Source organism: Haloferax marinum, assembly GCF_009674625.1.
GTDB lineage: Archaea > Halobacteriota > Halobacteria > Halobacteriales > Haloferacaceae > Haloferax > Haloferax marinum.
In genome coordinates, this window is record NZ_WKJQ01000001.1 from 1,456,035 (window position 1) to 1,511,069 (window position 55,035).

Consider the following 55,035-nt stretch of genomic DNA (forward strand, 5'->3'; position numbering starts at 1 on the left):
GCCCGTGGCTTCGAGCAAGAAATCGTTCTTGGCGCTAACGGCTTCGCCTGCGGCCTCGAGGTCTTCGGGAGCGAGTTCGGTCGGGTCCTGCTCTTCGAAGTTGACCGCGAGTTTGTCCTTCTTCCCGCTGTACTTGACTGCGCCGACGACGACACGCTTGAACACAGGGTTCTTCGGTTCGCCAACGACGAAGAGGTCACTACCTTTGTACTCCTCGGTACCCGTGATGGGTCCGAAGTAGTCCTCGACGGTCGCTTCCATGTCGGGGATTCGTTCTTCGAGTGTCTCCCCACGGCGCATCTTGTACTCCTTCATGCGGGCACTTTCGATAGCGGATGGTTTACCTGTTTCGTGACTCCGCGGCGCCTGCTACACCGAAACGCGGTCAGGCCTCGCGCTCTGCGATGTAGCCCTTTTTACACTCGGGGCAGATGTCGCCTGCTCGCATCGACGACGAGGACGCACCACGCGAGTGCCCACAGTTCGGGCAGTAGTACTCGATGGACTCGTCGGGCGTTTCGCTCCCGATGTTCGCCTCGTCGGCACGGACGAACTCGTCGGATTCGCCTGCTTCGATGAACTCGTCGTTCGACGAAGACGAGACGGACCCGTTCGATTCTGGCGTCAGACCGCCACCGAACGAGACGGAGACGGGTTCGCCGTCGTTGGGTTGTGCGTCGAAGCCTTCGTCCTCGCCTGGCGTGTCCGGCCACGCGCCGTGGTCTCGTGACTGTGTGGACGCGTTACCGGCGTCGGTGGAGGCGTTCGCGTCGGCGTCGATGAACTCCGCGTCGTCCGCGTCGGCGGTCGGTTTGGGTGGCGAGTCGTCCGTATCGACGTCGTCCATCTCGTCCGGCCACTGCGTCCGGTCTCGCTGGAGGTCGTCGTCATCGTCGTCGTCGAGGATGATGGCGTCGTCGGTGACTTCGGGTTCGGATTCCTCGTCGACCTCGCCGGCAGTTGGATGCTCAGGCGTCGAGTCTGCCTCGATTTCGGCCTCCGTCTCCGGGTCGGGCGCAGTCTCGATATCCGGCGCACCTCCGACATCGTTGTTCGGTTCGGCCTCAGCGCTCTGGTCGGCGGTGTCACTCGTCCCCGGTTTCGGGTTGGCAGGTTCGAATCCGGCGGCGGCCGTCTCGGCCTCGCCCTCCGTCATCCCGACTTCTTCGGGGGTCCGAATGGCGGTGACCTCCTTGTTCTCGCTTATCACCTGCTCGTGCCCGCATCGGCTACACACTTGCAGTTCTCTGATGGACACGACCACCTCGTCACCGCGTTCCTCGCGCTCCCGTTCCGTCTCGGGTTCTCCGTACGAGTGCCCGAGAAGACGGCAAGTAAGTCCCATTACGGGAGGATTCCGGGATTCGGGAACAAAAATCTACCCCCTGACCGTCAGACGAACGTCAGACGGGCGGTACAGGTAAACGGGAGGCGAACGATGTATCGATTATGAGAGCGAGGCGGGAGTTTCGGAACCGCCGCGACATCGAAGTCGCGGTACTCGACGCGCTTGTCGACCGCCACGACGAAGGGATGACGGTGTTCGAACTCCGTGCCGCCGTCGACGCCGACATAGACACCATCGAAGACGCGTTGTCGGTGTTGAAATCGGAGGGCCTCATCGTGGTCGAAGAGGCACACACGCGTGTCCTCATCCATCCAGACGAGCGCGTCGTCCCAGACCCGAGCGAAGAACCGAAGACCGACACGACACTGTTAGACCGACTCCGTGAACGTCTCGGACTGTAGGGACACACCGGCACGCACCGACAGCCGAGACGGCCCCAGAGTGTGAGGGTTTTACCCACTGAGACCAAACGGGGAGTCATGACACTCGTCGCCGACATTCACGAAGCCCACGGAGCGACGTTCGAGACGCGCGGTGGGGTCGAAGTCGTGCGCCACTACGGCCGCCCCGACAGAACCCACCGGGCCGTCCGCAACGGTGTCGGAGTCATCGAACACGGCTACGGAATCGTCGCCGTCGAAGGCGAAGACCGAGTCGAGTACGTCGACAACGCGGTCACGAACGACGTCCCGACCGAAGACGGACGAGGCGTCTACGCATTCCTTCTCGACCCAGACGGGCGAATCGAGACCGAGATGTACATCTACAACGCGGGCGAGCGATTGCTCATCTTCACGCCACCGGACCGCGCGGAACCTCTCGTCGAGGAGTGGCGGTCGAAGACGTTCCTCCAGCGCGTCCGCATCCGTGACGCCTCCGACGAGTTCGCCGTCTTCGGCGTCCACGGGTCGAAATCGACCGAGAAGGTGGCGAGTATCCTCTCGGGCGCGGGCGCACCCGAACCCCAACTCTCCTTCGTCCGTGGGTCTATCGGCGGCGAGTACGGCGTGACGGTCATCGCCTCCGACAACCCGACTGGTGAGGAGGGGTACGACCTCATCTGCCGAGCCAAAGACGCCGAAGACGTGTTCGAGGCCCTCCTCCTGTACGGCAACCCGGCGATTCCCGTCGGCTACCAGACGTGGGAGAGCCTCACCACCGAGGCCGGCACACCGCTGTTCGAGACGGAACTCCGTGGCAACATCCCGAACGTCGTCGGCACCCGCAACGCCCTCGACTTCGACAAAGGCTGTTTCGTCGGACAAGAGGTCGTCTCGAAGGTGGAAAACCGTGGCCGGCCATCGCGTCGTCTCGTCGGCTTCCGTGCCGACAGCCTCCCTGACGATGGTATCGACGCTTTCGCCGGTGCGCAGGTCGACGCCGGCGGTGTCGCCGTCGGGTCGGTGACGCGCGCCGTCGAGAGTCCGAATGTCGACGCACCCATCGGATTCGCACTGGTCGAGTTCGACCTCGAAACCGACGAACTCACGCTCGATATCGACGGCGAACAGATAGCCGCCACAGTCGAGTCGCTCCCGTTCGTCGATGGAAGCGCTCGCTCCGCACGGATTCCGACGTATCCAGAGTGACCGAACCAACGTCGGCGTGACCGAACCAACGTCGGCGTGACCGAACCAACGTCGGCGTGACCGAACCAACGTCGGCGACGTGAGGGGCGCGTCGCGCGACCGTCGTCAGAACAGCTTTTTCAGATGTTCGCGCGAGAAGAACGAACTCGGCTTGTCCATGTGGACACCGATTTCGCCGGAGAGCGACCGCAGACCCACGCGCTGGAGCCATTCGGGAAAGGAGTAACATTTGCGGATGAGGTGGCCGAGTCGAATCTCCGTCGAGAGTTCGTCACGCCACGCCGACTCGTAGTCGGCGAGCGTCTCGGGGTCGTCGGGGTCGATGGTCTCGGCCGCGATGTCTGCGGCGGTCATCCCGTAGAGAATCCCGCCGCCGGTGAACGGCTTGGTCTGTGCGGCGGCGTCGCCGATGAGGAAGGCACGCCGTGTCGTGGTTCGGTCCGGTGGCCCAATCGGAATCGCACCCGAACAGAAGTGTTCGGTCTCGACGTCGTAGGTGTCGGTGAGCACGTCGAACATCTCGTTGACTTCTGCACCCGGTGGGGCCGCGAGGCCGTACTCGACGCCAGCGTCGCCGCGCGGAATACGCCACGCGAAGAAGCGCGGCACCGTGAGGTGCACGTCCACGAAGTCGCCGTGGTCCGGGTCCGGGTCGAACGCGAGGACGCCGTGGAGTGTCTCGGACGGTTCTGGCAGGTCGAGCGACCGTCGGACGCGGGAGGTCGGCCCGTCACACCCGGCGACCATCTTCGCGTCGAACTCGACGGTACCGGACTCGCCGGCGACGCTCACCGTCAACTGCACCCGGTCGTCGAACTCCTCGATTGCGGTGACGGTGTGGCCCTCGCGGACGTCGGCATCCGCCTCGCGAGCGACTTCGGCGAGCGTTCGGTCGAGTTCGACGCGGTCGATGACGTTCGAAACCTCCGTCTGCTTGTAGAACGGGTACGCCTTCGAGTTCGGGCCACCGACGTGGAAGTCGGCCCCGTAGATGCGGTTCTGAAAGAGGTGGTCGCGTGCCTCGTCGGGGACGTACTCCCAGATGTCGGTGCTCACGTGCCCGGAGCAAGCGAGCGGCGTTCCGACCTCGCCTTTCTCCAGTGCGAGGACGTCGTACCCTGCTTCTGCTGCGCGGCGGGCGAACCGCGCGCCGGCGGGACCAACGCCGACGACGGCGAAATCGTACATACACGGCGGTTGGCGCGGCCACCAATGAATCTTCTCGCTTCGGACGAAACCACGACGGGAGACGAATCTGCCTACGCGACGACGGCGAGTCCCGCTGCGGTGTGTCTGGTCTCCGTCCACGGCACGTCGAGTTTCGTCCACGAATCACCGAAGTCGGTCGTCCGGTAGAGACCGTGGTCGTTGGCCGCGTAGCACTCACCACCTATCAGTCCAGTCGCCAAGACGGAACGAGTGGCACCGTCTCCGGTCGGCAATCCAGTGTCGTCGAGGCGTTCCCACGACCCATCACCGCGAGTACGGTACAGATAGCTCTCTGCGGACCCGACGTTGTGGGCGCGCATCGGACTCCGCGCGGCGGTCAGGAGAACTGACTCGGGGTCCGCTGGGTCCACGACGACACTCCAACAGTACCCGTGCCCGAGACCCGCTGTCGGCGTCGTCCACGTCTCACCACCGTCGTCGCTCTCGGCGTAGCCATCGCCGGCGGCCACCCAGACGTGACCCGGCCGGTCGGGATGTGTCGCCATCGAGTGCGTATCTCGTTTGCTCGTCGGCACTCGGTCGTGCCACGTCTCACCGCCGTCGAACGAGCGAACCAGCGCACCCGCTTCGACGGCGACCCAGAGTCTGTCTGCTTCTGACGGAGCCATCTTCTCTGATTCTGACGGAGCCAGCTTCTCTGAGTCCGACCGGTCCACCTCTATCCACCTGACGTGGTGGGTGTACGGCCGTGGTGGAAACGACCAACTCGGCGACGACGGGAGGTCGGTCAGCCCCGACAGGTCGGTCCACGTCTCACCCCCGTCGGTCGAGCGGAACACCGCCGAGGGTTCGGTTCCGGCGTAGAGCACGTCGGGGTCTGCGGGCGAGATGGCGAGACTCGTCACCGACTCGGGCAGCGTTTCGGTACCGACCGAGTGCCACGTGTCGCCACCGTCTGTCGTCCGAAACACGCCAGCATCGGACGTCCCTGTGATGGCACGGTCAGGAACGCGTGCGTCGGCAGCGACGCACTCGATTCGGTACTCACCGAGACGCCGCCGTGTCTCCACGTCGTCCGGTGGGCCGGTGACGGAGAGCACTGCACCGTCTGCCGCCGCGTAGAGTCGCATACAGAACGTAGGCACTCGGCGGAGAAAAGTGAATCCAGAAGGACAGTTATGTTCGGCTACGACAGGTCGCGGCGTTCGAACACTTCGGCGGCGAGCACCACGAGGACGCACGCAGTGACGAAGAGAACCGCCACACCACCCCAGTCGACGTCGCCGGCGACGAGGAGTTCACCGGGGTCGATGTAGCGCGTGAGCGACAGCGACCCGAGGAACTCGTAGTCGGTGTCCGTCGTCAGCGAGTCGAGGAGGAACGTCCCGAAGACGACGCCGATTGCCGCACCCTGTGCCCGGCGCACGCGCTGGAAGAACGCCGAGGAGAGCAAGCCGATGGCGACGCAGTCGACGAGGTAGAGACCGCCGACCGCGTGTACCAACACGAGTCGGGAGAACTGAATCTCCTCGTCGATGAGGCCCGCACCGACGACGACGGCCGCGAAGACGGCGACGTTGACGACGAGTATCGCGGGGAGCATCGCGAGGAACTTCCCGATGACGTACCGGGTGCGTGAGATGGGCCGAACGAGGACGAACTCGATAGAGTTGCGGTCGACTTCGGTGGCGATGAGCGACCCCGCGGCGTAGGCGAAGTAACTCCCGACGATGAGCAACCAGACGAGTTGGTAGAGTTCGATGACGAGGTAGCCCTCCAGCGACGAGATGTCGGTGACGCTCCCGACGAACGCCGTGCGGAACTCCTCGGGATACGACTCCAGCAGTTCGTTGAAGTTCACGTCTGCCTCTCCGAACGAGGGAAACACGGCGATAGTGAGCCCTGCTGTCGCCACCAGCAACGCGCTGACGATGAGGATGCCACGCTGGCGCTGGTCGAACTCGAACAGTGCGATGTCGAGTTCACGCATCGGCGACCTCCTCTGTGTCTTCGGTCACAGCGTCGTCATCGTAGCCGTCGCCCCCGTCTTCGGCGTCGTAGAAGTGCATGAACACGTCTTCGATGGCCGTCTCGCGGACTTCGAGGTCGTCGATACGGTAGCCTTCGAGCACGTCCACGAGTCCGTCGTAGTTGCCCGAGATGACGAGACGGAGCGACCCATCTGGCTCGAGACGGGCGTCGATGGTCTCGGCGAAATCGAAGTCGGCGGGGTCGATGGTGTCGGGCGACTGGAGCGTGACTACCTTCCCACTCCGTTCGAGCAGGTCGTCTATCTGCTCGACGGCGACGAGTCGGCCGTTTCGGATGATTCCCACCTGGTCGCACACCTGCCGGACCTCGCTGAGGATGTGGGTCGAAAAGAACACCGTCACGCCGCGTTCGCGCTCCTCGTGGAGGAAGTCGTAGAACTCCTGTTGGACGAGTGGGTCGAGACCAGACGTCGGTTCGTCCATCACGACCACCTTCGGGTCGTGCATGAACGCCTGTACGATAGCGAGTTTCTGTCGGTTCCCCCGCGAGTAGCCTCGCACTGCCCGGTCGATTGGGACCGGAAACCGTTCGAGGAGTTCGTCGCGCCGTTCGTCGCCACCGAGACTCGCCAGATAGTCGAGCGTCTTCCGCCCCGTCACGTCGTCGTAGAACTGCGGGTCACCGGGGATGTGGCCAATCTGGTCTCGAACCTCGAGGAAGGCGTCTCGGTCGTCGATTGGAACGCCGAGGATACTCGCCGTGCCTTCTGTCGGTTTGAGGAACCCCAGAAGAAGCCGAATCGTCGTCGACTTTCCAGCACCGTTGGGACCGAGGAAGCCGAACAGTTCACCCTCCGGCACCGAGAGGTCGAGGTCTTCGATGCCGCGGACGTCCCCGTAGAATTTGGTCAATCCGTCGATGTCGATTGCGGGGACGGTCATAGACGACGATACGAGCGCCGTGAACCTATCCCTTGCGTGATGTTACCACCTCGTGAGAGACAGAGTGGTGGTTAATATTATACAAATCCTATATGAATCGACCGAGCGAGGGCGCCGCCCTGCCGGTCGGTTCCACTATGATTCGACGTACACGGAAATCGAGCGTTGCACTCCTCGCGCTACTGTTAGTTCTGTCTTCGCTCGTGGGAGCGACCGGAAGTGCGGCGGCGGCGACCCGCGTCTCTGGGAGCCCCGACCTCTCTGTCGTCGCCCCCGAAAACCGCCTCGTCGCCGGCAGTGAAACCGTCGTCGAGGTGTTCGTCGTCAACACGGGAACCATCACGGAAGACGGTCCCGAGGAGTACGAAGCCCTCGTCCAGACGGCGCGTGCGCTGACGTTCAAAGCCGAATCCGAGGGGCCGATAACCGTCGCCAGCGGTGAGATTCCAGTTGGCACCGTCCCCGAGGGCGTCTCCGGGCCGGTCCCGCTGCGACTCCGCGTCGCCGACGGTGCAAAGCCCGGCACCTACGACGTTCCGGTCGAGTTCTCGTACGACTACACCGCCTCTGTGTTCGTCGACGGCCAGAGCGTCCAGACCACCCACCGAAGTCGGACGATTACGCGGACGCTCGAAGTCGTCGTCGAGCGCCGTCCTGCCTTCGACGTGCAGACGGTCGATTCGACGCTCGCCGTCGGCGACGCTGGAACCATCGCCTTCGAGTTGGAGAACGTCGGCCCAGTCGACGCCGACGCCGCCACCGTGACCATCACCTCGACAGACCCGGAGATAACGTTCGGCAACGGCGTCCAGTCGGCCGAGAGTTACGTCGGCGAGTGGGGTGCTGGTGAGACCAAACGCGTCGAGTTCCGGGCGCGCGTCGCCGACGACGCAATCGTGCGCAACTACTCGGTAGACGTGACGGTGACGTACCGTGACGAAGACGGTCAAGAACGAACCTCCCAACCACTCGTCACGGGTGTTCGTCCGATTCGGGGTGCCGACTTCGAACTCGTAGACGTCGATGCCGCCGTCGCCGTCGGTGACACCGGAACCCTGACGCTCGAACTCCAGAACGTCGGTGACGCGACCGCCTCCAGTACGACGGTCGGTGTCCAATCGACAGATTCCGAAGTGACGTTCGGTGCGGGTGCACCCGCCGCAGAGGCCTACGTCGGCACGTGGGAACCCGGCGAGACGAAACGAGTGAGTTTCCGCACTCGCGTCGCCGACGACGCACTCGACAGAGCCTACTCGCTCGACGTGGGCGTGACGTTCCGTAACCCCGGCGGTGAGCGGAAGACCGAGACACTCGTCGCCGGCCTCGACCCCGGCGCCGGGCCGGCGTTCCGCCTCACCGTCACCGACAGTGACCTCCGCGTCGGCGGCGTCGGCCGTGTCTCTGGAACCATCGAAAACGTCGGTGAGAGCGAGGCACGTGACGTGGTCGTCCGACTCGAGTCAACCGACCCAGCGATGACACCGACCGACCTCGAAGTGACGGTCGGAACGCTCGCACCGGGTGAGTCGGCCGACTTCGACTACACCATCGCACTGGCCGATGGCGCGACGCCGGGGACACGCCGACTCCCCTTCGTCGTCGAGTACCGCCCACCGGGTGACGAGATGCGAGCGAGTGACCAGACGGACGTCATCGCGTCGGTGAGCGCCCGCAACCCGGCTATCGCGGTGGAACCACAAAACGCGACGTTCGAAGTCGATTCGACCGGGGAACTCGCAGTCGCGGTGACGAACACCGGCGACACCCCACGGACCGACGTGACGGTCCGACTCCTCGTCGAAGACCCGCTCTCGAGTGAGGACGCCGTGGCGTTCGTCCCGCGACTCGAACCGGGTGAGACGCGCGTCGTCGCTTTCGACCTCGAAGTGAGCGGCGACGCCGTCCCGAAGACACAGGTCGCCGCCGTCGACGTGAGTTACAAAGACGACGCCGGGCGACAACTGTCGGACGGAACCCAGCAAATCGCCATCGAAGTCGTCGAACCGGCGACGACGTTCCCCATCATCCCGGCCGCCGTGGCGCTTCTCGCGCTCGCTGGCGTTGGCTACTGGTGGTACAGACGGCGGTGACGTCGGTGCGTGAAAACTGAGTCCGAGTGCTCAGTCGTCGTTCGGCACTTTCGCCGGTTTGCGGCGGTCCGAACGCGGTCCCTCTTTGTCCACTTTCGGGAGGTGGTCGCGGAGATACCGACCCGTGTGTGAGTCGGGATTCTGCGTAATCTCTTCGGGCGTTCCGCTGGCGACGATGTTCCCGCCGTGTTCGCCACCTTCGGGACCCAAGTCGATGATGTGGTCGGCGTTCTTCACGAGGTCCAGTTCGTGTTCGACCACGAGGACGGTGTTGCCGTTGTCGACGAGGCGCTGGAGCACGTCGATGAGTTTTCGCTCGTCTTCTTTGTGGAGACCGGTCGTCGGTTCGTCCAGCAAGTAGAGCGTGTCGCCAGTCTGTTTCTTGCCGAGTTCTTCGGCGAGTTTGACGCGCTGAGCCTCCCCACCGGAGAGCGTCGTCGATGGCTGACCGAGTTGCATGTAGCCAAGCCCGACGTCGTGGAGCAGTTGGAGACGACGGCGAATCTGCGAGTTCGCCTCGAAGAACTCGAGCGCTTCGTCGACTTCCATCTGGAGGACGTCCGAGATGGTCTTGCCCTTGTAGCGGACGTCGAGCGTCTCGGCGTTGTAGCGTGCGCCGTTACACTCCTCACAGGGGACGTAGACGTCCGACAGGAAGTTCATCTCGATTTTGACGTTGCCTTGCCCCTTACAGGCGGCACAGCGGCCACCTTTGACGTTGAACGAGAAGCGGCCCTTCTCGTAGCCACGCTGCTTGGAGAGTTTCGTCTGGGCGAACAGTTCGCGGACGTAGTCGAAGACGCCGGTGTACGTCGCCGGGTTCGACCGTGGGGTGCGGCCGATGGGCGACTGGTCGATGAGACGGACCGTCTCGATTTCGTCGTAGCCGTCGATGCCGTCGTGTTCGCCAGGGTCCACAGAGGTGTTGTCGTTCATCCGGCGAGCGAGTCCCTTGTAGAGAATCTCGTGCATCAACGTGGACTTGCCCGACCCGGAGACGCCGGTGATGGCCGTGAACGTCCCGAGTGGGATGGGCACGTCGAGGTTCTTGAGGTTGTGTTGGCGTGCGCCGCGGACGACGAGTTCGCCCTCGCCCTCGCGTCGCGTGTCGGGTACGTCGATGTCTTTGCGGCCCGAGAGATAGTCGGCCGTGATGGAGTTGTCGGCCGCGACGATGTCGTCGAAGTCACCCTGTGCGACGACTTCGCCGCCGCGCTTGCCTGGGCCGGGACCCATGTCGATAATCTCGTCTGCACGGCGCATCGTCTCTTCGTCGTGTTCGACGACGATGAGCGTGTTTCCGAGGTCACGCAGGCCTTCGAGCGTGTTGAGCAGTTTGTCGTTGTCGCGCTGGTGGAGGCCGATAGAGGGTTCGTCGAGGACGTAGAGGACGCCCACGAGACCCGACCCGACCTGCGTGGCGAGGCGGATACGCTGTGACTCCCCGCCGGAGAGGGTGGCGGCCTCGCGGTCCAGCGTGAGGTATTCGAGACCGACTTCGGTCATGAAGCCGAGACGGGCGCGGATCTCCTTGCAAATCTCCTGTGCGATGGTTCGTTCGCGCTCGGTCAACTCGGCTTCGAGGCCTTCGAAGTGGGAGAGCGCGTCGGCGATGCTCAGGCGGTTGACCTCGGGGAGCGTCGTCCCGCCGACGCGGACGTGTCGCGACTGCTCTTTGAGGCGCGACCCGTTACAGTCGGGACAGGTGGTGACGGCCATGAACTCCTCGATGTGGTCGCGCGTCCGGTCGGAGTCCGTCTCGATGTGTCGGCGTTCGAGGTTGCCGACGACGCCCTCGAATGGGTGTTCTTTGTGTCGCGTGCCGTTCTTCGTCGTCCACTCGAACACCACGTCTTCGGTGGTTCCGAAGAGGAAGGCGTCTTGGACCTCGTCGTCGAGGTCCTCGAACGGCGTGTTCACGCTGACACCGAAGTGTTCTGCGACGCAGTCTATCTGTCGCTGGTAGTAGGTCCGGTTGTAACTCCACGGTTCGAAGACGTGCTTGAGTGGTTTCGAGGGAGTGGTGACGATGAGGTCGGGGTCGACCTCTTTTGCCTTCCCGAGCCCCTCACACTCCGGACACGCGCCGTGCGGACTGTTGAACGAGAACGACCGCGTCTCGATTTCGGAGAAGCGGAACGAGGAGTTCGGGTTGCCGAGTTCTTCGGAGAACTCGACGACGAGTCGGTCGTCGCTCTCGCCCGCGAGCGACCCCGTCGAACGCGTGTTCGACGCGAAGGGGAGGTCTTCCGGCGGGTCGGGGACGATGAGTTTGAGGACGCCCCCTGCCTCTTCGAGCGCCGTCTCGACGGAGTCGGCGATGCGCGAGCGCGCGTCGGGCGACACCTTCACCCGGTCGACGACGACGTCGATGGTGTGGTCGTAGTTCTTGTCGAGTTCCGGCGTCTCGAACGAGAGGTCGTACTCGTCGCCGTCGACTTCGACGCGGGCGTAGCCGTCGGCCACGAGGTCCGAAAAGAGGTCTTTGAACTCGCCTTTCTGGTCGCGGACGACTGGCGCGACGACTTTCGCTTTGGTCCCCGCGGGGAGTTCCAGAATCTGTTCGACCATGTCCTGTGCGGACTGCTCTCCGACCTCTTCGCCCGTGATGGGGTCGTACTGCGTCCCGACCCGCGCGTACAGGAGGCGAAGGTAGTCGTGGAGTTCGGTGACCGTCCCGACGGTCGAACGCGGGTTGTTCGCCCCGTTCTTCTGGTCGATAGAGATTGCCGGGGAGAGTCCCTCGACAGCCTCGACTTTCGGTTTGTCCATCTGACCGAGGAAGTTGCGGGCGTACGCCGACAGCGATTCGATGTACCGGCGTTGGCCCTCCGCGTAGATGGTGTCGAACGCGAGGGAGGACTTGCCCGACCCCGACAGGCCGGTGACGACAGTGAACGTCTCGCGAGGGATGCGGACGTCGAGGTCCTTGAGGTTGTGCTCTTCGGCACCGCGAACCTCGATGTGGTCCTTACTCATTCGGACAGTTCTAGGGACGTGGAGACCGAATAGCCATCGGTTCGGGCCAGCCGAACCGGTTGTTCTGCCTCCTCACCTCCCGTCGCAAAAACTGTGTTAGGAGTTGAGTTTCGAACGCGCGACGTTGACGTTCGTCGGGGTGATGATTAGCTGGTCGTCACCTTTCTGGACGATGTCACCGTCGACTTCGCGCGCGACCTGGCGCAGGTCGTCGATGATGTGTTCCATCGTACTGTCCGACGTCGTGTGCCGAGTGATATCCGCGATGACCATGTCACCATCGTAGACGGCGTCTTTGATGGCGATAACGTCCTGTTGGCCTCCGATTTCCGCGATGTGGACCGAGATGCCGGCCGACCCGCGGGCGGTGTCGAAGTCGTCGAGATTGAGTTCGACGTAGTCCTCGGTCGTCCGGGAGCCACCCCCACCGAGAATTTTGCTCATGATACCCATAGCATGTAGAGCGGTCACGAGCGGGATATTTCTTACGTCAGACAACTATCGACATCACGATACGTTTATCGACGATAATTCGGGGAGAGAGACGGCTATCTCCGCTCTCAGGCGATTTCATCGGATGTTTTGTCGTGGGGCGCTCGATTCGACCCATGACCTTCAGCATCTGCGTTCGTGAGGAGTACGTCGACGACGACGGGACCGACCAGCACCGCTTCGGCGTCGCCGTGACGACGCGACTGCCGAGTGTGGGCGCGCTCTGTCCACACGCCAGCGAACACGGCGCGATAGCGACACAGTCGGTGACGAACGTCGAACTCGGGCGGAAAGGGCTCGACTACCTCGCAGACGGCCTCGCAGTCGACGACGCCCTGCAGGCGCTGTTGAACGCTGACGAGGGGCGCGAGCAGCGACAACTCCACGGCGTGGGCGGGGACGAGACGTTCGCCTTCACCGGCGACGACTGCCACGGGTGGGCCGGCCATCGGGTGGGTGCCGACTACACCGTCGCAGGCAACCTACTCACGGGTGAGTCCGTCGTCGACGCCGTGGCCGATTCCTACGAGGCAAGCGGGCGCGACGAACCCTTGGCTAAGCGCCTCATCGACGCACTGGGTGCGGGCCACGCCGCAGGCGGTGACAAGCGCGACGACCTGAAAATCCAGAGCGCCGCAGTCGTCGTCGCCTCGTCCGAAGACCGAGAGATGGACCCGTACTACAACGACCTTCGAGTGGACGCGACGGAGACGCCGCTGCGCGACCTGCGCGAGACGTTCGCGCTAGCGCGAGAGGGGTACGAAGCGGCCGTCGAGAAGTACGCGACAGAGTGAGTTAGACAGAGAAGTCGAACAGGTCGTCACCGACGTGGTGGATGGATTCGACGACCTTTCCGGAGTCGCCAACCAGGTCCGCGCCGTCTTCGAGTGCGCGGCCGATTGCGAGAATCTTTCCGTGGGTCTCTTCTGCGATGGCGACGAGGTCGCCGGACTGGATGCTCTCGTCTGCCTCGGTGATGCCGGGGCGCATGACGTCTGCACCGCTGGAGACGAACGAGACGGCACCTGCGTCGACCGTGACGACGTTCCTCGTCGGCGGGAACTGGTTCGCACCCTTGACCGTCAGGAAGGGTTCGTCGTCGACGTACATGACTGCCGGCTCACCGTCGACGAGGACGACTTCGTAGTCGGCATCCGCGAACTCGACTGCCTCGAACGCGTCACCGTCGATGTCGACGCCGAGAAGCGACTGGACTGACTCTTTGACCGCCTGGATTTCGTCGTTGCGGAGATGGTGGCGAGACTTGACCTTCATATCGGTTCGTGGACGCCGACGGCCGATAAATCGACCGCTCCACGTCGAACGACGCCGCCGACTCGGGAGCACACTCACGAGGGGAACCCCGTCCGAGGCCGAAACAGGAGCGAACGACCTGCACTCGGAACAACAGATAAGTACGGGTGGGTACACCTCATCGGTATGTGGCGCTCCCGGACCAACCGGGACCGGAAGACGGTCGTCTGCATCGCGTGCGGTGAGTCAGTGTTCCGGTCGGCGGCGCGTGAGTACGACAAAGAGGGGAACCGCTGGGAACGACACGGCAAGCGGTTCGAGTACCTCTGCAAGGAGTGTTACCGCGACCTCTGTCACCAACCGCGCGCAGAACTCGAAGACCTTCTCGTCGAAATCGAAGAACACGGCGTCTCACAAGAGGAGTTCCTCGCACGATACGTCGATGCCGTCACCGAGCGGTACGAACCGCCCGAAGAACGAGAACGCTGAGGTTGGGTCGTCAGTTCTCGACGGGGACCGCCCGCGGCCACCGACGGTGGTCTACGGTCGACGAGTGACTTCGTTTTCGACAATCGACGCCGCGCCCCCGACACGCATTTCTCCCTGCCCCGTTTAGACGGGTCCATGTCAGACGACGCGCAGGCGTACGCCGGAACCGCCGAAGGGCAAGGACCGGTCGAAATCGACGCCGAACTCGCGCGACACCTCCAGAACAAGCGCGAGGAACTGTTCGAGGAGTTCGAGATTCGCGACAAATTCCCGCCGGAAGTCCTCTCGGAGGCACGCGCACGCACCGAGGGCGTCCACGAGGAGATAGAAGACGAACTGGAACACCGCCAGGACCTTCGGGACCTGACGACGTGGACGACCGACCCTGTCGACGCACAGGACTTCGACGACGCCATCAGCATCCGCGAGAACGAAGAGACGTACACGCTGTGGGTCCACATCGCCGACGTGACCCACTACGTCCACCCTGGGTCGGAGATGTGGGCCGAGGCCGTCAAGCGCGGCAACACCGTCTACCTCCCCGCCTACACGATTCACATGCTCCCGCCGGCCCTCGCCGAGACGGTCTGTTCGCTCGTCCCGAACGAGGACCGACTGGCCCACACCGTGGAGATGGAGATCAAGAAGGACACGCTCTCGTTCGAATCTATCGACATCTACAAATCCGTCATCCACTCCGACGAACGCCTCACCTACACCCAGTGTGAGAACCGCCTGGACGACCCGGACGCCCCACTTCACGAGGAGAACTCGCTGGTCTACGACCTCGCAGACCAACTGCACGAACAGCGGAAAGAAGACGGGTCGCTCGTCCTCAACCCGAGTCGTGACCGCGCGCACACCATCATCGAGGAGTGCATGCTGAAGGCCAACAAGGCCGTCACGCACGAGCTCATGTGGAGTCGCGGCGTCGAGGCGATGTACCGCGTCCACCCGCAGCCGACGCCCGACCAGTGGGACAAGGCGCTCCGTGAGATTACCGAACTCGACGGCGTGAGCATCAAGTCCACGTCGTGGGACGAACCCCGGAAGGCCGTCAACGACGCCCTCGAAAGCGCGAACTCCCGAAACCTCAACAAGATTCAGCGCGCCGTGTTGAAGGTCATGCCCCGCGCGAAGTACATGAACGACCCGTTCGGCGGCCACTACGCGCTCAACTTCGACATCTACGGGCACTTCACCTCGCCCATCCGCCGTCTGTCGGACCTCATCAACCACTGGATCGTCCACGAAAACGACGTTCCCGAAGACCTCGTGGAACTCTGTGACCGTGCGTCGGACCGCCAGAAAGACGCCGAGACGGCCGAGCGCCTCTACAAGCAGTTCCTCCAAGAAGTCGGCCTCGACCCGTACGCCGTCAACAACCGCGGTATCGTCACTGTCGACGAAGACGGCGACGTCGTCGACGACAACGGCCTCCCACCGCGCGAGTAGATTCGACTTCTCGCGTACTGGTTTTCTCGCTTACACTTTTTGTCTCGCGACACGTCGTACGGGTATGAACAGAGTACAGACGACTGTCGTGGATAGCCTCTTCGCCTTTCTCGTCGGGTTTCTCGTCGGGTCGCTCACCAGTGGGTGGCGAGACGGCTTCCGCGCGGGCCTGCTGGCCGCCGTCGTCTCGGCGGTCGTGACGTGGGTGGTCTACGGTGTCCTCGAAGTGGAGACGCTCGTCGAAGAGACGACTATCGACGCCGAACGAGTCGCTGCCGACGCCGAGTAATCGGCGCGCGCAGTCCGCTGGCCTGCCGCTACTGCTTGTGCGTGAACAGTAAGATGTCGTCGTCGTGGGTGGTCACACAGAGGTCGAGCAGCATGCTCAGTTCGAGACTGTTGTAGTCGTTCTCACAGACCACCAGGTCGTCGAACGGCTTTTCACAGGCTGGACAGGCGATTGCGACGGTGTTCTGGTAGGTGGTGACGCCGTTGCTGGACTCGTACGGCGTGAGTGACGACCGAAGTTCGTCGAGTTCCTCGTCGTTCATACGCAATGTGTGTGCAGTGCGAGTGTATAATTCTTCACGGTCGGACACACTCGCCGTCGAGTCCGCACGCCCACCGAAAGTGCGGGTGAATCCACGCCAGCGTCCCGGCGTGTTTCTCCACCCACGACGCCGGGTCGCTCAACCGTCGGGAGAGCACCTCGGCGTCGTCTTCGTGCGTTCCCTCGCGGTCGAACGGCACCAGTTCGAGCGTCCGCGACGCGGGATTGAAGAACACCGCTCGTTCGGTGTCCGCGCTCAGCGCGACGAGACGCGACCCGTTGGCGTCTTTCTGCAAGAGCGCCTGGGCCATCCGGTGCTGATAGACGCCGCGGCGTGTCTCGCGAAGCGTCGAGACGACATCTCGAAAGAGGGCAGTCGGGTCCGACGGTGGTTCGCCCTGTTCTGTTCCCATACCCGTGGCCTCGGTGTCGGGTGTTAAGAGAGTCCGCCAAGGGCGGAGTGAAAGTGGTCGATTCGGTGGAAGTAGAGCGAGCGTAGGTGGGTCGCCTACGGCAGGTACCGTCTGAACAGCGGCACGAACGGTTTGACCAGCAGGAGCGCGACGGCCACGAAGGCGTACAGCGTCCACTCACTGGGCATCCCGACTGCGCGGAGGGCGAACGTGATGCCGAGCGCGAGGAGGACGTACACCCAGAAGACGGCGACGACGGGGAGATAGCCGTGGGTTGCAGAGGGTGTCTCGAACATGGTGGGGATGTGGGGGAGTGGGAGTATGGAGGTTTTGGGGGAGTGGGTGAGAGTTCGTGTGAACCGACGGGCGCACAAGACAATTACTGTCGGTTTGTCAACGGTTGTGTATCCATGCCCTCCAACTGGCAGACGCTTCTCGTCCTCGGTGTCGCTCTCCTCGCCGGGTGTACCGGGCTCGGTGGGTCGGAGACGGCCGTCACACCAGACGACCCGATGACGACTGCAGAGCCGACCACAGCGACCGCTGGAACGACTGCAGAGACGACGGCGACGACTGCCAACGACTCACCCGGCTATGGGACCGAATTCGTCTCTGTGTCGAAACTGGGGAATCAGAGTCGGTACACCGAGTGGCCGGACAATCGGTCTGTTCACTTCGAGAATATGACCGAGTCGCGGCAGACGGTGTTTCTGGACGCGCTCGATGAGCAGGTGGAGTTCGGACCGGAGGAGGAGAATCCGTTCGGATTCAACGACGAGTCTCGGCCCGAAGTTGTGCGATACGAGGGAACGTGGTATTTTGTTCGGGTTGCGATTGTGTAGCCGACTGTTCTGAAGACTCTCTGTTCCGCCTGAACGAACGCTTAACCCAATTCACGTTGACATTTACGGCGAGATGGCAGTCGAGACGTTTCCCCAGTTGGCCATCAACCTCATCTATACGATTCTTTGTCTCGTGCCAGGGTTCGTCACCATGAAGACGGCCGGATACGTCGGCGACGCGGAGTTCGAACTCGACCAGTTCGACAAAGGGACGTGGAGTCTCATCGGCAGTGGGGCCTCGCTTTCGGTGCTGTACTTCATCTACGTCGGGTGGGTGGCGATGGCGACGGGGCGACTTCGACTCGTCGTTCCGGTGGACCTCCAGTGGACCGAACTGGTGGCTATCTATCCGGTGTTGCTTGGCGTTGCTGTGCTTATTGGCTACGTCACCGGGCGACTGCTGGTTCGGGTTCGGGCGTTGCCGGACGAGTTGGCGGGAGAGGTTGGGGAAGAGAGAGTGGTGGAGTAGGTGGTGACGATGCCTGAAATCACCGGCCTGCCGGTGTAGACTACTGACTCGCGTTGAGTTGTTTCTAGTGGTCAGTACGTCCGAGAAGTGGAGGCGACGCTTCACGAGGATATTCGGGGAGTTCGCTCACGGATTGGCCGACTGGAGAACGTCTACATCCCCGATGGGGGTGAGGTCCTCGACGATGATTGAGGCGTTGTCACAGACGGTTGACCTGCCGTTGTGGCTCGTTTTGACGTTGGCTGGGTATCATCGGGTCTTCGCAGTCGCCAAGCAGAAGAGATAGCCCATCAGGACTCTGTTGAAATCCCCAATCGATGATAGTTTTTCGAGGCCGTGCTGAATACAGAGCGCGCATCTCACACCGACGATGGCCGGCCTCGGAATCGCGATGTTACTTGTCATTTTCTTCGGCGTACCGAGTGTCTCCGGACTCACCGAGCTCGCACTCCACAATCTCGGCCTGTTCGTGATACTCTTCGTCAATTGGGTCGTCTGCGCCTTCTCGAGTTACGCCGATAGGCACCCGTTCAGTTAACGTTCACCGAGACGATAGGATTCCTCTCTGTAATTCAGCGTTCAGAGCCACAGAATAGTATTATTAATCCAACTAGTCAAATGTAGAATAACTCAGGGGTTTCGAAGTATGGGAGAATGTGAAATATACGGTTGTGATGGCGATGGTGGTCTGTCGTACACATGCCGACGGTGTGGGCAAACGTACTGCTCGTCACATCGTCTCCCAGAGTCACACAACTGTCTCGGGTTGAGTAAAGAGAGTAAATCCACAAAATGGTTCAAAAAGAGCCGGGGAGGGAACCGGAAAAAGAGGAAAATGCGTGCAGGGGACATTGGCCGAGTTGGCGGTTCGGGTAAGAAACCAAAAGCCACGAGGTCTCCTGACGTGAATTCTGATGGCTCAATTAAGCGTTTGAAGGCGCGTAACCCCAACGGAGCCCAGCATGTCAATAGTCTGTGGACCGGTCTCAAGAACATGACACGGGGACTGGTTTCTGCGACGTGGACAATAGCAAAAATCGCATTTGCAGTTTCGATTATTCTTGCTATCGCCTCATTTTCGGCTGGTCTGCTCGATGACAACCCTCTAGCACCTCTCACGGATTCAAATTCATCTAAGGCAACTCCACTGCCCGATGAGAGCACCGTCATACCCTCAGAAAAAGAGTCTTCGTACGTCTCTGCAGAGAACCTCGACAGACACCGTATTGAGTTACTGATACAGGAACGAGTAAACAAAGAACGGAAGGAGCGCGGTCTCAGCCCAGTTGATTACGACCTAGAGCTGCAAGAGATTGCCCGTTACCACAGTGAGGACATGGCCGAATCAGGATACTTCGCGCACACGTCGCCGAGTGGTGAGTCCATGGGAGATCGCTACGACAAGTTTGGATACGAGTGTCGTGTCGATGCCGGAGGGAATACCTACATGACAGGGTCAGAAAACATCGCACAGACCTACCACGATGAGAATCTCATTGACGTGGGGTACCTAACCAACGAAAAGGAACTGGCGAACGGACTGATGAATCAATGGATGAACTCTACCGGCCATAGAGACAACATTCTAACGCCAGAGTGGGAAAATATCGGCATCGGGGTATATATTATCGAAGAAGACGGGAAGACAACAGTCTACGCTACACAGAACTTCTGTTAAAACGGCTCTGTTGAAATCCTCGGACACTGATAATTTTTCGAAGCCGTGCTGAATACAGAGGGTGAGTTCAGCACAAGTTCACCACCGCAGATTAGGTCTGTGATACTGCGGTTGCGACCTCTCGTCTCCGGAGCCAATACTCCCCTCCGGCGAGGAGCGCATAGACGAGCAGGTAGAACGGTGCCCAGAAGAGTACTAAGGCGAACGCAGGCGCGTCACCCCCTTCAGCCCCAAGAATGGGCACGTAAATCAAGACGTGCCAGAATAGCAAAACGAATCCCATGAGAATGGCGGGGCCTCGAATCCGATAGCGAATCCACAACACGATGGGGATTCCAATCGTGCCGAATGCGAAGGGTAATCCAATCCCAAAAGATGGCCAGAACGAGCCGGTGATTTGTACGTCGGGCGCGAGCGCGCTGTACCCAAAAACGAGGCCAGTATACACGACGCTCGCAACGCCACCGCGTAGGATGGCTCGCTTCCAACTTCCTCTCGAAGGGGACGATTCGTGGAGGGACGACATAGGGAAGATAGCGTCTGTCCATTAATAAATTGACACTACGTACTGGGCGAACCGGCTACCCTGACCCAACCGCCGTATCGTGACCGACACGCGCTCTGTATGTGTCACGCCAATCCTGTCACGCCCTGGGGAGTTCGATAGAAAGCCGCCAAGAGACTTGTTGGCGGCCACGAAGCCACCAAGCCCCCAGAAAACCCGCACCGTCGACGCTCCGACCCGACGTACCTACGACTAGTGAATAGTTGCTTACCGGAAGCTGTACCGCTGTATTCTAATTATTGAATTGGTGGCGGACGGTTGAGGACGTGTTTCATCGGCTATCGGTCCCCGGTACTCGTGGAGTCACCAACAGGCGAGGTCACTCCGGGGCACAGAACCAAACCACGGGGGGTCTGAGCTCACTCGCAACCCTTCGGGTTGCTCGCTGCTCAAATCCCCGCTCGAACAGACATCAATACAGTCGATACACGCGGTTCGCTCCGCTCACCGGTGGTATCGACAGAAGTTGATGGACTCGCGGGGTCCCCGTGAACGAAGTGAACGGGGGCAAGCGAGTCCATTGACTAAGGGAGTGAAACGACCGCAGGAAATGGACTCGCGGGGATTTGAACCCCGGGCCTCTTCCTTGCGAAGGAAGCGATCTGCCACTGATCTACGAGCCCTCACTCCCACGGAGTCGTGGGATACACTTATACTCTATGTTTCGCCATCCATCGACAGTCGGTAGCATCCCGCTGTCGGGCGATTCTGTCGTTGCTCGCTGGCGAGTCGTCGTCACCCACTCCACGAAAGCGACACGTCGGAAACGACCGACGTATCGAATCGAAGTGAGATGACACGCGCCTTAGCGCTGAACCCAGCTCGTGGGCAGAGCGGTCCGGACGCGCGCCTCGACAGCCGCGAGTGTGACGCGAAGCGTCACAGTCGGTGTGTCCGAGGTGGACAGACCGTGGTTAGTCTTCGAGGACGATCTCGATGCTGACGTCGTTAGGGACCTGGACGCGCATCAGCTGGCGCAGAGCGCGTTCGTCAGCGTCGAGGTCGATCAGACGCTTGTGGACGCGCATCTCCCAGTGTTCCCACGTCGCCGTCCCCTCGCCGTCAGGCGATTTGCGGGCGGGGACTTCGAGCGTTTTCGTGGGCAGCGGGATCGGCCCGCTGAGGTTGACGCCCGTCTTGTTCGCGATCTCGCGGACGTCGTCGCAGATATCGTCGAGGTCTTCCGGACTCGTGCCGGCGAGCCGAACGCGTGCCTGTTGCATCGTTATCGCTCGTTGACTTCGAGCACTTTGCCGGCCGCGATGGTCTGACCCATGTCACGGACAGCGAAGCTGCCGAGTTCCGCAATCTCGGACGACGGCTCGATGCTGAGCGGCTTCTGCGGACGGACGGTCACGATAGCAGCGTCGCCGGACTTGATGAAGTCCGGGTTCTCCTCAGCAACCTCACCCGACGCGGGGTCGAGCTTCTGGTTGATCTCGGTGATGGTACACGCGACCTGCGCCGTGTGGGCGTGGAAGACCGGCGTGTAGCCAGCGGTGATGACCGAGGGGTGCTGCATGACGACGACCTGTGCCTTGAACGTCTCGGCGACCTTCGGCGGGTCGTCAGCCGGGCCACAGACGTCGCCACGGCGGATGTCGTCCTTGCCGACGCCACGGACGTTGAACCCGACGTTGTCACCGGGGCCCGCGCTGTCGACTTCTTCGTGGTGCATCTCGACCGTCTTCACTTCGCCGCCAACGTCAGACGGCTGGAAGGAGACGTTGTCGCCGGGGTTGAGGGTACCCGTCTCGATACGTCCGACAGGGACGGTACCGATGCCGGAGATGGTGTAGACGTCCTGGATCGGCAGACGCAGCGGTGCGTCCGTCGGTGGGGACGGTGCCGGCAGGTTGTTGAGTGCTTCGAGGAGGATGTCGCCATCGTACCACGACGTGTTGTCGGAGCGCTCGGCGATGTTGTCGCCCTCGAATGCGGAGATCGGCACGTAGGTCGCGTCGTCGGAGTTGAAGCGGACCTGCTTGAGGAGCTTGCCGACCTGCTCTTTGACTTCCTTGTACGTGTCTTCGCTGTAGTCGACGACGTCCATCTTGTTGACCGCGATGATGAGTTCGCCGATACCGAGCGTACGTGCGAGGAAGACGTGCTCGCGGGTCTGAGGTGCGACACCGTCGTCGGCGGCGACGACGAGAACCGCGTTGTCAGCCTGCGAAGCACCGGTGATCATGTTCTTGACGAAGTCGCGGTGACCGGGACAGTCGACAATGGTGAAGTAGAACTCATCAGTGTCGAATTCCTGGTGTGCGATGTCGATCGTTACACCGCGCTCGCGCTCTTCTGCGAGGTTGTCCATGACGTAGGCGAATTCGAATCCGCCCTTGCCTTTCTCCTCGGCCTCTTCTCGGTGCTGCTCGATGACGTGTTCCGGGACGGAACCGGTCTCGAACAGGAGTCGGCCGACGAGCGTACTCTTACCGTGGTCGACGTGGCCGATGATGGCCAGATTCTGGTGGGGTTTGTCGCTCATTGGTGTATTCACGCGCTAAGGCGCTCTGTGGGGAGTGTTTTTGTTGAAACCCCTAAAACGATTTCGATACGGTCTACGGGCCGTCTAAGCGCCGTACTGCGATTTGCGGAAGCATACCACAGTGGAGACTCTCGCCAACGCTAACGAGTCAAAACAGCAGGAGACGGCCCGTGCGGGCCGAATATCAGACTATTCCAGTCGGGAAACGTCGGACAGCACCGCCGTCGCAGTCTCCGGACCACCCGCTCCACGGCCACTTACGTTCAACTGACCAGCATGTGTCGTCTCCAGTTGCACGATGTTTTGCGTGCCCGTGACGGCGAGCGCGGCCCCCTGCGGGACCAGGCGCGGAGCCACGCGCACCCCATCCGCGGTGGCCTCACCGATGAGTCGAACCGTGCGCCCATCTTCCGCGGCGAGGTCGAGCGCGGTGCCGGGGACGTTCCGAATCCCTTCGACGTCCGCGTCGTCGAGTCGGTACTCGACGTCGCCGTCCGAGAGGACGTTCGCGAGGATGACGAACTTGAGTGCGGCGTCGATGCCGTCGACGTCGAACGACGGGTCCGCTTCGGCCACGCCGAGGTCCTGTGCCTCTGCGAGGACGTGTTCGTAGTCGAGTCCCTCCGCGGCCATGCGCGAGAGGATGAAGTTGGCAGTGCCGTTGAGGACGCCGCGCGCGGCGCTCACGTGGTTCGCGCCGAGGTCCGAAATCGTCGAGAGGACGGGAATCGCACCGCCGACAGTCGCCTCGAACTGCACGCGACCCGCACTTTCGGCTTCGAGGGCGCGCAGGTCGGCGTAGCGCTCGGCCACGGGGCCTTTGTTCGCCAAGACGACGTGTCGGTCGTCGGCCAGCGCGCGCTCGACGTGCGAGAAGCCAGGTTCGGCGTCGCCGAGCGTCGTCGGCGTCGCCTCGACGAGGACGTCGTAGTCCGTGTCGAACACTGCCTCGGGGTCGTCGTCGCCGACGACACCCTCGCGTTCTTTCCGGTCGTGGACTGTCTCGGGGTCGAGTCCCGCGGGGTCGGAGACGGCCGACGACGAGTCGGCGTAGGCGACGACTTCGTGGCCGTACTCGCCGGCGAGGTCGAGTACCGACCCACCGACCGCACCAGCACCGAGGACTGCGAGTCGGAGCGTCATGCTGACTCCTCCGTGAGCGGTTCGACGACGTGCAAGTCTTTCTCCGCAGCAATCTCGCGCACGACGGCGAGCGCGTCTTCTGTCTTGCCCGACCGCGCAGCGAGTCTGAGACGCGCACTGGACGATTCTTGAGTGCCGTCCGGCGCGGACAGCGAGAGGTCCTTGACCGTCGCGTCTGCGGACGCCTCCACGCGATGGAGCGTATCCGAGAGGTCGGAGTCGACGAGGTCACCGACGAGGATGAGCGTCACCTCTTCGCCGAAGTGTTCCGCACCGGCGCGGATGACGTTGACACCGGCGTCGCGGAGTGCGTCGACGATGCCTTCGAAGCGGTCCGGTGGACATTCGAGGTCGACTTCCACGGGAATGTGGCCACGCGGCGTCAGGTTGCCGCGTTCGTGGAATATCGAAAGGAGGTTGCCTCCGTTCTCTGCGATGGGTTGGAGCGCCGCGAGGAGTTGGCCGGGTTCGTCGACGAGTTCGAGGCGAACCGTGTGCGGTTTCGGCATCTCGCCACCACCGTCGGTCTCGGCGTCGGCCTCGGTTTCGGCGTCGCTCTCGACGTCTTGTGCGCTCATCGTCCCACCTCCGTGGGCCGTCCCGATGTTGTTGTCGGCGACGCGACATTACATCGTGGTTCCGCGTCGACGCGACAGGAGTCGGGAGACGTGCCCCTACGCATATGTGTTCGTGATTCGGCCACGACGTATAAGCCTTCGCAGGTGACACAGCTTGCCGATTCCGTCCGCGTGATGGCATATGACACGGCGAGACGGGAGTTTCGCTTCGGCGCGAGAACGAGTGTGGAACGAAAAGAGAGAGCCGACGAAACAGCCGGCGCAGTCGCTGGATGGCCGATAAACGAAAGAAAGCGCGAGAGTGTTCGCGGAGTGCGCTTAGATGTAGTCGATAGCCTGCGAGAGCTCGAGCTTCATGCCCTTGCGCTCGCGAATCTCCATAATCTTCTCGCGCTGGAGGTTGTCCGAGAGCACGCGGAAGCCTGCGTTCTCCGTGTTCCAGGAGGCGCGACCTTCCGTCGCAGAGCGGATGTCGGAGGAGAATCCGATCATCTCTTCGACGGGTGCGATACCCTCGATGACCATGAGGTCACCCTCTTGGTACATGTCGTCGACGCGGCCACGGCGACCCTGAATCTCACCGGAGGCCGAGCCCATGTACTCGGAGGCGACGTCGATGCGGACGTTCTGGATCGGTTCGAGGAGCTTCACCTGACCCGCGATGAGCGAGCGGTGGACCGCGTCACGCGTCGCAGGGATGACCTGTGCGGGACCGCGGTGGATGGTGTCCTCGTGGAGCTTCGCGTCGTGGAGACGGAGGAGCGTACCCTGGACGGGTTCCGCAGCGAGCGGACCGTCGTCGAGTGCCTCTTCGAGACCCTCGATGACGAGTTCCATCGTCTCGTTGAGGTGCTGGATACCCTTCGTGTCGTCGATGAGGATGTTCGTCCCGTGGATGTGTTCGACGTTCTGGGACGAGTCCTTGTCCATGCCGGCTTCCTGCAGTGCCTCGCGGCGCTCCAGTTCGGGCATGTCCATCGAGATGTTACCCAGTTTGATGTCGTCGACGATGTCCTGCGAGAGGGGTTCCGCCGTGATGTAGAACTTGTTGTGGCGGTTCGGGGAGACACCCTCGACTTCGTGGGACTTGCCCTGGACCTGCTCGCGGTAGACGACGATCGGCTCACCGGTGCGGACCGGGATGCCCTGGTTGTCGCGGATACGCTGCGTGATGACTTCGAGGTGGAGTTCACCCTGACCGGAGATCAGGTGCTCACCAGTGTCCTCGTTAATCTCGACGCGGATGGTCGGGTCTTCTTTTGCAACCTGCTGGAGCGTCTGGATGAGCTTCGGCAGGTCGTCCATGCGCTCTGCCTCGACGGACTTCGTGATGACAGGCTCGGAGATGTGCTCGATGGACTCGAACGGCGTCATCTCGACCGAGGAGACGGTGGAACCGGCGATGGCGTCACGGAGACCCGTGACGGCCGCGATGTTCCCTGCAGGGACACCACGGTCGAGTTCCTCGCGCTCGCCACCCATGAAGACACCGACGGACTGGACGCGGTTCTTGCCCGCGGTACCGGAGACGTAGAGCTCCTGACCCTTGCGGATGGTACCGGAGAACAGACGACCCGTCGCGATTTCACCCGCGTGGGGGTCCATCGAGATGTCGGTCGCCATGAAGACGACTTCGCCGTCGTCGTCGACTTCGCGCATCTGGCGCGCGAGTTCGGACTCGGAGTCACCACGCCAGACCGTCGGGATACGACGGGGCTGGGCTTCCAGCGGGTTGGGGAAGTGCTCCGCAACCATGTCGAGGACGACGTCCGAAAGCGGCGTGCGCTCGTGGAGTTCCTGGCGGTCGCCAGCGCGCTCGAGTTCCATGATGTCACCGAAGGAGATACCGGTCTCCTCCATCGACGGCATGGAGACACCCCACTTGTAGAGGGCAGACCCGAAGGCGACGGTCCCCTCTTCGACGGAGACAGTCCAGTCGTAGTCCTTCTCTTCGGTCATCCCGCGGATGAGTTCGTTGACGTCGGTGATGACGTCGACGAGACGCTTCTGCATCTCCTCGGGACCTTCCTGCAGTTCGTTGATGAGGCGGTCGACCTTGTTGATGAACAGGGCCGGCTTGACACCCTCGCGGAGTGCCTGACGCAGAACCGTCTCGGTCTGCGGCATGGCGCCCTCGACAGCGTCGACGACGACGAGTGCACCGTCGACAGCACGCATCGCACGCGTCACGTCGCCACCGAAGTCGACGTGGCCCGGCGTGTCGATGAGGTTGATGAGGTGGTTCTTGTCGTTCCACTCGTGGGTCATCGAAACGTTTGCCGCGTCGATGGTGATACCGCGTTCCTGTTCGTCTTCTTTCGTGTCCATCGCGAGCTGCTGACCAGCCGTCTCGTCAGAGATCATGCCGGCACCCGCGAGGAGGTTGTCCGAAAGGGTCGTCTTCCCGTGGTCGACGTGAGCTGCGATGGCAATGTTCCGGATCTGTTCCGGCTTGTCCATCAGTTTCTCACATTCCTGGACGATTTTCTTTCGTCGGCCCATTATACAGAGGTCTACCGGCAGGAGGGTCAAAAGAGTAGTGTTTTCACCCAGCGGATTTGCCCATTTCAGCGGTCCTACTGCCAGGGTATGAGCATTTTTGTCACGATACACTGAGAGTCAGTCACACCCCACACGTTCGAACCACCCGGCGCAAGAGTCATGTGGGTTGATAACATTACACACATACGAATGGACCTCCGTGTGCTCGGAGGCGCACCTGCAGACACGTTCTTGAGCGCCGCCGACCTGTTCGAAACTGAGTTCGACCTCGAATACCCGGTCATCGTGCACGTGCGCGACGACCCTGACTCCCGTACGTGGGCCGCCCACTATCAGGACCACCACGTCCTCAACATCTCCCGACAGGTGGCGACCAGCGCGATGGGCCGAGAGTTCGCCCTACACGAACTCTCACACATGGCCCGCAACGAGGAAGGCCACGCGTCACACTACCAGTCTACAGAAGAGGCCGTCTTTCTGGCACTCGCAGGGCGAACCGTCGAGCGCCGCAAACTCGCCCACTGCTACCAGATTGCGAATCACTGCAAGGATATCTACGCCGACGACCTGACGCTGTCGGTGGCCCCCGCGGACAAACTCGTGCAGTTCCTCGAATCTGAACTCGCGAGCGCGCTGGCGAACCGGCCACGACCATCCGGCCGGCCAGGGTCGCAACTCGTCACGACCGGGTCAGACCCAGAGATTACGGTCGTGAACGCAGGGTTCGCGCTCGCGCTGGCCGAGCGCCACGACCTCATCGACCCAGACCACCGACTCTACGACCTGGCGCACGCCGCCGCCGACGACGCACCGTCGGTCTCACTGGAGACGTTCAAAGAACACTTCCGGACGCTCGCGGCCGACCCCTCGAAGAGCGAGTACCGCCGAACGCTCGTGGACGTGGTGAAAAACTACGTCGTCGGGCCGAACGTCGCGGCCGACTGAGACAACCACCGTCGCGGCCGACTGAGTGGCAAACCCGACAGACAGCACGGCCGCTCAGAGCGGGTGAAAAACGGAGAGAGAAGGGAGATTATCGGGCCGCTTCTGCGACGCGCTCTTTCTCTTCTTTCTGCGAGATAGCGTACGCCTGGACGTCGTAGTCTGCAGCGCCGATGAGCTGCTGTGCGAGTGCTTCGGCGGCAGAGGTCTTCGACTTGTAGGAGCCCTTGAGGGTACCCTGTGCGATGAACTTCAGCGCTTCGTCGACACGGCGCTGGGGCGCGACGTCGACGGCCTGCGGGACGGAGATGCCACCGTACTTGAGGCGGACGGTCTCCTCACGCGGACCTGCGTTCTCGACGGCACGGATGAGGACCTGAACCGGGTTCTCCTCGGTGCGCTCGTTGACGATTTCGAACGCTTCCTTGACGATCTTGCTCGTCTTCTGCTTGTGGCCCGTGTTGTCTTCCGTCTGCATCAGACGGTTGATGAGGCGCTCGACGATGCTGATTTCGCTCTTCTGGAACTGCTTCGAGGCGTGTCGGCCCATCGTGTGGGCGATCGGCGTCGCCTTGATGTAGCGGCTCATGCTGGGGTCGGTGTACTCCATCTCGGAGACGTCCCAGACGCCGAACAGAAGGGCGTTCTGCTTGGCTTCCTCGCTACTCGCAGGTGCGTCGGGTTCGGGGGAGTCGCTTTCCGACATGGTTAGCGCACCGGCTTCTCAGCGTTTCCACGGACGAGTTCGATCATCGAGACGCCGTTGACCTTCTCGACCTTGTAGTTGACACCCGAAAGGTCACCCATCGCGCGACCCTTCGCGCCACCGATACCGGCGATAGTGACTTCGTCGTGTTCGTCGATGAACGAGATTGCACCGTCACCGGGACAGAATGCGGTGACCTGCTTTCCGTTCTTGATGAGCTGAACACGGACACATTTCCGGATTGCCGAGTTCGGCTGCTTTGCTTCGATACCGACCTTCTCGAGGACGATGCCACGACCCTGCGGGGCACCCTCGAGCGGGTCGGACTTCTTGCCGAGACCGCGCTCACGGCGCGCGTACTCAGAGTCGGACCAGCGTCGCTTCTGCCGGTCTTTTTTGAGCTTGCGCGCGGCGTATTTGCCGTTCGCCATAGTGAACATGAGTTCCAGATGGAGCTACTTAAGCCTCCCTTTTCGAATCCGACGAGACTGCCTCAGATTCGTCCTTAGGGGTCGCTAATCGGAGCTGAACCCGTTTCGCCGGTTCTAAACGACGGCCGCTCGTGTGCGAATAGGGACTAAACTGCCCGGAGAAGTTGTCTTTTCTGTCGGGTATGTCACTCACCAACGAGGTCTGTGGTGGGGCCACGTTCGCCCTCGAAATCGACGTTCAACGACCCGCTGAGCTCTCGGCCGGACGCCGGGCCAAGCGTCAGGTCCACTTCGTCGAACCGTAACTTCGCACGCCGTCTGAACTGCGAGCGCACGTCCACGAGGTTCACGTCCATCGGTGAGGCGACCCAGAACTCGGCTTTGAGGGTGACGGAACTCTCCGCGAAGTCGATGATACGCGAGGTCGGTTGCGGGTCGTCGAGCACTCGGTCGTCGGCCCGTGCCACCTCGACGAGCTCTCGAAGGGCGAGTTCCACGTCGTCGGCGTAGGCGATGTCGACCTGCTCGGTGACGCGGTAGCGCTCTCTCCCGTACGGGCGGACGAGCGCGTTCGTCGTGAGTTCGGTGTTCGGAACTGAGATAGTCTCGTTGTTCACCGTGCGCACGCGAGTGACTCGGAAATCGACCGCCTCGACAACGCCTTCGCCGTTAGGCCACGCAATCCAGTCACCGACGTTGAAGTCCGGGTCGGCCACGAGAAACAGTCCGCTGATGAGCGCACCGATGACCTCCTGTCCGGCGACACCGAGGACGAGCGTCACCGCCGCGATGATGAGTGCACTGTCGGTCAACAACGACCCGTATCCCGCGCCGACGAGTCCTGCGAGTCCCGCCGCGAGGACCACGAGTGCGTGCGTGTAGGTCCGTGTCGCCGTCTCGAGGGTCGGATTGTTGCGGTTGCGCGAACTGACGACGCGCGTGACGCCCGGCACGAACAGGAGTCGCCCAACGACGTAGACGACGAGCGCTCCGACGACGAATCCTGCAGCAGCACCGGCAGCGTCTTCGTACACCGTGAGTTCTCCGACGTCGATTTGGCCGAAGAGAGGGCCGACTGTCGCTCGAAGCGGCAACATAAATAACCCGCCGCGCGCGGCGGATAAAAACGTGTGCCCGTTTTCCGGGCAGGGAGGCGCGGTCGGCCTACGTCAACTCCCGTGAGTGGACACTTACGTCAACTCCCGTGAGTGGTCGCTTACGTCAACTGGATGTCGTCGATGTCGTAGTGACGACGCGCCAGTTCACGCGCGGTGTCGATGGTCTTTCCTCCAGCACCGATAGCGACGCCGCGGTCTTCCTCTGCGACTTCGACGTAGGCGACGGTGTCGTTCTGCCGCGAAATCGTCACGTGTCGGACGGCGGCCGGCGCGAGTGCACTCGCGACGAACGCCTCCGGCGTGTCGGCGTCTTCGACGAGTTCGACCGACCGGCCGATGCGTCGTTCGACCGACTGGACCGTCCGCCCGCCGGGTCCGATAGCCGTCGCCATCTCCCCCGCGGTGACGAGGAAGACGACCCGGTCGTCGAAGACGAGGCAGTCGTGTGCCGTCGCGTCAGTTTCGTCCTCGAAGAGGGCGATATACCGGCGTGCCGTATCCGACAGCGTGACTTTCATCGTCAGTCGTCGGACGGTTCGGGTGCCGCGTTGGCCTCGGCGTCTTCGACGTCGAGCGAACCCATCCGCAGGTCGACGTCACCGGTACCGATTGCGATCGGCTTACCGACGATGACGTTCTCGATGACGCCGTCTAAGTCGTCTTCTTCGCCGTGGATGGCGGCGTCGAGCAGGTGGTTGACCGTAACCTCGAACGCAGCACGGGCGAGGACGGAGTCTTTCGACCCGGAGATACCGTGACGACCGATGGACTCGATGGTCCCGTCGTTCGTCATGATGTCCGCGACGAGCATCAAGTGACGGATGTTCACGTCGTCGAGACCCTGTTCTTTCAGCGTGTTCATCGTCTCGTTGATGATTGCCTCGCGAGCGGCCTCGATACCGAGTTGCTTGTGGACCTCGTGGATGTTGTTCGAGGTGGTCCGCGAGGCGTCGACGCCCTCGATAGAGAGCACGTCACCGAAGGCCGACCCTTCGGTGTAGAGGACGAACTCTTCGTCGCCCGTCTCGTCGTTCTGCTCCTTGCGGATGACGACGCGCGAGACTTCCTCGATACCCTTGAACACGATGTCGCGCAGTTCCTCGACCAGTTGGAGGAGGCGGCGGTAACTCGGACTCTCGGGGCCGAACTCGATGGTCGTCCCCTCTCGGCGGGTCTTGACGCCAAGGGCGTCTTCGATAGTGTCGGCAATCTCGCTGGCGACGACGCCTTCGTCGTCGTAGGTCGGCCACCGCTTGAGGAGCGTCTCGTCGTCGAGAGCGACCTGCACGACCATGTCGGCGACGTTGGTCGAGATGTCACCCAGTGCGAGAATCTTCGTGGACTCGATGTCCCAGACGACCTGGTGGGCCAGGTCGCGATCCGTCGAGTACTCGTCTTCGAGGTAGACCGTCATCATCGGCGTGTCCGGCGTCTTCCGCGCGTCCACGAGTTCGATGAGGCGGGGCAGACCCTGCGTCACGTCGATTTCGGCGACACCCGCGTAGTGGAACGTGTTCATCGTCATCTGCGTCCCCGGTTCACCGATGGACTGTGCAGAGACGGTTCCGACGGGGTCCAGCGGGTCGACGCGCGTCTCGATGTAGCGGTTCTCGACGGCCTGTGCGATTTCGGTGGCCTGTTGCTTCGAGACGCCCTCACGCTCTTCGATGGTCTGGTAGATTCGGTCCTTCAGGCGTCGAGACAGTTCTTTCGCCTCGACGACGTCGGCGATGTCCTCGTCGACGTATTCGTACTGGGAGATGTCTACTTTCTTAGTCATCTGATTCTACCTCCGCACCGGCGCTGACGCGCGGTTCTGCGTGTTCGGAGAGGTTGGTCGGCGGTGCACGCTCGCCGAGGAAGCGTTCTTTCTCGGCGTCCGAGGAGAACTCCGCGTCGACGACGCGGTCTGCGATGGCGTCGACGTCGATGGGGTTGTCCTCACTCGACGAGACCTTGACGGGACTCGTGCCGTCTTCACCGAACTCGAACTGGACGATGGTGCCCGACGTGTCGCGGACAGAGCCGTCGTACTGCGCTTCGAGTTCGGACAGTGCGTTGATGAGACGACGCTGCAGGTATCCGGACTTCGACGTACGGACTGCAGTGTCGACGAGACCCTCACGACCACCCATCGCGTGGAAGAAGAACTCACGCGGGGTGAGGCCGGCGCGGTAGGAGTTCTCGACGAACCCGTGTGCGTCGGCAGAGAGGTCGCCTCGCTGGTAGTGGCTCAGGGTACGGCCCTCGTAGCCACGGTTGATGCGCTCGCCCCGAACTGCCTGCTGGCCGACACAGCCAGCCATCTGGGTCAGGTTGAGCATGGACGCACGCGCACCGGACTTCGACATCACGACTGCCGGGTTGTCTTCTGCGAAGTGGTCTTCTGCGATTTCACCAGCAGAGTCACGTGCCTTGCCGAGGCGCTGCATAATCTTCATCTCCAGCGTCTCGTCTACAGAACGGCCTGGCAGCGACTCGAGTTCACCGTTCTCGTAGATTTCGATGAGGTCCTGGATTTTCTCGTAGGCGTTCTCGATAGCCTCGTCGACCTGTTTGGTCGCTTCGTCCGGGATGGACTCGTCGTCGATACCGATGGAGAGACCGAAGTGCATGATGGCGCGCATCGCCAGCGACGCAATCTCGTTGATGAAGATGCGCGAGCGCGTCTTCGAGTAGTCCTTCGCGAGTACGTCGACGATTTCGCCACCGAAGGCACCGACTGCGTCTTCGTCGATGGTCCCTTCGACGAGTTGGCCGTCCTCGATACGGACCGTGTCGCCGACTTTCGAGGTGAACTCCATGTCGAGGTCGTCGGGCAGGAGTTCGGAGAAGATCTGCTGGCCGGTCCAGTAGGGCTTGCCGTTTTCGTCTTCGCCTGCGGGTTCGGGGAGCGTGTCCACGCGCGTCGCACGAAGCAGGTCGAGCGCCTGCGTCTCGACGAAGTGCGGGTTGTCGTGCGTGAGGAGATACGTTCCCGAGATGTGGTCCTGGATGGCACCGATGATGTTCTCACCGAAGCGCGGCGAGAGAATCTGCTCTTGGACACGCATGAGGACGCGTGCCTCGGCACGGGCCTCCTCGTTCTGGAGGGCGTGCATGTTCATCTCGTCGCCGTCGAAGTCTGCGTTGTACGGTGGGCAGACGACGGTGTTCAGGCGGAACGTCTTGTACGGCATCACGACGACTTCGTGCGCCATGATGGACATCCGGTGCAGCGATGGCTGTCGGTTGAAGATGACGATGTCGCCATCGACGAGGTGTCGGTTGACTTCCCAGCCGAGTTCGACCTTCTCTGCGAGCTCTTCGCAGTTCTTCTCGGTCACCTTCAGGCGACGGCCGTCGGGACGTCGAACGTAGTTCGCACCGGGGTGTTTCTCGGGGCCGTTGCGGACGTACTGCTGGGCCTCCTCGATGTTCCGCTCGGTGACGTTCATCGTCTGGGTCATCTCTGCTGCGACGCGGTCCGGCACACCGACTTCGTTGAGAGAGAGCGTCGGGTCCGGCGAGATGACGGTACGCGCGGAGAAGTTGACACGCTTCCCGGACAGCGAGCCACGGAAGCGACCTTCCTTGCCTTTCAGACGCTGACTGAGCGTCTTGAGCGGGCGGCCGGAACGGTGGCGTGCCGGCGGCGTCCCCGAAATCTCGTTGTCGATGAACGTGGTGACGTGGTACTGGAGCAGTTCCCACAAGTCCTCGATAATCAACTGCGGCGCACCGGCCTCACGGTTCTCCATGAACCGCTGGTTGATGCGGATGATGTCGACGAGTTTGTGGGTCAGGTCGTCTTCGGAGCGCTGACCGTTGTCCAGCGTAATCGACGGCCGTGCGGTTACCGGCGGGACCGGAAGCACAGTGAGAATCATCCACTCGGGGCGCGACCGGTCGGGGTCGATACCGAGCGTGATGAGGTCTTCGTCCGGGATGTCCTCGAACCAGTCGCGGATGTCCGAGGGCATCAGTTTGTTCATGTCCTCTTCGGTCAGGTCGACGCCGAGCGCCTTCTCCAGCGCCTTGCGGTCGTCGCCGACGGGGCGGAACTCACCGGCGAGCACCTCGTTGATTCGGTCGGCGGGGAGGTCTGCTTTCTCCGCGAGGTCGACCGGCGAGATGCCCTCGTCGTCCTCGTCGTCGGGGTCGGGTTGCATCGCGGAGGCGATGCGCTCGGAGAAGTCCCCGGCGAGCACGTTCTGGACCTCGTAGTAGGTCGTCGGCTTCTCGTGTTTGATGTCGTGCTGCGGCGACCCACAGTGGGGACAGCGGTGGGCCTTGCGGGCCTGCCGGACTGCCGCCTTCATCACGTCACTCCAGTCGTCGCCGAGTTCCTTCGTCCGCTTGAGGTTGTCGCGGTACTCGTCTGCTTCTTCCTGCGTGAGCGAGAGGCGACCACACTCACGACAGGTCGAACGGAGGAGTCGGCGGATGAGTTTCGTGAAGCCGACGTGGATGACGGGCGCGGCCAGTTCGATGTGGCCGAAGTGCCCGTTACACGACCCGGAGTGCTGGCCGCAGGTGCGGCACTGCAGACCGGGGTCGATGACGCCCAGACGCGGGTCCATGAGACCCATGTCGATTGGGTAGCCGTCGTCGTCGTAGGTGTCCGCGGTGATGACCTTCGTCGCGGACATGTCTCGGTACGTCTCCGGGTCCATCAACCCGAACTGAATGCTGCCGATTTCTTTGGGTGTCTGCATTGACATGTGTGATTAGACCGCGTCCTTGAGCTCGATTCGCGGGCGAACGCCGAGTGCGACCATCTCGTCTAAGAGCAGCTTGAACGCGTAGCTGATGTCGATTTCGTGGATGTTGTCCTCGTCGCCGGTGACGGGGTCGTAGATACGACGCTGGTCGCGGTCTTCGACGGCGACCATACCGGTGTCTGCGGAGATGTAGACTTTCTCCTTGTCGGAGGAGTCGAGGAGACGCTCCTGAAGCACCATCGCGGCCCCGTGGCCGATGACGGTGTCACGCTCCATCTCACCGAGACGAAGGCCACCCTCACGGGCACGACCCTCGGTCGGTTGCCGGGTGAGCACCTGCACCGGACCGCGAGAGCGGGCGTGCAGTTTGTTGCTCACCATGTGGTACAGTTTGTGGTAGAAGATGATGCCGACGAAGATTTCGGCCTCGATCTTCTCGCCGGTCACGCCGGAGTACATGACCTCCTTGCCGGAGGACATGAAGCCGCGTTCTTCCAGTGCAGAGCGGAGTTCGTGTTCGTCTTCGCCCTGGAAGGCAGTGCCGTCGACGCGGCGACCTTCGAGTGCGCCGACTTTGCCACCCAGCATCTCCAGCACGTGACCGACCGTCATGCGTGACGGCAGTGCGTGCGGGTTGAGGACGAGGTCGGGGACGACGCCGTCTGCCGTAAAGGGCATGTCTTCCTGCGGTGCCAAGTGGCCCACGACACCCTTCTGTCCGTGTCGGGATGCGAACTTGTCACCGAGTTCCGGAACTCGCTGGTCACGAACGGAGACCTTGGCGAGTTTCGAGCCGTCTTCACCCTCCATGAGCGTGACGGTGTCGACGACACCGGACTCACCGGAGCGCATGGTGACAGACGTCTCACGACGCTTCTGTGGCGAGAGCCCCGCCATGTCGTCCGGTTCTTCGAGGAACCGCGGCGGCGACGTCTTGCCGAGGAGGACGGAGTTCTCGTCGACGACGGTTTCGGGGTTGACGAGACCGTCTTCGTCGAGGTGCGAGTAGGCGTCTTCACCGCGTGCGCCACGCACGTCCTGCGACGGAATCTCGAAGCGGTCTTCCTGACCGCCGGGGTAGCGGCGTTCTTCGCCCTCGTAGGTACGGAAGAAGTGCGAGCGGGCGAGTGCGCGCTCGACAGACCCCTTGTTCATGACGAGTGCGTCCTCGATGTTGAAGCCCTCGTAGGACATGACGGCCACGACGAAGTTCTGTGCGGCCGGGCGCTCGTCGAACCCAATCTGCTCTGTGGTCTGGGTCTTGACCATCGAGAGCTGTGGGTAGTGCATGAGGTGCTGGCGGGTGTCCGGGCGGATACGGTAGTTCGCGGCCGGAATCCCCAGCGACTGCTTCATCATCCCTGCACCCATCGTAATACGCGGCGACGCGTTGTGTTCCGGGTACGGAATCATCCCGGCACCGATACCGAAGATGAGCTGTGGGTCGATTTCGAGGTGCGTGTGGTCCTCGTTGAGTTCGTCTTCGTCGACGGCGACGTAGATGTCCTCTTCTTCCTCGGCGTCGATGAACTCGACGAGTCCGCGCTCGACGAGGTCCTCGAAGTCGAGTTCGTCGTTTTCGAGGGCTTCGACGTGTTCGTCCGTGAGCAGCTGTTCGCCGTCTTCGACGACGATGAGGGGACGACGGGCACGCCCGGCGTCCGCGTTGATGATAACTTCGCGGGTGCGCTCCTTGACGGAGACGTTCACCATCTGGCTGACGTCGCCGCGGCGACGTGCCTCGCGAATCTGCGCTGCGAGTTGGTTGGGGTCGGGGTGCGTCCCGACGAGACTACCGTTGACGTATACTTTCGCTTCTCGCTGTGCCTGAGCCATGTTAGTCGTCTGCGGGTGTGGCGTCGATACTGTCGATGCCGGGGATCCCCTCGACACCCATCGACGCAAGTTCTCGTTTCAATGCCTGTTCGTCTTCGACGTTCTGAGAGAGCTCCATCGCCTGCGCGAAGTTCTTCACCAGACCACAGTTCGGCCCTTCTGGCGTCTCAGACGGGCAGATGCGACCCCACTGGGTCGCGTGCAGGTCGCGTGCCTCGAAGTGAGGCTGCGAGCGCGACAGCGGACTGCGGAGACGGCGGAGGTGAGAGAGCACACCCATGTAGTCCGTCCGGTCGACGAGTTGGGAGACGCCGGAGCGGCCACCCACCCAGTTCCCGGTCGCGATGGGGTGTTCGAGACGCTCCGTGAGGACGTCGGACCGGACCACGGTGTTGACCGTGAGGTTCCGGTTACGCATGTTCGCACGTTCGAGCTGGTACTTCACGTCGCGTGCGAGTTTGTTGAGCGCCGTCCGGAAGAGGTCCTTCATCAGGTCGCCGGAGACCTTGAGGCGCTTGTTGGCGTAGTGGTCTTTGTCGTCGGACTCGCGACGCTGGAGTGCGAGTTCGAAACACGCCTCGGCCATGCGGCAGAGGTAGTACGCCTTGTTCATGCGCACTTCCTCTTCTTCGGCACCCTCTTCGTGGAGGTGCGGAAGGAGGTAGCGGTCGATGACGTAGTTGGCGCGCTTGAGCTGGTAGTTCTTACCCTGCCCGCCTGCGACGCGCTTGCCGAGTGCCTCGATGGCCTGTTCTTGGGTCTGAACGTCGGCCTCTTCGAGGTTTTCGAGCATGAACTTCACAATCTCCGGGTCGTCGGAGACGCGGTGGACGATGTCCTCGTCGGATTCGAGACCGAGTGCACGCACGAGCGTGACGAAGTTGACGCTCCCGGAGACGGATGGGAACGACACTTCGAGGAGTCCTTCGCGGTTGCGCTCACAGAGAACGAGTGCGCGGTAGCCGCGGCGTTGACTGAAGGTCTTGGCGACCTGAATCTCGTCGCCGTACTTCGTGTCGTACTCGGCGAGAATCTTGTTCGGTGCAAGGTCCTCCGACGTCATGAGCACGCGCTCGGAGCCGTTGACGATGAAGTAGCCACCGGGGTCGACGGGGTCTTCACCGATTTCGACGAGGTCCTCGTCGGAGAGTTCCGCGATGTTACACTTCGAGGAGCCGACCATGATGGGCATCCGGCCGACCTTCGTCTCGGCGGTGTCGACGACGACTTCCTCTTCTTCTTCGCCGCCGCGGACGATGGACATCTCCATGAACACGGGGGCGGAGTAGGTGATGTTGCGCAGGCGCGCTTCCTGCGGGAAGAGAAGTTCCTCGGACCCGTCGGCCTCGCGGACACGGGGCGTCTCGACGCGGACGCCACCGAGTTCGACGTAGACGGGTTCTTCACCCTCCTTGTCGCCGATGTCCGTCTCGATGGTCGCTTTCTCTTCGACGACCTCGGACATGCCGCGTTCTAAGAACGCGTTAAACGAGCGGAAGTGATGTTCAGCGAGCCGTTCTTCAGAGAAGTACTTGCGAGAGACCTCGCGTCGCGCTTGTCGATTCATTCGATCACCAGTCGGTATACGACTGCTATGTCGGTCGTTCGCGAATTCCGGACAATCTTGATGACGTCACCGGGCTCTGCGTCGTCCGGGAGCGCCGGGTCTTTCCTCTTGATCTTCGGGAGATTCGTCTTCTCGACGTTGTACTCCTGCAACACACTCTCGACTTCCTCGTCGTCGAGGACAGTGTGTTCTGGAACCAGTGTGTGTTGGCTTACGTCTACCATGTATGGTGCTGCTGGGTGCTGGAAGAAGCTGTCACGGGATACTACGGCAGATTTTGGTAGCCATCCATTTAACACTTGCCAACTGCGTCGAAGAAAGGCGAGGCTAGCGGAGGTCACGCACCGGAGATGCGCGAATCGTCACATATTGGCATGGGGTATAGCGATATAAATGTCTTCGGGGCAGGAATCGCGGTACCGCACGCCAAGGGCAAACCAGATGGTAAGTCTTATCTATAAACCTCGGCTACGAATGATTGCAGACGGAGGGCCCGGGTGGTGTAGTGGCCCATCATACGACCCTGTCACGGTCGTGACGCGGGTTCAAATCCCGCCTCGGGCGCTCTCCGTATCCGACAACTCACTTCAGTAAGCCCGGGTGGTGTAGTGGCCCATCATACGACCCTGTCACGGTCGTGACGCGGGTTCAAATCCCGCCTCGGGCGCTTCTCTGATTTCCAACCTCTGAGCGCCGAGTTTGTCTCGGCGCGGGCCGGTTGGAATCTGTAAGCAGTGACAGGCGGGATTTGAAGCAGGGAGCGGCGCGAACGCAGTGAGCAGAGCGACCGAGGTTCAAATCCCGGTGAGACAGGACTCAACGACGTACTACTCTCTTGCTCGTGGGAGTCACCGAAACGGAATTAATCACTATTGCCTCCGATAAAGGAGATCGCGGCTAAAAACAGGATTAAGAGAGTAAGTGCAAATAGCATCTGACCGTGAGTGAAGATGTATATCTGGTTCCCAAATGTCTTCACTGAAAAGTCCTCCCTCGGAGATATAGTGTTTGAGCCGCGAACGTGATTGTTCAACCAAGGGTCTAACCGCTGTCCGCTCACGTTCGCTACAGTATCCAAAAATATGGAGTGTTATGGCATTATTTTGGCTGGGGTCAGAGTATCTATTCATTATTTTGAATACGTCACTCAAATTCTGAGTCCCTCTGCTTGACTCGCGGATTCGATAGTCAAGAGCGGCAAGAACTAATGCACCATTGATATATTCGCTGTTATTGTGCCACGTCGAGCTATTTGCGAGAACAACACCTTGACGTTGTGCCTGCGCCATGTTGATTAGATGACGTTCATATTCTGCTCTTGATATGTACTCATCTTCGTAGAGTAGACGAGATTCGTAGTATTTTGCACTCGCTTCAATGAACCACTTCATCTCCGGACTAACGACCATCCCTTGACGTGTATGGATGTATTCGTGAATCCACATAGATTGAGAATTAGATAAGGTAGGTGTGTCATCCTCGACAACCATATCAGGTCCAGTAGCAAACCCAGAGCGGGTCATCTCATCCGGCGATGCAAAAACGGTCACAACCGTGTATCGATGTCCTATATTCAATCTCCGAGCGGTGCTAGAGAGTAAATCAAGAACTGCATCCGGAGATGAGGACATATCGGCAGTATCGGGAACAACAAGGCGAATCCTCTGACAGCCGACGGTTCTTTCGTATACATTAGCTTCTCCAAAGAAAACGACATTCTTCCCAACTACACCGTTGTTTTTGATTTGAGGGTTAACATGAGGTTGGAGATGGCCTGGAAGCGGGGCGAGGGACCAACTATCCGAATAGCCGTAATCGGAATTCTCCGGAATATTCGATTGTCCTGACGGAGGACCGCTTGCATTGAACGAGTAGGTGATCGATGGCCTGCGTGTTTTGTGGTTCCAAGAGAGTTCATAGGCAGATTCTGTGTTGTTCGTGAACCCATTATTTGACACAAGCGAGGCACGTTGGGGGAGAGAAACTTCGAAGGGCGCATTAGAAAAATCGGACAGGTCATACGTGATTTTGATTACGTTTCCAGTCCCTAACCTCTCAGCTGAAGCATTGATTAGATGTTCTGGATCGGGTTTGGGGTGTCCAGAGGGAGTTAAACACACCTCAGATTGGCCCTTATTTACAGCACCAGCCGGAGTGGGTACCATTGAGGTAGTCAACAAAAACGCAAGCAACAAAGGGACAATACGCTGTTTGTATAGTTCCCAGTTCATCCAGATGACACCATCTCCTCGTCTAGCAAACTTAGCCTTTATCGAACCTAGAACGAGACAATGAACGAACCTACACCGAATCCGATCGTTGATTTTTGCTAAGTAGTACGTTCCTCACCCAACGACCCCACCAATCGCCCCACCGATAGCCACCCCGACCAACGCCGCCAGCAACGTGCCGAACGCATATCGCGCCGCCGTCCGGTAGTCGCCGACGTCTAAGAGTTCGGCCACACCGACTGCGAACGACGAGAAGGTCGTGAACGCGCCACAGAACCCGGTTCCGGCGAGCGTCGCCGCCGGTTCGGCCACCGGTGCGGTGACGACGAACCCGAGTGCGATGCTCCCGAGCACGTTGACGGTGAAGGTACTCCACTTGCCGACGATTTGCTGGTCGACGACGTGGCGCGAGACTGCGCCCAGCATGCCGCCGAGGCCGACGAGGACGACAGTAGTTGCCGAGAGACTCATCGTCTCCCTCCGACCACGAGACCCAGCGCCGCGGCGCTAAATCCGAGGACGTAGTTCGCGCCGACGTTGAGGAGTCCGCCCGTCATCGTGAGACCGGCAGTCTGGACGGCGAACGTGCTGTACGTCGTAAACGACGAGAGGAGGCCCGTCCCGAAGAGCAACTGCACCCGGCGAGAGGAGACGGTGGTGACGAACGTCCCGAGGGCGAAACTCCCGAGGACGTTCACGACGAGCGTTCCGCCCGCGCCGGGGACGGCGACGGCGACGAGATAGCGGAGCGCCGCCCCGAGAAACCCACCGAAGGCGACTAACGCCAGTTCCGAACGGTCCATACCGTCTCTCATCCGGAGTGGTTACTCTACGTTTTCGGAAGCGACGTGCGCGGAGACGGCAGTCGGACTCGCACCGCAATCAGTCGTCTCGCGTGGGCGCACGCGAACGTCGTGAACTGACTCTGTGGTGTCGTCGACGACGAGCGCACACCCTCGCTCGCGCGGGAGTCGAGACCTGAGCGTCTCGTCGAAGTACGTGGGGTCGACAGCGGCCATCGCCGAGACGTCCGGGCCGGCGGTCAGTCGGTGGACGATTCGCAGGTCGGCCTGCGAGACTGCGACGTCGGGGAGTGCCGACGGTCGTTGCGTCGCGAGCACGAGGGCCGCACCGGGCGCGCGTCCGCGCGTGAGAATCGTCCTGAGCGCGGGTTCGGCAGTCGTTCCGACGAACGCGTGCGCTTCGTCCACCAACAACCACGGAATCCGCTCGACTTCGCCCTCGACTCTCGCGTCGTACAGACCGCGGGCGACGACGCGAACGACGACGCTCGCCGGTGTCGAATCCATACCTGAGAGGTCGAGCACGTCGGGGGCGGACCCACAGAGTGAGTCCGGGGCCAGACCAGCGGGGTCGAACACGTCCCACGACTCCGCGAGTGAGAGGTGGTTCGTCGCCGCTCGTCGGGTTTCGGGTGCGACGTCGGCGTCGGCGACGGCAGCACCCATCTCTGCGAGCGAATCCGTCTCGGCCGCGAGACGCCAGACCAGTGACCCAACTGGACCAGTCGAGTCAAGTCCGAGTAGGTCGGGCCACGCGCTCGGTGGGAGTGCGTCGGCGCGGACCGTCGGCGACTCGTGAACCGTCGCGTCGATTGGGGAGTCACAGAGCCCACCGAAGACGCCCATCGGGTCGACGACGACGGGAGCGACACCATCGGCGCGGGCCAGTCCTTCGGCGACGACGCCGAGTGTGTGCGACTTTCCGCTGCCGCGTTTGCCGACGACGACGGCCGCGTGCGGGTGGTTGACGTCGAGTCCGACGGATGCCCCGTCGCTGCCGTCTCGAGCGCGGTAGGTTCCGAAGCGGCAGACTGGCCCATCGTCGTCAGGGGTTCGACCGATGACGTGCATGGAGGTGGATGGCCGCGGGATGTGACTTGAACCTCCGGACGTAGGTTTATATACGAACCCGCGCCCAGACGGGCTATGCTCGATCTGTTTCGGTCAGACACGCGTGCTATCGAAGGATTACCAGTTCGCCTCGTCGTCGCCCTCGTCGTCGGTGTCGCGAGTATGAGCGTCATGCTCAACATGCTCTCGGGAGTGCAAGGGCTCGCCACCTCGGAACTCGACGTGAAACCCGCGCCAGACGTGGTCGAAACCGGCCCACAGGATTTCGAGTTCACCGTCGTCGACCACGAAGGCAACCCAGTCGAAGACGCGACGGTCATCGTGAAGTCCGGGACCGCCGAACTCGACGGCGTTGTGACGAAGAAGACCGATGGCAGTGGGACGGCGACGATGAGTCTCACCCCCACACTCAGTTCGAACAGAGAAGACGGGACGCTCGTCGTGGACGTGAAACCACCCGCGGGGAGTTCGTTCGTCGACCGCCGTGAGAACACGAACGTGCTCGTTGTGAGGTCCAACGCGTCGTGAACCCGCAAACTGGCTGACGGTGAAACGGCGTCTTCTTACCGTTCTGGATGCGTCGGCGCGTCGAACCCGCCGCGAACCAGCGGTTTCGCGATGTGCCGACGCGCACATGGCGGCACCTCGTACCACCCGAGTTCGAGGTCGCGCTCGATTGGGCGTTCGACCTTCCCAGGTGCGTCGGTTCCGCACTCTCGACAGCGGTATCCCTGATTTCGGCCGGCGCTCTTCATCGTCCGGTCGCAGTCGGGACAGGTTGGCGTCGCGGGTTCCGTCTGAACCAACTCGCGAACCGCGAACTTCTCCAGTTTGAGCGTCCCGTCCGACACCTCACCACAGACGGTGAGTCGGTCGCCGACGCGGAGTGACCGAACTCGGTCACGGAAGCGCTTCGTCGGCTCGAACGCGGCCATCGTCACTCGCGCGTCGTCCGTCTCGAGGTCGAAAAAGACGTGGCCGCCCGTTCGCGTCTCGGGTTCTGCGGCGACCGTCCCGGTGACGCGGTAGGCTCGTCCGTCTCGAAGTGCGCCGAGCGTTCCGTCGCGGAGATGTGCGTCACTCCCCTGATTCGTGAGGAACGTCGCTGCCCAGTCCACCGGTTCGGAGTCGATGGCCTCGGCAACGTCTCGAACCACGTCCGGGTCGTCGCCGCGGATGCCGTGGAGAATCGGACCGGGTGCGTTGGGCACGCAAACTGCCTCACCTTCACCGTGGTCGACGGTGTCCCACGCGTCCGGATAGCCGGCGTCAGCGGCCTCGAACACCGAGTCGAGGTCCACGTCACGGGGGGTTCCGCAGCGATGGAACTCTCTGTAGGAGATGTGTTCGTACGTCCACTCGTCGAAGGCGGCCCACGCCCCAATCGCAGCGAGTGCGCCGATTCGGCCGCGGCCACCGTGCCAGCCTTCGGTCAGGAAGCCCGATTTGGACGCCAGTTCGACGGCGTCGTCGACCTCGTGGAAGTCGCGGACGGCGTCACGAGCGAACGTCTCGACGGCCGTCGAGATGGTGTCGGCCGACCCCGGTGCGACGACGAGGCCCGGACTGGTTCGGTCGTCGTCGATAATCGCCCATCGGTCGAGTTCGTCACGGGCGACGTCGAAGGCGACGCCTGCTGGGAGGTCGGTGTGGATAGCCAGCGCGGCGTTTCCGCGCGTCTTGTGCTCGACCGCAGGGTTCAACCGGACGAGGAGTCGTCGCTCGACGGTCCCACCTTGCGATTCGATGGCCTCGGCGACGAGTGTCGCGAGATAGGTCGTACACATCCCGAGCGTGCGGGAGTCGGTGTCGTCGAGGCCGATGACGGTCATCGCCGGAGATAGCCGAAGGGCAAAGTAACGCCTTTCGGGTCACGGCGACTATATAAATGGGGCCGAGAGAAGGGAGACGAGTCGGCGAGGGCGGCGATTTCCGGGGAAAACGCTTTATGGGCCGAATCACTTATTGCCCCCTATGTCCCGGTCAGCGCTGGTTGGTAACGTCGCCGCGATGCTCCAAGACGCGGGCTTCGTCGTGAGCGACCGTATCGCCATCCGGCCGAAGAGCTTCGACCTCGCCGCCCGGAGAGGTGAGGACCTGTTGCTCCTCAAGATACTGGGGAACGTCGACGCGTTCGACGGTGTGACCGGCGCAGAGATGCGACGACTCGGGTCGTACCTCGACGCGACGCCCCTCGTCATCGGGCTTCGAACCCGCGACGAGGACCTCAAACCCGGCGTCGTCTACTTCCGTCACGGCGTTCCGGTGTTGAACCCCGACTCCGCGATGGATATGTTCGTCGAGGGCGTCCCGCCGCTCATCTACGCCGCACCCGGTGGTCTCTACGTGAGTCTCGACGGCGACATCCTCGCAGAAGAGCGCAGAGAACGTGGCTGGAGCCTCGGCCGCCTCGCGACCGAACTCGGCGTCTCGCGTCGAACCGTCTCGAAGTACGAAAGCGGGATGAACGCGAGTATCGAGGTCGCGATTCAACTCGAAGAGCTGTTCGACCGGCCCTTCTCGAACCCGGTGGACGTCCTCGAAGGGGCCGACGACGTGCGCGACGCCGAACCGACGCCAGATGACCCGGCGGCCGACCCCGACGACGAACACGTCGTCTCGGTGCTCACACAAGCGGGCTTTACCGTCCATCCGACCTCGCGCGCACCGTTCAAGGCCGTGAGCGAAGACGACGGCCGACGCAAGGAGACCAACGTCCTCACCGGCCACTCGCCGTTCACTCGGAGCGCGCAGAAACGCGCAGAGATAATGTCGTCACTCGGTGAGATTACTCGCACCCGGTCGGTCTACTTCGTCGAAGAGGCCCAGAAACGAGAGTCGGTCGATGGAACCGCCATCGTCAGTTGCGAGGAACTCGCGAACATCGACGACCCCGACAAGATTCGCGACCTGATTCGCGAACGCGCCCGCGACCCCGCCGAAATCTGACGCGGACGTCACGTCGCACGAACTGCGGCCCACGGTCGCGAGCGGCGTCCTATACACTGTTATCGTGGTTCCCGACGTAGCGACCGCTATGTCGAAGTCGAGAGAGGCGTCGCGGGCCACGGTGGAGTCACTCGCTGCGGCGGTGATGCGAGTCGCAGGTGCCTGGGAGTCGGTCGAACGAACGACGATGTTCGGAAAGCCATCGTTCCGCGCGAACGGGACGTTGTTCGCCGTCGTCTCCGAGCAGGGACTGTCTCTCACGTCGCTCCCTGCTGACGCGCGTGTAGCCGTCGCTGCAAACCACCACGTCGTCCCGTTCGAAGCGAACGGCCGCCTCGTCGGGTCGTGGGTGACGGTCGATATCGAACCGAATCGCGTCCGTGAACTCACCGACGCACTGCGCGCGAGTTACGAGACGGCGTTCCGCAGAAAAGCGTAAGTCGAAGGCGCTGTCCGGCACCGACTGGCGGCAGACGGCGATTAGTTCGCTGCGCCGTAGGTCTGTTCGAGGTACTCGACGATATCGCTGCTCTCGGGCATGCCTTCGATACCGTTTTCTTCGTCCACGAGGACAGGGACGCCGGTCTGTCCGCTAATCTCTTGGACTTCGGTTCGCTCCGGGTGGGCGCGTGGGACCGTCCGGGATTCGTACTCCAAGTCGAGTTCAGCGAGTTTGTTCCGGACTTTGGCGCAGAACGGACAGCCCTGCAGTTCGTAGAGGATGAGGTTTGACATCACCCGGTGGTATGGATGCGACTCTAAAAAGGTCGGCGGAGATGTGTGTCGGCGGTGCAACCGGTGTGAGGGAAAAAGAGGGGGAAGAACGGAGTTGGGAGCGCCGCTTCAGACCTGGGCTTGCAGCATGCCGGAGGTCCGGACGACGAAGTAGACGAAGAACGCAGCGGAGAGTGCCCACTGGCCAGCGCTGATGTCTTCGTACTCACCGGCAGCGACCTTCACGAGCGGGTACGAGACGATACCCGCCGCGATGCCGTAGGCGATGGAGTACGTGAACGGCATGATGAGGATGGTCATGCCGGCCGGAATCGTGTGGGTGATGTTGTCCCATTCGATGTCGATGACGTTCTGCAGCATCACGACGCCGATGACGACGAGCGCGATGTGCGACGCGTAGAGCGGGACGGCGGTTGCGAGAGGGATGAGTGCGAGCGACGCGACGAAGAGAACTGCGACGGTGAGCGCAGTCAGACCGGTGCGGCCACCCTCTTCGACACCCGTCGCGGATTCGATGTAGGTCGTGACCGTCGAGGTACCGAGCATGGCACCTGCGGTCGTCCCGACTGCGTCAGCCATGAGCGGCTTGTCGATGTCGGGGAGGTTGCCGTCGTCGTCGAGGAAGTTCGCGGCCTGGCCGACGCCGACGAGCGTGCCCGCGGTGTCGAAGAAGTCGACGAAGAAGAACGTGAAGACGATGAGGGCGAAACTGAACGCCTCGATGCCGCCAAAGCCGGAGATGAACGCACCGGCGAGGGGCGTGATGTCGTAGGTCGCGGCCGACGACCCAGCGACGAGACCGGCCTCGGCAGAGACGACACCGAACGTGGTGAGCGCCCATCCGACGACCGTCGTGAGGGCGATGCCGATGATGATCGAACCGGGGATGCCCGCGGCGTACAGCGCGAACGTGACGAACAGGCCGACGATGGAGACGATTGCGACCGGGTTGGACGCGAGGTTACCGAGCGTGAGCAGGGTCGCGGGGTCGTTGACGACGATGCCCATCGCCTGGAGTCCGATAATCGTCAAGAAGAGACCGATACCGGTTCCGACAGCCATCTTGACCGGCTGTGGGAAGATTTTGATGATGGCCTCACGCGCGCCGACCGCCGTGAGGGCGATGAAGATCAACCCTTCGACGAAGACGGCGGCGAGCGCCGTTTGCCACGGGACGCCGAGCGCACCGATGACGGTGAAGGCGAAGAAGGCGTTCAGGCCGAGACCGGGCGCTTGCGCGAACGGTCGATTGGCGTAGAATGCCATCACCAACGTGGCGATTGCGGCAGCGAGGATGGTTACGACCGCGAGCATCGACTGAACCTGCCCCGGACCGAATCCGGAGATGATGACGCCCGGTTTCGCGTCCGGGATACCCGTCATGATGGCAGGGTTGACGACCACGATGTACGACATCGTCAGGAACGTCGTGATGCCAGCGATAATCTCGGTCCCGACTGAGGACCCGTGTTTATGCACGTCGAAGTAGTTTGCGAGGGTTTCAGAGAGCCCCATGATGCACGACTAAGCATACCCACGATTGCACACATAAGCATTACCATCTACCGAGAAAAGATATACACACTCGTGCATTAAATAGAGTATTTCGGAGAGGTGACCAACACAGCCATGACTACTTTCACACCAAACAGTACTGGAAAGATGGAGGTTGTGTTGCCCAGTTATCAGGAAAGTACGCCAGACCGGACGACGAAGTAGCCGACGAACGCGGCCGCGAGCGCCCAGTGACCGAGGCGGAGGTCTTCGACGTCACCGACGGCAACTTTCACGAGCGGATACGAGACGATGCCCGCGGCGATGCCGTAGGCGATAGAGTACGTGAAGGGCATCACGAGCATCGTGAGGCCCGCAGGGATGAGTGAGGCGTCGTCGTCGACGTCGATATCGACCACGTTCTGGAGCATCACGACGCCGATGACGACGACGGCGATGTGCGAAGCGTACAGCGGAATCGCGGCGACGAGCGGAACCAACGGAATCGCCGCGAGGAACAAGAGTGCGACGACGAGCGCGGTCATCCCGGTTCGGCCGCCTTCCTGAACACCGGTCGCCGACTCGATGTAGGTCGTCACGGGCGACGTGCCGAGTGCACCGCCGGCAGTCGTCGCCACCGCGTCGGCCATGAGCGGTTTTTCCACCTCGGGGAGGTCGCCGTCTTCGTCGAGGAAGTCCGCGGCCTGGCCGACGCCCGTTAGCGCCCCGGCAGTGTTGAAGAAGTCCACGAAGAACAGCACGAAGACGACGAGCACGAACGAGACCGGTTCGGCCTTCGAGAACCCGCCGACGAACGACCCGGCAATCGGCGAGATGTCGTACGTCGCGCCCGCCGAAGCACCGGGGACGACGAGGTCGACCGCGCCGACGACCGGCAGGGTGACAGGCGTCGTTGCGGCGGCGACGACGAGTCCGGCGTCGACTCCGACGAGGCCGAGTTGCGTCACTCCCCACCCGAGGACCGTGGTGCCGAGGATGCCGAGCACGATGGCACCGCGGGTGCCGCGCGCGTAGAGGCCGAACGTGAGGAACAGACCGGCGACCGAGAGGATGGCAATGGGGTCGGAGGCGACGTTTCCGAGGCCGACGAGCGTCGCCGGGTCGTCGACGACGACGCGCATCTCCTGTAATCCGATGATAGCCAAGAAGAGGCCGAGACCCGTTCCGACCGAGAGTTTGACCGGTTCGGGGAAGAGGCGGAGGATGTACTTCCGCGCCCCAACTGCGGTGAGTGCGACGAAGAGAACGCCCTCGACGAAGACGGCGGCGAGCGCCGTCTGCCACGGGATGCCGAGCGCACCAACGGCCGTAAAGGCGAACACCGCGTTGATTCCCATCCCAGGTGCCTGTGCGAACGGCCGCTTCGCGTAGAGTGCCATGACGAGCGTCCCGATTGCGGCCGAGAGGATGGTGACGACGGCCAGCATCTGCTGGACCGTTCCCACCTCGAAGCCTGGAAGCACGATACCCGGTTTCGCGCCCGCGACGCCCGCGAGGATAGCCGGGTTGGCGACGACGATGTACGACATCGTCAAGAACGTCGTGAGACCCGCCAGCACCTCGGTTCGGAGCGTCGTCCCGTGCGCCTCGAAGTCGAAGTACGACCCGAGGGAGTCGACCACGCCGGCGAGGCCGACGCTATCGTCCAGTTGCTGCATCCAATCCATATCGTAACCCGTCGAGTCGATGCGAAACGGAGTAAAAAGGGTACTGAAATCCCGCCCCAGCGCCAAATGGTAACAGACGTTACTCGAAGACAGAGAGCGCGCCGACCGGTGCGTCGGTGAGTTCGCTGGCACGGTCGGTTCCTTCGTCACCGACGGCGATGAGCGCGAAGACGCCGGCGATGTTGGCGTCGGCCTGCAGGGCGATATCCAAGAGGAGTTCTTGCGTCTCGCCGGAGCGGATGAGGTCGTCGACGACGAGGACGCGCTCACCGGCGTCGATGGCGCTCGCAGGGAGATAGTAGGTGAGTTCGATACCGGAGGCGAGGCGCTGCCGCGACTCGATGAAGTCCTCGACGGCGGTCTCTTTGGACTTCTTCGCGTACGCGAGGCGCGCGCCGAAGTAACTCGCCATCGCCGCACCGAGTGTGATGCCGTCTGTCGCCGCGGTGAGGACGACGTCCGGTCGCTCGAACTGCAGCGTGTTCGCGGCGACGGGCGCGACGAGGTCGAGGAACGACTGGTCGAAGACGACGTCGGAGTTGTCGACGTAGCCCTCGTCGTCGAAGCGAACCCGTGCTTCGAGTTCGTCTGCGAGTGCGTCACGACCGACACCTTCGACGACCTCTCGGGCGCGTTCGACGCCGGGCAGGACGTGCCCGTTGACGTAGCGGTTGAGGTCCCCGGCCGGGAGTCCAGTCAGTTCAGCGAGTTCGTCGTACGTCCGGGTCTCTTTGAGCATCCGGAGGACGGAGACTGCCTGCAACTGGAGTGCGGCCTTCTCTGCTCTGTTCATACTCTCGGCTACGTAGTTGCACAAAAATGAATACTTCGATTGCTTTTAGTGCGCTACTTAGTCACAGGCGTGTATGGGCACGAACGTGGTTAGCGGTCGGCGTCTGCGAGTAAGTCGTCGGCAGTGAGGAGCGACTGGAGTTCGATATCGTGGTCGGCCAGGAGTTCCTCGGCACCTTCCTGTCTGTCGACGACGACGATGACTCGGTCGACGACTGCGCCCGCGTCGCGGAGTGCTTCGACGGCGTCGACGGCGCTCTGGCCGGTCGTGGCGATGTCTTCGAGGACGACGACGTGTTCGCCTTCCTCCAGTGCGCCTTCGATTCGCTTGGCCGTGCCGTACTCTTTGGCCTTCTTCCGGGCGATGACGTAGGGTTTGCCCGTCTCGACTGCCGTCGCGGCGACGAGCGGAACTGCGCCGAGGGCGACGCCCGCGAGTTTGTCGTCGTCTGCGACGAGTTCGGCGAACGCCTCGGCGATGAGTTTCAGACACCGGGGGTCGGTCTCGAAGAGATACTTGTCGACGTAGTAGTTCGAGGTGCCACCGTGAGAGAGTTCGAACTCTCCGAACTGGACCGCGTCGGCGTCGCGAAGCGCCGCGATGAGTTCTGTGTTCGCCATCTTGGTACGAGTGGCAACAGGGAGGCGCTTAAGCGGGACGGTTCGGGTGAGCGGGGGCACCACGCTGTGACTCACTCGTAGCGCAACTCTGCGTACAGTCCGTAGAAAAACGCGAGCAATCCAACGACTGCACCGACCCAACGCACTGGCGAAGAGACCGTCCAGACCACCCCTGCGGAGACGACGATTACAGCCACGACGGCGAGTCGGCGAACCCACAGTTGACGACTCGCCTGTTCACGGTCAGCAGCAGTATCGAGGACGAAGAGTTCGATAGCGCCGGTGAAGATGTGCTTCAAGAGGTCCAAGAGTATGCTCATCGCATAGTCTGTTTGACACAATCACGCGTTGTGGGTGTATCGGTCCGAAAGGTGGAGCGGTGTACACCGACGCTGTACCGCGATCGAGGCCGAAGGTCGAGTCTCGCGGCTTTTTCCCTCCACCGTGAGACGCGGTGCGTCTCACGAGCCTTCGTTCGCTGACGCTCACGAAGACAGGTTTTTGGCGGAGGGGTGGCGGTTCCACCCCTCCGTTAAAAAGGTGGGTTACCAGGGCTCGTTCTTCAGCCCCAACAGATACGCCCCCACGTTCGTGACGACGTGGAGAATCGGCGTCATCACGAGGACGACAGCAAGGACGGGGAGCGTGAACGTCTCGGTGAACCACGCGGGCGCGGCGACGTAGGCGAAGACGAGCGCACCGACCACGAAGTCGAGTTGGTCGAGACCCGGAAACGCCGCACCGCGTTCGCGACCCGACCGGCGCTTCAGGAACGACGCGCCGATGTCGCCGGCCATCGCGCCGAGTGCGAGTCCGAATCCGGCGGCGAGTGGGAACGTCGGGAGGTCGAATCCGACGATGCCGGAGAGACTCGGTTCGACGACGTTGAGAACGAGCGCCAGCGCCGTCCCGGCGAGAGTTCCCGCGGCGGTTCCGCGCCACGTCTTCCCGTCACCGAGGACGCGCCGGCCACCCCACGTCCGACCACCGTCGATGGGGCGGCCACCGCCGGCGAGGACGGCGGCGTTGTTCGGGACGTACGCGGGCAACATCGCCCAGAACGCAGTGACGACGAGAGCGGCGAGAGAGACGGCCATACGGGTACGTCAGACGGGAGGAATGTAAGTCCCGACGGTTTTGTACGACTCGGGGGCGACGGAGTCGCTCGATTACGAGAGACAGCAGATGAGAAGTATGAATACCAGACGGTCGTAATCGTTCGCTATGATTCCGCCAATCGCGAGCAAATTCGTCGCGGGAGAGACCGCGGCGGAAGCGCTCGACCACGCCCGAGCGACGAACGACGACGGTGTGGCGGTCATCTTGAACCTGCTCGGCGAGCACTACCACGAACGCGGGCCGGCCGACAACGACGCCGACCAGTACGTCCACCTCGTCGAAGACGTCGCGGCGACGGACCTCGACGCCTGCGTCTCGGTCAAGCCCTCGCAAATCGGTCTCGACGCGGGCGACGGCGTGTTCGAAGAGAACTACCGGCGCATCGCGGAGGCGGCCGACGAACACGACGTCTTCCTCTGGTGCGACATGGAAGACCACGAGACGACCGACGTGACGCTCGACGCCTTCGAGGAACTCGCTCGAGAGTTCGACGGCGGGATGGGACTGTGCGTGCAGGCGAACTTGAAGCGGACTGCCGACGACCTCGACCGACTCGCCGACGTTCCCGGAAAGATTCGTCTCGTGAAGGGTGCGTACGACGAACCCGCGGCTATCGCGTACAAGAAGAAGTCGAAGGTGGACGAGGTGTACAAAGAACTCCTCGAGTATCTCTTCGAGGAGTACGTCGGCGGTATCGCCGTCGGCAGTCACGACCCCAAGATGATAGACTACGCCCGCGAACTCGCGGTGGAGTACGACCGCGACTACGAGATACAGATGCTCATGGGCGTGCGCGAAGACGCACAACGCGAACTCGCGGCCGAAGGCGTCGAAGTCTGGCAGTACGCCCCCTACGGCGCCAAGTGGTTCCAGTACTTCTACCGCCGGGCCCGCGAGCGTAAGGAGAACGCGCTGTTCGCTCTGCGAGCAGTCCTCGGTATCTAAATCGGGGGTCTCGCGGGGCGAAAACGGACCGTTTTCACTGAGTATCGGCAGTACAGACCGTACTAGAAATCCCCTTAAGCCCACAGGTTCACACTCTGCATATCAATGTCCTCGTGGAGACGCGACTTCGCAAGCGGTCTGGTGGTCCTCATCCCCTTGCTCGTTATCCTGTACGTGCTGTCTATCCTCTACAACAGCATCGTCGCCTTACCCATCATCCAAGACCTTCCGCAACCGTACGGGTTCTTCGTCGCCATCGTGGTCTTCTTGATGCTCGTCCTCTCGGTCGGGTATCTCATGCGGACCACCTCCGGGCGCCTCCTGGAGTCCGGCCTCGACACGATGATGAACAAAGTCCCGCTGGTCCGCATCGTCTACAACGCCTCTAAACTCGCCGTCGAAACCGCCCTCACGGGCACCGAAGACCTCCAGAAACCCGTTCGTCTGGAGACGTGGCCGGGCATCCGAATGACCGGGTTCAAAACGGGGAAGAAGACCAAAGACGGCCGGGAGATAATCTTCATGCCGACTGCACCGAACATCACCACCGGGTTCGTGATGGAAGTCGACCCCGACGACATCGAAGAGACCGGCGAGCGCGTCGAAGAAGCGCTCACTCGTGTCCTCTCTGCCGGGTTCGCAGAACAGGACCACGCCAACCAGTACACCATCGACGTGACCGAAGAGTCGCCGGGAGAGTCACCCGAAGAAGTTACCGTCTCCGGAGAGTCGACAGACGGTACGGTCGCAAACGAGTAGTCGTCGTCACTCGGCGTCGTCGCGTCCGCAAAAGATTGCGTCTCGTCTCCGTTTACTGCTCGTCGACGTAGGTGAACCACTCTTCGTGGTCGTCGGTACGGCGTTCGACGAGGTCGAAGAAGGCAGTCTGGAGCTCTTCGGTGACCGGTCCACGCGTGCCCTCGCCGATGACGACGTTGTCCACCTTGCGGATAGGCGTCACTTCGGCGGCGCTGCCAGTGAAGAACAGTTCGTCGGCAGTGTGGAGTTCGCCGCGACTGATGATGGCGCTGTCGTCGACTTCGTAGCCGCGCTCGCGAGCGAGTTGGATGACAGTGTCGCGGGTGATGCCGTCGAGGATGCTCTGGGAGAGTCCAGGGGTGAGGATTTTCCCGTCGCGGACCATGAAGATGTTCTCGCCGGGGCCTTCGGCGACGTTGCCTTCCTTGTTCAGGACGATGGCTTCGACGTAGCCGTTACGGCGGGCCTCCTCACCTGCGAGGAGAGAGTTCACGTAGAGACCGGTCGTCTTCGCGTTCGTCGGAATCTGACTGGAGGCGTGCTTGCGCCACGACGAGACCATCACGTCGACACCGTTTTCGAGGGCGTCCTCTCCGAGGTAGGTGCCCCAGGGCCACGCCGCGATGGCGATGTCCGTCGGGTTGTCCTTTGGGCTGACGCCGAGCGAGTCGTAGCCGTAGTAGGCGATGGGGCGGATGTAACACCCACCGAGGTCGTTGCGCTTGATGACCTCGACAGTCGCCTCGGTGAGTTCCTCGGGCGTGTACGGAATCTCCATGTTGTACGGCTTGCCGGAGGCGTAGAGGCGTTCGAGGTGCTCCTCCCAGCGGAAGATAGCCGGACCGCGGTCGGTGTCGTAGGCACGGGCCCCCTCGAAGACACCCGTCCCGTAGTGAAGGCCGTGTGAGAGGACGTGAATCTGTGCGTCGTCCCAGTCCACGTATTCGCCGTTCATCCAAATCGTGGACACGTCCATGTCGTCAAATCCCATGTAGGGCCCTTCGCAGGCCCCCCTCTAAAATCATGACGAACCGGTCACCGCGTCCATGGTGACTATGTTTGCACAGCGGAATCTATGGAGTATGTCACTCGAATCCGTCGCCGTCACGGGCGGGACCGGAAACATCGGCCCGACCGTCGTCCGTCATCTCCGGGATGCAGGATACACCGTGACCAACCTCAGTCGCAGCGGTGGGTCGGCGGACGCCGACCACGACTACCGCGTGAGCGCGACCGACCCCGGTGACCTCGTCGCGGCGCTCGCGGCCGTCGATGCAGACGCAATCGTCCATCTGGGAATGATTTCGACACCCACTCACGACCCCGGTCACCGGGTCTTCGAGAGCAACGTCCAGTCGACCTACGTCGTCCTCGAAGCGGCGGCCGCACTCGACGTCGACCACGTCGTCATCGCGTCGAGTATGAGCGCCAACGGCGGGGCGTTCGAACCCGACCCCGCTCGAATCGACTATCTCCCGATAGACGAGTCACACCG

At 62.0% G+C, this 55,035-nt stretch carries 57 protein-coding genes, 3 tRNA genes and 1 pseudogene (2 of these 61 running past the window's edge); 20 read left to right on the forward strand and 41 right to left on the reverse strand.

The features are described 5' to 3' along the window. Both GJR99_RS07445 and GJR99_RS07450 read right to left on the reverse strand, forming a co-directional pair. Positions 1-315, reverse strand: partial view of a DUF5611 family protein gene (locus GJR99_RS07445; RefSeq protein WP_151110770.1) — the 5' portion only. 66 nt of this gene lie to the left of the window's left edge; only the first 315 of its 381 coding nucleotides appear in the window; its start codon is at positions 313-315; the stop codon falls past the left edge of the window. A gap of 70 nt (positions 316-385) precedes the next feature. Beyond that, positions 386-1,345, reverse strand: coding sequence for a DUF7093 family protein (locus GJR99_RS07450; protein ID WP_151110772.1), 960 nt, complete (start codon positions 1,343-1,345; stop codon positions 386-388). 104 nt (positions 1,346-1,449) lie between these two features. Between GJR99_RS07450 and GJR99_RS07455 the strand changes: the two genes are divergently transcribed. Then, positions 1,450-1,749, forward strand: coding sequence for a DUF6432 family protein (locus GJR99_RS07455; RefSeq protein WP_151110774.1), 300 nt, complete (start codon positions 1,450-1,452; stop codon positions 1,747-1,749). 78 nt (positions 1,750-1,827) lie between these two features. After that, positions 1,828-2,937 carry a CAF17-like 4Fe-4S cluster assembly/insertion protein YgfZ gene (ygfZ, locus tag GJR99_RS07460; protein ID WP_151110776.1) on the forward strand — a complete coding sequence of 370 codons (1,110 nt, stop codon included), beginning with the start codon at positions 1,828-1,830 and terminating at the stop codon, positions 2,935-2,937. 105 nt (positions 2,938-3,042) lie between these two features. Here the strand turns inward: ygfZ and GJR99_RS07465 are convergent, their stop codons facing one another. From GJR99_RS07465 to GJR99_RS07480, 4 genes are all read right to left on the reverse strand, one after another. Further along, on the reverse strand, positions 3,043-4,125 hold the full coding sequence (locus tag GJR99_RS07465; RefSeq protein WP_151110778.1) for a geranylgeranyl reductase family protein: 1,083 nt from the start codon (positions 4,123-4,125) through the stop codon (positions 3,043-3,045). A 71-nt stretch (positions 4,126-4,196) separates the two neighbouring features. Further along, positions 4,197-5,237 (reverse strand): WD40/YVTN/BNR-like repeat-containing protein, encoded by a 1,041-nt coding sequence (locus tag GJR99_RS07470; RefSeq protein WP_151110780.1) that lies wholly within the window; start codon positions 5,235-5,237, stop codon positions 4,197-4,199. 56 nt (positions 5,238-5,293) lie between these two features. Further along, on the reverse strand, positions 5,294-6,097 hold the full coding sequence (locus tag GJR99_RS07475; protein ID WP_151110782.1) for an ABC transporter permease subunit: 804 nt from the start codon (positions 6,095-6,097) through the stop codon (positions 5,294-5,296). Next, positions 6,090-7,040 carry an ABC transporter ATP-binding protein gene (locus GJR99_RS07480; RefSeq protein ID WP_151110784.1) on the reverse strand — a complete coding sequence of 317 codons (951 nt, stop codon included), beginning with the start codon at positions 7,038-7,040 and terminating at the stop codon, positions 6,090-6,092. Before GJR99_RS07480 ends, GJR99_RS07475 begins: the two co-directional genes overlap by 8 nt. Before the next feature lie 137 nt (positions 7,041-7,177). Here GJR99_RS07480 and GJR99_RS07485 point away from each other — a divergent pair, with 137 nt between their 5' ends. Then, on the forward strand, positions 7,178-9,130 hold the full coding sequence (locus tag GJR99_RS07485) for a COG1361 S-layer family protein (protein WP_151110786.1): 1,953 nt from the start codon (positions 7,178-7,180) through the stop codon (positions 9,128-9,130). Positions 9,131-9,160: 30 nt separating this feature from the next. Here GJR99_RS07485 and uvrA read toward each other — a convergent pair whose 3' ends face one another. Beyond that, the gene (gene uvrA / locus GJR99_RS07490) at positions 9,161-12,109 is read right to left on the reverse strand and encodes an excinuclease ABC subunit UvrA (protein WP_151110788.1); all 2,949 of its coding nucleotides are present in this window, start codon (positions 12,107-12,109) and stop codon (positions 9,161-9,163) included. A 96-nt stretch (positions 12,110-12,205) separates the two neighbouring features. Beyond that, the gene (locus GJR99_RS07495; protein ID WP_151110790.1) at positions 12,206-12,562 is read right to left on the reverse strand and encodes a cell division protein SepF; all 357 of its coding nucleotides are present in this window, start codon (positions 12,560-12,562) and stop codon (positions 12,206-12,208) included. 155 nt (positions 12,563-12,717) lie between these two features. Between GJR99_RS07495 and GJR99_RS07500 the strand changes: the two genes are divergently transcribed. Next, on the forward strand, positions 12,718-13,395 hold the full coding sequence (locus GJR99_RS07500; RefSeq protein WP_151110792.1) for a DUF1028 domain-containing protein: 678 nt from the start codon (positions 12,718-12,720) through the stop codon (positions 13,393-13,395). Position 13,396: 1 nt separating this feature from the next. Here GJR99_RS07500 and GJR99_RS07505 read toward each other — a convergent pair whose 3' ends face one another. Beyond that, on the reverse strand, positions 13,397-13,876 hold the full coding sequence (locus GJR99_RS07505) for an RNA-binding protein (protein WP_151110794.1): 480 nt from the start codon (positions 13,874-13,876) through the stop codon (positions 13,397-13,399). A gap of 165 nt (positions 13,877-14,041) precedes the next feature. Between GJR99_RS07505 and GJR99_RS07510 the strand changes: the two genes are divergently transcribed. The 3 genes from GJR99_RS07510 (at position 14,042) to GJR99_RS07520 (ending at position 16,088) form a co-directional block, all read left to right on the forward strand. Continuing rightward, a complete protein-coding gene (locus GJR99_RS07510) occupies positions 14,042-14,344 on the forward strand; it encodes a DUF7562 family protein (RefSeq protein WP_151110796.1) in 303 nt (100 codons plus the stop codon). A 135-nt stretch (positions 14,345-14,479) separates the two neighbouring features. Continuing rightward, on the forward strand, positions 14,480-15,799 hold the full coding sequence (locus GJR99_RS07515; RefSeq protein WP_151110797.1) for an RNB domain-containing ribonuclease: 1,320 nt from the start codon (positions 14,480-14,482) through the stop codon (positions 15,797-15,799). A 64-nt stretch (positions 15,800-15,863) separates the two neighbouring features. Further along, positions 15,864-16,088 carry a hypothetical protein gene (locus GJR99_RS07520; RefSeq protein ID WP_151110799.1) on the forward strand — a complete coding sequence of 75 codons (225 nt, stop codon included), beginning with the start codon at positions 15,864-15,866 and terminating at the stop codon, positions 16,086-16,088. Between the two features lie 28 nt (positions 16,089-16,116). Here GJR99_RS07520 and GJR99_RS07525 read toward each other — a convergent pair whose 3' ends face one another. From GJR99_RS07525 to GJR99_RS07535, 3 genes are all read right to left on the reverse strand, one after another. Next, entirely contained in the window at positions 16,117-16,350 is a 234-nt protein-coding gene (locus GJR99_RS07525; protein WP_151110801.1) for a DUF7385 family protein, read from the reverse strand. 34 nt (positions 16,351-16,384) lie between these two features. Continuing rightward, positions 16,385-16,762, reverse strand: a complete 378-nt coding sequence (locus tag GJR99_RS07530) for a hypothetical protein (RefSeq protein ID WP_151110803.1) — start codon at positions 16,760-16,762, stop codon at positions 16,385-16,387. A gap of 95 nt (positions 16,763-16,857) precedes the next feature. Continuing rightward, entirely contained in the window at positions 16,858-17,058 is a 201-nt protein-coding gene (locus GJR99_RS07535; protein ID WP_151110805.1) for a hypothetical protein, read from the reverse strand. Between the two features lie 114 nt (positions 17,059-17,172). Between GJR99_RS07535 and GJR99_RS07540 the strand changes: the two genes are divergently transcribed. The 4 genes and pseudogenes from GJR99_RS07540 to GJR99_RS07550 all read left to right on the forward strand — a co-directional run bounded on the left by GJR99_RS07540 (position 17,173) and on the right by GJR99_RS07550 (position 19,751). Next, entirely contained in the window at positions 17,173-17,604 is a 432-nt protein-coding gene (locus GJR99_RS07540; RefSeq protein ID WP_151110807.1) for a hypothetical protein, read from the forward strand. Positions 17,605-17,677: 73 nt separating this feature from the next. Beyond that, positions 17,678-18,073 carry a hypothetical protein gene (locus GJR99_RS07545; RefSeq protein WP_151110809.1) on the forward strand — a complete coding sequence of 132 codons (396 nt, stop codon included), beginning with the start codon at positions 17,678-17,680 and terminating at the stop codon, positions 18,071-18,073. Between the two features lie 646 nt (positions 18,074-18,719). Further along, positions 18,720-18,791 (forward strand): annotated as a pseudogene (locus GJR99_RS17910) (hypothetical protein); the annotation flags it as partial. Between the two features lie 186 nt (positions 18,792-18,977). Next, positions 18,978-19,751 carry a CAP domain-containing protein gene (locus tag GJR99_RS07550; protein ID WP_225317654.1) on the forward strand — a complete coding sequence of 258 codons (774 nt, stop codon included), beginning with the start codon at positions 18,978-18,980 and terminating at the stop codon, positions 19,749-19,751. A 91-nt stretch (positions 19,752-19,842) separates the two neighbouring features. On the opposite strand, the gene GJR99_RS07555 is transcribed toward GJR99_RS07550, so the two are convergent. From GJR99_RS07555 to GJR99_RS07585, 7 genes are all read right to left on the reverse strand, one after another. Further along, positions 19,843-19,995: a hypothetical protein gene (locus GJR99_RS07555; RefSeq protein ID WP_154325956.1), complete on the reverse strand. Its 153-nt coding sequence runs from the start codon at positions 19,993-19,995 to the stop codon at positions 19,843-19,845. Between the two features lie 872 nt (positions 19,996-20,867). Further along, a tRNA-Ala gene (locus GJR99_RS07560) sits at positions 20,868-20,939 on the reverse strand. 291 nt (positions 20,940-21,230) lie between these two features. Continuing rightward, positions 21,231-21,539, reverse strand: a complete 309-nt coding sequence (gene rpsJ / locus GJR99_RS07565) for a 30S ribosomal protein S10 (RefSeq protein WP_004044563.1) — start codon at positions 21,537-21,539, stop codon at positions 21,231-21,233. A gap of 2 nt (positions 21,540-21,541) precedes the next feature. Continuing rightward, positions 21,542-22,807 (reverse strand): translation elongation factor EF-1 subunit alpha, encoded by a 1,266-nt coding sequence (gene tuf / locus GJR99_RS07570; RefSeq protein ID WP_151110813.1) that lies wholly within the window; start codon positions 22,805-22,807, stop codon positions 21,542-21,544. A gap of 189 nt (positions 22,808-22,996) precedes the next feature. Continuing rightward, the gene (locus GJR99_RS07575) at positions 22,997-23,950 is read right to left on the reverse strand and encodes a homoserine dehydrogenase (RefSeq protein ID WP_151110815.1); all 954 of its coding nucleotides are present in this window, start codon (positions 23,948-23,950) and stop codon (positions 22,997-22,999) included. Then, positions 23,947-24,528 carry an amino acid-binding protein gene (locus GJR99_RS07580; RefSeq protein WP_151110817.1) on the reverse strand — a complete coding sequence of 194 codons (582 nt, stop codon included), beginning with the start codon at positions 24,526-24,528 and terminating at the stop codon, positions 23,947-23,949. The genes GJR99_RS07575 and GJR99_RS07580 overlap by 4 nt, the downstream gene beginning before the upstream one ends. A 318-nt stretch (positions 24,529-24,846) precedes the next feature. After that, positions 24,847-27,030 carry an elongation factor EF-2 gene (locus GJR99_RS07585; protein WP_151110819.1) on the reverse strand — a complete coding sequence of 728 codons (2,184 nt, stop codon included), beginning with the start codon at positions 27,028-27,030 and terminating at the stop codon, positions 24,847-24,849. Positions 27,031-27,219: 189 nt separating this feature from the next. Here GJR99_RS07585 and GJR99_RS07590 point away from each other — a divergent pair, with 189 nt between their 5' ends. Further along, a complete protein-coding gene (locus GJR99_RS07590) occupies positions 27,220-27,975 on the forward strand; it encodes a DUF5781 family protein (protein ID WP_151110821.1) in 756 nt (251 codons plus the stop codon). 88 nt (positions 27,976-28,063) lie between these two features. Here the strand turns inward: GJR99_RS07590 and GJR99_RS07595 are convergent, their stop codons facing one another. From GJR99_RS07595 to GJR99_RS07635, 9 genes are all read right to left on the reverse strand, one after another. Beyond that, positions 28,064-28,678, reverse strand: coding sequence for a 30S ribosomal protein S7 (locus GJR99_RS07595; protein ID WP_151110823.1), 615 nt, complete (start codon positions 28,676-28,678; stop codon positions 28,064-28,066). A gap of 2 nt (positions 28,679-28,680) precedes the next feature. Beyond that, the gene (locus tag GJR99_RS07600) at positions 28,681-29,109 is read right to left on the reverse strand and encodes a 30S ribosomal protein S12 (RefSeq protein WP_004058161.1); all 429 of its coding nucleotides are present in this window, start codon (positions 29,107-29,109) and stop codon (positions 28,681-28,683) included. Between the two features lie 185 nt (positions 29,110-29,294). Continuing rightward, positions 29,295-30,206: a mechanosensitive ion channel family protein gene (locus GJR99_RS07605; protein WP_151110825.1), complete on the reverse strand. Its 912-nt coding sequence runs from the start codon at positions 30,204-30,206 to the stop codon at positions 29,295-29,297. A gap of 119 nt (positions 30,207-30,325) precedes the next feature. Continuing rightward, positions 30,326-30,745 carry a NusA-like transcription termination signal-binding factor gene (locus GJR99_RS07610; RefSeq protein ID WP_151110827.1) on the reverse strand — a complete coding sequence of 140 codons (420 nt, stop codon included), beginning with the start codon at positions 30,743-30,745 and terminating at the stop codon, positions 30,326-30,328. A 2-nt stretch (positions 30,746-30,747) separates the two neighbouring features. Then, positions 30,748-32,007 (reverse strand): DNA-directed RNA polymerase subunit A'', encoded by a 1,260-nt coding sequence (gene rpoA2, locus GJR99_RS07615; RefSeq protein WP_151110829.1) that lies wholly within the window; start codon positions 32,005-32,007, stop codon positions 30,748-30,750. Continuing rightward, positions 32,000-34,924 carry a DNA-directed RNA polymerase subunit A' gene (locus GJR99_RS07620; RefSeq protein ID WP_151113910.1) on the reverse strand — a complete coding sequence of 975 codons (2,925 nt, stop codon included), beginning with the start codon at positions 34,922-34,924 and terminating at the stop codon, positions 32,000-32,002. The genes rpoA2 and GJR99_RS07620 overlap by 8 nt, the downstream gene beginning before the upstream one ends. A gap of 12 nt (positions 34,925-34,936) precedes the next feature. Continuing rightward, entirely contained in the window at positions 34,937-36,766 is a 1,830-nt protein-coding gene (rpoB, locus tag GJR99_RS07625) for a DNA-directed RNA polymerase subunit B (RefSeq protein WP_151110831.1), read from the reverse strand. A 1-nt stretch (position 36,767) separates the two neighbouring features. After that, positions 36,768-38,333 carry a DNA-directed RNA polymerase subunit B'' gene (locus tag GJR99_RS07630; RefSeq protein ID WP_151110833.1) on the reverse strand — a complete coding sequence of 522 codons (1,566 nt, stop codon included), beginning with the start codon at positions 38,331-38,333 and terminating at the stop codon, positions 36,768-36,770. Further along, positions 38,330-38,557 (reverse strand): DNA-directed RNA polymerase subunit H, encoded by a 228-nt coding sequence (locus GJR99_RS07635; protein ID WP_151110835.1) that lies wholly within the window; start codon positions 38,555-38,557, stop codon positions 38,330-38,332. Before GJR99_RS07635 ends, GJR99_RS07630 begins: the two co-directional genes overlap by 4 nt. 267 nt (positions 38,558-38,824) lie before the next feature. On the opposite strand from GJR99_RS07635, the gene GJR99_RS07640 reads away from it, so the two are divergent. Continuing rightward, a tRNA-Asp gene (locus GJR99_RS07640) sits at positions 38,825-38,897 on the forward strand. A gap of 30 nt (positions 38,898-38,927) precedes the next feature. Beyond that, a tRNA-Asp gene (locus GJR99_RS07645) sits at positions 38,928-39,000 on the forward strand. A 202-nt stretch (positions 39,001-39,202) separates the two neighbouring features. On the opposite strand, the gene GJR99_RS07650 is transcribed toward GJR99_RS07645, so the two are convergent. The 4 genes from GJR99_RS07650 to GJR99_RS07665 form a co-directional block, all read right to left on the reverse strand. Continuing rightward, complete coding sequence (locus GJR99_RS07650) at positions 39,203-40,564, reverse strand: hypothetical protein (RefSeq protein WP_151110837.1); 1,362 nt, start codon at positions 40,562-40,564, stop codon at positions 39,203-39,205. Between the two features lie 114 nt (positions 40,565-40,678). Beyond that, positions 40,679-41,035, reverse strand: coding sequence for a fluoride efflux transporter FluC (locus tag GJR99_RS07655; protein ID WP_151110839.1), 357 nt, complete (start codon positions 41,033-41,035; stop codon positions 40,679-40,681). Continuing rightward, positions 41,032-41,367, reverse strand: coding sequence for a fluoride efflux transporter FluC (locus GJR99_RS07660; RefSeq protein ID WP_151110841.1), 336 nt, complete (start codon positions 41,365-41,367; stop codon positions 41,032-41,034). The genes GJR99_RS07655 and GJR99_RS07660 overlap by 4 nt, the downstream gene beginning before the upstream one ends. A gap of 21 nt (positions 41,368-41,388) precedes the next feature. Continuing rightward, positions 41,389-42,438 (reverse strand): ATP-binding protein, encoded by a 1,050-nt coding sequence (locus GJR99_RS07665; RefSeq protein WP_151110843.1) that lies wholly within the window; start codon positions 42,436-42,438, stop codon positions 41,389-41,391. 75 nt (positions 42,439-42,513) lie between these two features. Here GJR99_RS07665 and GJR99_RS07670 point away from each other — a divergent pair, with 75 nt between their 5' ends. Beyond that, positions 42,514-42,966 carry a DUF7382 domain-containing protein gene (locus GJR99_RS07670; protein WP_151110845.1) on the forward strand — a complete coding sequence of 151 codons (453 nt, stop codon included), beginning with the start codon at positions 42,514-42,516 and terminating at the stop codon, positions 42,964-42,966. A 35-nt stretch (positions 42,967-43,001) separates the two neighbouring features. Here the strand turns inward: GJR99_RS07670 and GJR99_RS07675 are convergent, their stop codons facing one another. Next, a complete protein-coding gene (locus GJR99_RS07675) occupies positions 43,002-44,270 on the reverse strand; it encodes a tRNA(Ile)(2)-agmatinylcytidine synthase (protein ID WP_151110847.1) in 1,269 nt (422 codons plus the stop codon). Between the two features lie 142 nt (positions 44,271-44,412). Here GJR99_RS07675 and GJR99_RS07680 point away from each other — a divergent pair, with 142 nt between their 5' ends. After that, positions 44,413-45,387 carry a transcriptional regulator gene (locus GJR99_RS07680; protein ID WP_151110849.1) on the forward strand — a complete coding sequence of 325 codons (975 nt, stop codon included), beginning with the start codon at positions 44,413-44,415 and terminating at the stop codon, positions 45,385-45,387. Between the two features lie 88 nt (positions 45,388-45,475). Next, on the forward strand, positions 45,476-45,826 hold the full coding sequence (locus tag GJR99_RS07685) for an MmcQ/YjbR family DNA-binding protein (RefSeq protein WP_151110851.1): 351 nt from the start codon (positions 45,476-45,478) through the stop codon (positions 45,824-45,826). A 41-nt stretch (positions 45,827-45,867) separates the two neighbouring features. On the opposite strand, the gene GJR99_RS07690 is transcribed toward GJR99_RS07685, so the two are convergent. The 7 genes from GJR99_RS07690 to GJR99_RS07720 all read right to left on the reverse strand — a co-directional run bounded on the left by GJR99_RS07690 (position 45,868) and on the right by GJR99_RS07720 (position 51,814). Continuing rightward, positions 45,868-46,122 carry a glutathione S-transferase N-terminal domain-containing protein gene (locus GJR99_RS07690; RefSeq protein ID WP_151110853.1) on the reverse strand — a complete coding sequence of 85 codons (255 nt, stop codon included), beginning with the start codon at positions 46,120-46,122 and terminating at the stop codon, positions 45,868-45,870. 108 nt (positions 46,123-46,230) lie between these two features. Continuing rightward, positions 46,231-47,637 (reverse strand): NCS2 family permease, encoded by a 1,407-nt coding sequence (locus GJR99_RS07695; RefSeq protein ID WP_151110855.1) that lies wholly within the window; start codon positions 47,635-47,637, stop codon positions 46,231-46,233. A gap of 170 nt (positions 47,638-47,807) precedes the next feature. After that, complete coding sequence (locus GJR99_RS07700; RefSeq protein ID WP_151113911.1) at positions 47,808-49,295, reverse strand: NCS2 family permease; 1,488 nt, start codon at positions 49,293-49,295, stop codon at positions 47,808-47,810. An 88-nt stretch (positions 49,296-49,383) separates the two neighbouring features. Then, on the reverse strand, positions 49,384-50,097 hold the full coding sequence (locus tag GJR99_RS07705) for a phosphoribosyltransferase family protein (protein WP_151110857.1): 714 nt from the start codon (positions 50,095-50,097) through the stop codon (positions 49,384-49,386). 89 nt (positions 50,098-50,186) lie between these two features. After that, positions 50,187-50,717 (reverse strand): orotate phosphoribosyltransferase, encoded by a 531-nt coding sequence (gene pyrE, locus GJR99_RS07710; protein WP_151110859.1) that lies wholly within the window; start codon positions 50,715-50,717, stop codon positions 50,187-50,189. Between the two features lie 71 nt (positions 50,718-50,788). Then, positions 50,789-51,037 (reverse strand): hypothetical protein, encoded by a 249-nt coding sequence (locus GJR99_RS07715; protein ID WP_151110861.1) that lies wholly within the window; start codon positions 51,035-51,037, stop codon positions 50,789-50,791. Between the two features lie 225 nt (positions 51,038-51,262). Continuing rightward, entirely contained in the window at positions 51,263-51,814 is a 552-nt protein-coding gene (locus GJR99_RS07720) for a CDP-2,3-bis-(O-geranylgeranyl)-sn-glycerol synthase (RefSeq protein WP_151110863.1), read from the reverse strand. 127 nt (positions 51,815-51,941) lie between these two features. On the opposite strand from GJR99_RS07720, the gene GJR99_RS07725 reads away from it, so the two are divergent. Continuing rightward, entirely contained in the window at positions 51,942-52,781 is an 840-nt protein-coding gene (locus tag GJR99_RS07725) for a proline dehydrogenase family protein (RefSeq protein ID WP_151110865.1), read from the forward strand. A 105-nt stretch (positions 52,782-52,886) separates the two neighbouring features. Further along, on the forward strand, positions 52,887-53,540 hold the full coding sequence (locus GJR99_RS07730; protein WP_151110867.1) for a DUF502 domain-containing protein: 654 nt from the start codon (positions 52,887-52,889) through the stop codon (positions 53,538-53,540). 52 nt (positions 53,541-53,592) lie between these two features. Here the strand turns inward: GJR99_RS07730 and GJR99_RS07735 are convergent, their stop codons facing one another. After that, complete coding sequence (locus GJR99_RS07735; protein WP_151110870.1) at positions 53,593-54,531, reverse strand: branched-chain amino acid transaminase; 939 nt, start codon at positions 54,529-54,531, stop codon at positions 53,593-53,595. A 91-nt stretch (positions 54,532-54,622) separates the two neighbouring features. Here GJR99_RS07735 and GJR99_RS07740 point away from each other — a divergent pair, with 91 nt between their 5' ends. Next, a protein-coding gene (locus GJR99_RS07740) for an NAD-dependent epimerase/dehydratase family protein (RefSeq protein WP_151110872.1) crosses the window boundary here: on the forward strand, positions 54,623-55,035 show its beginning. It continues 478 nt past the right edge of the window; the window shows 413 of its 891 coding nt (coding positions 1-413); its start codon is at positions 54,623-54,625; the stop codon falls past the right edge of the window.

Excerpts from the sequence above, each read along its gene's own strand:
- GJR99_RS07450 (WP_151110772.1), bottom strand. The coding sequence starts at position 1,345 with ATGGGACTTACTTGCCGTCTTCTCGGGCACTCGTACGGAGAACCCGAG.
- GJR99_RS07455 (WP_151110774.1), top strand. The coding sequence starts at position 1,450 with ATGAGAGCGAGGCGGGAGTTTCGGAACCGCCGCGACATCGAAGTCGCG.
- ygfZ (WP_151110776.1), top strand. The coding sequence starts at position 1,828 with ATGACACTCGTCGCCGACATTCACGAAGCCCACGGAGCGACGTTCGAG.
- GJR99_RS07465 (WP_151110778.1), bottom strand. The coding sequence starts at position 4,125 with ATGTACGATTTCGCCGTCGTCGGCGTTGGTCCCGCCGGCGCGCGGTTC.
- GJR99_RS07470 (WP_151110780.1), bottom strand. The coding sequence starts at position 5,237 with ATGCGACTCTACGCGGCGGCAGACGGTGCAGTGCTCTCCGTCACCGGC.
- GJR99_RS07475 (WP_151110782.1), bottom strand. The coding sequence starts at position 6,097 with ATGCGTGAACTCGACATCGCACTGTTCGAGTTCGACCAGCGCCAGCGT.
- GJR99_RS07480 (WP_151110784.1), bottom strand. The coding sequence starts at position 7,040 with ATGACCGTCCCCGCAATCGACATCGACGGATTGACCAAATTCTACGGG.
- GJR99_RS07485 (WP_151110786.1), top strand. The coding sequence starts at position 7,178 with ATGATTCGACGTACACGGAAATCGAGCGTTGCACTCCTCGCGCTACTG.
- uvrA (WP_151110788.1), bottom strand. The coding sequence starts at position 12,109 with ATGAGTAAGGACCACATCGAGGTTCGCGGTGCCGAAGAGCACAACCTC.
- GJR99_RS07495 (WP_151110790.1), bottom strand. The coding sequence starts at position 12,562 with ATGGGTATCATGAGCAAAATTCTCGGTGGGGGTGGCTCCCGGACGACC.
- GJR99_RS07500 (WP_151110792.1), top strand. The coding sequence starts at position 12,718 with ATGACCTTCAGCATCTGCGTTCGTGAGGAGTACGTCGACGACGACGGG.
- GJR99_RS07505 (WP_151110794.1), bottom strand. The coding sequence starts at position 13,876 with ATGAAGGTCAAGTCTCGCCACCATCTCCGCAACGACGAAATCCAGGCG.
- GJR99_RS07510 (WP_151110796.1), top strand. The coding sequence starts at position 14,042 with ATGTGGCGCTCCCGGACCAACCGGGACCGGAAGACGGTCGTCTGCATC.
- GJR99_RS07515 (WP_151110797.1), top strand. The coding sequence starts at position 14,480 with ATGTCAGACGACGCGCAGGCGTACGCCGGAACCGCCGAAGGGCAAGGA.
- GJR99_RS07520 (WP_151110799.1), top strand. The coding sequence starts at position 15,864 with ATGAACAGAGTACAGACGACTGTCGTGGATAGCCTCTTCGCCTTTCTC.
- GJR99_RS07525 (WP_151110801.1), bottom strand. The coding sequence starts at position 16,350 with ATGAACGACGAGGAACTCGACGAACTTCGGTCGTCACTCACGCCGTAC.
- GJR99_RS07530 (WP_151110803.1), bottom strand. The coding sequence starts at position 16,762 with ATGGGAACAGAACAGGGCGAACCACCGTCGGACCCGACTGCCCTCTTT.
- GJR99_RS07535 (WP_151110805.1), bottom strand. The coding sequence starts at position 17,058 with ATGTTCGAGACACCCTCTGCAACCCACGGCTATCTCCCCGTCGTCGCC.
- GJR99_RS07540 (WP_151110807.1), top strand. The coding sequence starts at position 17,173 with ATGCCCTCCAACTGGCAGACGCTTCTCGTCCTCGGTGTCGCTCTCCTC.
- GJR99_RS07545 (WP_151110809.1), top strand. The coding sequence starts at position 17,678 with ATGGCAGTCGAGACGTTTCCCCAGTTGGCCATCAACCTCATCTATACG.
- rpsJ (WP_004044563.1), bottom strand. The coding sequence starts at position 21,539 with ATGCAACAGGCACGCGTTCGGCTCGCCGGCACGAGTCCGGAAGACCTC.
- tuf (WP_151110813.1), bottom strand. The coding sequence starts at position 22,807 with ATGAGCGACAAACCCCACCAGAATCTGGCCATCATCGGCCACGTCGAC.
- GJR99_RS07575 (WP_151110815.1), bottom strand. The coding sequence starts at position 23,950 with ATGACGCTCCGACTCGCAGTCCTCGGTGCTGGTGCGGTCGGTGGGTCG.
- GJR99_RS07580 (WP_151110817.1), bottom strand. The coding sequence starts at position 24,528 with ATGAGCGCACAAGACGTCGAGAGCGACGCCGAAACCGAGGCCGACGCC.
- GJR99_RS07585 (WP_151110819.1), bottom strand. The coding sequence starts at position 27,030 with ATGGGCCGACGAAAGAAAATCGTCCAGGAATGTGAGAAACTGATGGAC.
- GJR99_RS07590 (WP_151110821.1), top strand. The coding sequence starts at position 27,220 with ATGGACCTCCGTGTGCTCGGAGGCGCACCTGCAGACACGTTCTTGAGC.
- GJR99_RS07595 (WP_151110823.1), bottom strand. The coding sequence starts at position 28,678 with ATGTCGGAAAGCGACTCCCCCGAACCCGACGCACCTGCGAGTAGCGAG.
- GJR99_RS07600 (WP_004058161.1), bottom strand. The coding sequence starts at position 29,109 with ATGGCGAACGGCAAATACGCCGCGCGCAAGCTCAAAAAAGACCGGCAG.
- GJR99_RS07605 (WP_151110825.1), bottom strand. The coding sequence starts at position 30,206 with ATGTTGCCGCTTCGAGCGACAGTCGGCCCTCTCTTCGGCCAAATCGAC.
- GJR99_RS07610 (WP_151110827.1), bottom strand. The coding sequence starts at position 30,745 with ATGAAAGTCACGCTGTCGGATACGGCACGCCGGTATATCGCCCTCTTC.
- rpoA2 (WP_151110829.1), bottom strand. The coding sequence starts at position 32,007 with ATGACTAAGAAAGTAGACATCTCCCAGTACGAATACGTCGACGAGGAC.
- GJR99_RS07620 (WP_151113910.1), bottom strand. The coding sequence starts at position 34,924 with ATGCAGACACCCAAAGAAATCGGCAGCATTCAGTTCGGGTTGATGGAC.
- rpoB (WP_151110831.1), bottom strand. The coding sequence starts at position 36,766 with ATGGCTCAGGCACAGCGAGAAGCGAAAGTATACGTCAACGGTAGTCTC.
- GJR99_RS07630 (WP_151110833.1), bottom strand. The coding sequence starts at position 38,333 with ATGAATCGACAAGCGCGACGCGAGGTCTCTCGCAAGTACTTCTCTGAA.
- GJR99_RS07635 (WP_151110835.1), bottom strand. The coding sequence starts at position 38,557 with ATGGTAGACGTAAGCCAACACACACTGGTTCCAGAACACACTGTCCTC.
- GJR99_RS07650 (WP_151110837.1), bottom strand. The coding sequence starts at position 40,564 with ATGAACTGGGAACTATACAAACAGCGTATTGTCCCTTTGTTGCTTGCG.
- GJR99_RS07655 (WP_151110839.1), bottom strand. The coding sequence starts at position 41,035 with ATGAGTCTCTCGGCAACTACTGTCGTCCTCGTCGGCCTCGGCGGCATG.
- GJR99_RS07660 (WP_151110841.1), bottom strand. The coding sequence starts at position 41,367 with ATGGACCGTTCGGAACTGGCGTTAGTCGCCTTCGGTGGGTTTCTCGGG.
- GJR99_RS07665 (WP_151110843.1), bottom strand. The coding sequence starts at position 42,438 with ATGCACGTCATCGGTCGAACCCCTGACGACGATGGGCCAGTCTGCCGC.
- GJR99_RS07670 (WP_151110845.1), top strand. The coding sequence starts at position 42,514 with ATGCTCGATCTGTTTCGGTCAGACACGCGTGCTATCGAAGGATTACCA.
- GJR99_RS07675 (WP_151110847.1), bottom strand. The coding sequence starts at position 44,270 with ATGACCGTCATCGGCCTCGACGACACCGACTCCCGCACGCTCGGGATG.
- GJR99_RS07680 (WP_151110849.1), top strand. The coding sequence starts at position 44,413 with ATGTCCCGGTCAGCGCTGGTTGGTAACGTCGCCGCGATGCTCCAAGAC.
- GJR99_RS07685 (WP_151110851.1), top strand. The coding sequence starts at position 45,476 with ATGTCGAAGTCGAGAGAGGCGTCGCGGGCCACGGTGGAGTCACTCGCT.
- GJR99_RS07690 (WP_151110853.1), bottom strand. The coding sequence starts at position 46,122 with ATGTCAAACCTCATCCTCTACGAACTGCAGGGCTGTCCGTTCTGCGCC.
- GJR99_RS07695 (WP_151110855.1), bottom strand. The coding sequence starts at position 47,637 with ATGGGGCTCTCTGAAACCCTCGCAAACTACTTCGACGTGCATAAACAC.
- GJR99_RS07700 (WP_151113911.1), bottom strand. The coding sequence starts at position 49,295 with ATGCAGCAACTGGACGATAGCGTCGGCCTCGCCGGCGTGGTCGACTCC.
- GJR99_RS07705 (WP_151110857.1), bottom strand. The coding sequence starts at position 50,097 with ATGAACAGAGCAGAGAAGGCCGCACTCCAGTTGCAGGCAGTCTCCGTC.
- pyrE (WP_151110859.1), bottom strand. The coding sequence starts at position 50,717 with ATGGCGAACACAGAACTCATCGCGGCGCTTCGCGACGCCGACGCGGTC.
- GJR99_RS07715 (WP_151110861.1), bottom strand. The coding sequence starts at position 51,037 with ATGAGCATACTCTTGGACCTCTTGAAGCACATCTTCACCGGCGCTATC.
- GJR99_RS07720 (WP_151110863.1), bottom strand. The coding sequence starts at position 51,814 with ATGGCCGTCTCTCTCGCCGCTCTCGTCGTCACTGCGTTCTGGGCGATG.
- GJR99_RS07725 (WP_151110865.1), top strand. The coding sequence starts at position 51,942 with ATGATTCCGCCAATCGCGAGCAAATTCGTCGCGGGAGAGACCGCGGCG.
- GJR99_RS07730 (WP_151110867.1), top strand. The coding sequence starts at position 52,887 with ATGTCCTCGTGGAGACGCGACTTCGCAAGCGGTCTGGTGGTCCTCATC.
- GJR99_RS07735 (WP_151110870.1), bottom strand. The coding sequence starts at position 54,531 with ATGGGATTTGACGACATGGACGTGTCCACGATTTGGATGAACGGCGAA.